This window comes from Paenibacillus sp. A14, assembly GCF_036864815.1.
Lineage (GTDB): Bacteria > Bacillota > Bacilli > Paenibacillales > Paenibacillaceae > Fontibacillus > Fontibacillus sanfengchensis.
On the sequence record NZ_JBAGJD010000003.1, the window covers coordinates 57,672 to 115,342 of the forward strand.

Below are 57,671 nucleotides of genomic sequence, written 5' to 3' on the forward strand. Positions count from 1 at the left end.
AACTCCAAAGAAAAGGTGATGCAATTGACCAGCTATCGAAAAGCTTACTTGCTCAAACAGCGTTACGCCGCGCGGATGCTGAAACAGCGTGGTGTACACGGGATCGGCGTCGGTTTTAAAGATCCGACCAAGCCTCGGAAAGGGGCGGCGATTATCGTATATGCGGATGCCGCCACCGCCGCCTCCGCCGGGAGAAAACGGAGAAAATCCAGATCCGCTCCCGCGGTGGTCTTGCCCTCCAAGTTGAAATCGACGGTCCCGGTTCGTATCGTGCGCGCGAGCCGGTTTCGTAAGAACGGCACAGGCGGATTAAAATTTAGGCGGCGCATCCGCCCGGTGATTGCCGGATACAGCGTCGGCTCTCCCAACGTTTCCGGCACGGCGGGACTCATCATCAGCGACATAGGCTGCCCGGGGAGCCGTTATATTCTTAGCAATAATCATGTACTCGTCAATGAGAACACGGACCGTTCCTCCGCAACGCTGCAACCCGGTGGCGCCGATGGCGGAACGGTGCCCCGCGATCAAATCGGCGTAATGGACCGGTTTGTCCGGCTGCGGAAAACCCGCCCCAACTTTCTCGACGCGGCCACTTCGAAACCTTTCCGCCGCAGCCTGCTTCGCCCGGCATACGCCGTCTACGGGCGAGTCCCCGGTCATGTGCGGACCTACAAAATCGGAGACAAATTTAAAAAGGTCGGCCGCACGACCGGAGCCGTCACAGGAACAGTGGAATCGATCCATACGGATATCCGGGTCGATTATGGGGATTACGGAGGGCTCGGAACTATTACCTTCAAAAATCAAAGCGTCATCCGCGGAAAATACCCCGTCTCCTTGAGCGGGGACTCCGGGTCCGTCTGGCTGACAAAGTCCGGGAATCTGGCTGCTGCGGTCAACTTTGCCGGGTCGGATGAGGGACGGTTATCGATAGCTTACCCGGTGGATTGGTTCATGCGGGTGTTTAATACCCGCGTCGCCTCCGCCGGCAAACGCCGGCTCAACGCCCCGGGACGGGGCGGCAAGCATAAATTCATGTGCGTGCAGCCCCTATCCGCGAAGGCCCTCAAATCCCTCCGTCCGCGGAAATGCCGGTTAGGAGGCAAAAAAACAAAATAAAAAAAGGAAAAAGCTTCTCCTGTGGTCTTGTCCGCGGGAGAAGCTTTTTTCCTATCAAAACTTACGGGTTATTCCATAAAATCCTTCAGCCGCTTGCTGCGGCTCGGATGTCTCAGCTTCCGCAGCGCTTTGGCCTCTATCTGGCGGATCCGTTCGCGGGTAACTCCAAACTCTTTACCGACTTCCTCGAGTGTGCGGGTCCGTCCGTCATCCATGCCGAACCGCAGGCGGAGTACATTTTCTTCCCGCTCGGTCAACGTGTCCAGCACTTCCTCAAGCTGTTCCTTCAACAGTTCGTAAGCGGCCGCTTCCGCGGGAGCCGGAGCATCGTGATCCTCGATAAAATCACCCAAATTGGAATCGTTCTCCTCGCCGATCGGCGTTTCCAGCGATACCGGTTCCTGAGCGATTTTCATAATTTCACGCACTTTCTCCGGGGTAAGTTCCATCTCCTTGGCGATTTCCTCCGGTGTCGGCTCCCGGCCGATTTCCTGCAGCAATTGACGGGATACCCGGATCAGTTTATTGATGGTCTCCACCATATGAACCGGAATCCGGATCGTTCTGGCCTGGTCCGCAATGGCCCGCGTGATCGCCTGACGAATCCACCAAGTGGCATAGGTACTGAATTTAAAGCCTTTGGAGTAGTCAAACTTCTCCACAGCTTTAATCAATCCCATATTCCCCTCTTGGATCAAATCCAAAAATACCATGCCCCGGCCAACATAGCGCCGGGCGATGCTGACAACAAGCCGGAGATTCGCCTCGGCGAGACGCCGTTTGGCTTCCTCGTCCCCCTGCTCGATGCGCTGGGCAAGCTGGATTTCCTCATCCGCGGACAAAAGGGGGACACGCCCGATTTCTTTAAGATACATTCGAACCGGATCATCAATTTTGACGCCCGGCGGCAGCGTCAGGTCATCTGTAAAATCAAGTTCATTGCCTTTTGTCAAATCCTCTGTCATGGCTCAGACCCCCACCCTAATAATGGAAAACAGTAACAAATTTTTCTCTAACAACGGCATACGCTATTTGACAAATTAGTGCTATTATGCTATTATATAAGCAATGTTGAATTGATTTGTCTTTGATTTGGCTATCCGTCATTTTATCACATTTAATGTTATTTTACAAGATTATTTTTTATGAATAATAATGAACGCTGGTCCTCCGGGCCAGCGTTTTTTTGTTTAAGCCTTCCTTCGTCTCCCTGTACGGGAGGTCCATTTTACAACGAACTATTACCGAATCAACCCCAACTCCCGGGCCTGTTCCTCTGTCAGAATAAACTGTTCCGTCTCCCAAACCTCATCCTCGGAAGTGATCCCAAAGGCTTTCATCACCTGGTTCCAAATCCCTCTTTCCACCGCTTCGCTTTGGGTGATGATAATTTTCATATTTCATCGCCGCTCCTTTTATGATCCTTTACCTCCATGTATAACCGGCCTGTGCGCCTTTGAAGCTGATTTTTCAGGATGTCGGCATCAACCGGACCACCGACCCACTTTTCCAGACAACCAGACCAAAAACTGGATACCGCTGTTAATATTGCTACTTTTTTAGCAAAAATAATCCTATAGTCCTATGTCAAAATTCGACATTTGCGACGAAAATATGATCATATCCCTTTCTTAAGTCGCAAATCATCCTGTATTACCGGGATTTCCGACCTAATGCGCGGATTAGTTTATTTTGCGGGAGGTAAGGCCTGGAGTTCCATATGTTCTGATCCGTGTCGTCCGCTACTCCTACAAGCAATTACCAACAACCCGAATCTCAAAGGAGTGTACACCTACGTGAAAACTAACACTGCCCCCCGTAAGTCCGCTATGTTGCTTGCCTTCGTTCTGCTTTTTACGCTTTTGTGCGGCCCGTCCGCCAGTGCGGAAACCGGCGCTGCCTCCAAATCGAGAACCACTTGGTTATGGCATACCGCACTTATACAAACAAACTCATCGGAATTGCTTGATTTCGCCAAGTCCCAAGGCGTCGGGATCTTATATTTGCAGGTCAGTACGAAAGTCGATCTGGCTTCCTACCGCAGCTTTATCCGCCAGGCCACGGAAATGGGCATCGAGATTCACGCCTTGAACGGCGCCCCCGACTGGGCCCTGACCACAAGCCGTCCGAAATTGGATGCCTTTATGAAATGGGTTCGTGATTATCAACAAACTGCCGCTCCGCAAGAAAAGCTGACAGGCATCCATGTCGACATTGAACCTTACTTGCTGCCGATTTGGAAAACGGACTACACCACTCTGGTAACCCAGTGGCAGGCCAATGTCGATGCGCTGGTTAAACAGGCTTCGGACTTAGGCCTCCCGCTCTCGGCCGCGCTTCCCTTCTGGCTTGATAATTATAAAGTACCGAACAGTGAGCAAACCTTGAGCTCCTGGATGATCTCAAAGTTTGACTCCGTTACCCTGATGTCCTACCGGGACAATGCCAAGGCGGTTTACGATACGGCCAAAACGGAATTTGCCGAAGGCGAAAGCATGAACAAGACAATCTACACCGGCGTGGAAACGAAACCTTCCCAAGAAGGGGATCTCATTACTTTTTATGAAGAAGGGATCGACGTTTTGAACGACCAGCTCGTCCAACTGGAGCAATTGGGCAGTTCGCAATCCTCATTCGCCGGAATCGCCGTCCATGATCTTGTGGGTTGGATGGATCTTTCCAATCAAGAACTGGCACAATAAGCTAACCCACCCCGTTCTTAGGGCCGGACCTTCCGGCGGGAGCGGGGTTTATACTATTATCTATGCTTGACAAAAAAAGGACAATTTAAGGATATTGCATCAACAAAAAAAGTACAGCACAATATTACAAAATTAGATGTTGGAGCGTATCCACTATCTTTCATATCCCCCTTACGGAAACAACCCATGCTGCCGCTCCGGAAAGAGAGGGTTCCTATGCCAAGACGTGAACAGGTTCCACATCACCGTTTATCCGGCGTCTTTCGGTTCAGGTGGTTGTCGTCTTTTCTTTTCCTCTGTTTCGTCCCTCTGATCGCAATGCCTGCTCCAAGCGTTTTTGCCGAATCCAGGCTGACTCTTGATTCCCCCTTGGAGGGAGAAGAGGTGTCCCCCGGCATAGTCAGGATTAGCGGACAATATTCCGAAGCCTATGATATCAAGCTGCTCGTTAACGGGATCCGGCAAATCCCGACCGTCATGGAAGCGACGTATGGTCCGGAAAGCGGCACCTGGTTTGCCGATCTCGACACCTCCAGGTTCGACGGAACGGTCTCCCTGGTTGCCAAAGGTACGCAGACTTCAACCCGTTACGGCGTATCCAGCGTCACCACCTCCGTTTACGTGGATAATCCGCAGGTCAGCGTCCCTCAGGTCCGGATCGTCAGTCCCGAAGACGGATCAAAAATCAAAAGATCCACGAAGCTCCCCGTTAAAATCCGGGTAGACGCCAAGAACGACATCGATCGTGTCGAGGTCCGAATCAACGGCGGTCCCTGGGAATCTGCCGTACAACGTAAAGGGCAGTACGAGTACCTATGGAATACCAAGAAATTCAAGAACGAAACCTTCAGCATTGAAGCCAGGGCAATCGATGAATACGAAAACGAAGGCCGTAGCACGACCGCTTATGTTTACACGGGACAAAAGAATCAAGAACCTATTACGCTCGACCCTCAAGACCGGGCGATGTGGATTTGGGAAAAAGCCGCGTATAATCTCTTTTTGAATCCCGGCTCGAAAAACGCCTTGAAAGCGCTTGCGGACGACACGGATACCTTTGGGTCCGATCCGATCACCACGTTTTACATCGGAGTTTTCCCGTATGAGGGGATGGATATTCTTGAGGATGAACCGGAACGGGTCCGGGAATTTGTGAAATGGGCCCATGAGAACGGCTATCAGGTTCATGCCTGTATCGCCGGAGGTACCGTACCTCCCTACTATGGCGCGCTCGCTCCGTTTCATGGCTATGCCATCCGCGAGATGGAGAAGGTGATCAACTATAATCTTTCCTCCGCCCCCGAAGAACGGTTTGACGGGGTGAATGTCGATATCGAGCCTTACATTTTGCCCGAATTCCGTGCGCAAAAACCGGAAGTGCAGCTTCAATACCTGGACATTCTGCAAAAAATGATCGAGCGCAGAGATACGGCCGGGATCGATCTTCCCTTCGGGCCCGCTATTCCCCGCTGGTTCGACAGCAGCGACGTGGCCCAGGATATTACCTGGAACGGGGAGACTAAATGGCTCTCCGAACATGTTCAGGATATGAGCGATTACATCTCGATCATGGATTACCGGGACACCGCGGACGGCAGCGCAGGCATTATCATTCAAGCGCAAGGCGAACTGGATTATGCGGCTTCCATCGGGAAACCCGGTTCGGTCGTAGTCGGCGTGGAAACGCTAGATATCGCCAACAGCGGGGACCCCGAAACGATAACGTTCCGCGAGGAAGGCAGAACGTATATGGAAGCGGAGCTGGATAAGGTCTACGCTGCATTTGCGGATCATCCGGCGTTTGGCGGAATCGCCATGCACCATTACGATTCCATTCGCTGGCTTCCCTCCGAGTGGGGGCCCGGCGGCTTCAAATGGATGATGGATCCCCGCGACGTCTCGCCGCCATCTTCTCTTAACGGCGAACCTGCTGCGACGACGGTCGATTACAGCTCCATCGACTTGAGCTATGGGCGAGCCACCGACGATTCCGATATCGAAGAATATATTATCTATCGCGGCACAGAGCCCGGATTCGTACCGGATGAATCCAACGTCGGGGGCAGGTCCCGCAATCTGTCTTACCGGGATTCCGGACTTCTTCCGGACACCACGTATTACTATAAAGTGGCGGCGGTGGACATCAGCGGCAATATCGGCCCGGTTTCCGCCGAAGTTGCATCCGTCACCGCCTCCACCTATCTGCGCCCGATGATCGTCGGCGATATGAATTTGACGTTTGACGGAACCCGGGCCAAAGTCACTCTCCAGGTTATCGATCTGGAAACCGGCGAGGGCATTCCTGCCGAGGTGCATGGCCGGTTTGTTTATAACGGCGGTAAATATGTGGATCTGAAGACCGATGCCGATGGGGCAGCGACGGCGACATCCGAAGCGCTTCCGCCAGCCTCCGGCATGGTCGGTTTCTGGCCGCAGCGGATCGTGGCCGGCGGATATTATTGGGCCTCCGCCTATGACCGTCCGCGGATCGCGACGGTATCTTGGCCGGAAAACTGATCCATCGTGTAATCCTATATTTTGAGAGTTTGGATCGCTCCGTTTATAATGGAAAAGAGTGTAATCATTTTTCTCAAAGGAGCGATCCATGATGAAATTGACCTATTTCGGCCATTCCTGCGTGCACATCGACACAGGGCAGTACCGGTTGATTATCGATCCTTTCCTGACCGGAAATCCTGCCGCCAAAACCAAGGCTGAGGAGATCGAAGCGGATTACGTGCTGCTCACTCACGGTCACTTCGACCATCTCGGGGATGCCGAGGCCATCGCCAAACGCACCGGAGCTACGATCGTGGGCATCGTGGAGCTGGCAAACTTTTTTGAGGCGAAGGGAGTGACCGCGGTCGGCATGAACCTTGGCGGATCGTTTCAGTTTCCCTTTGGCCGATTGACATTCACACCCGCCCTGCATAGTTCCTCCGTAGTGATAAACGAGACGAACGTTTACCTTGGCGTTGCGGCGGGCATCGTGCTTGACCTGAACGGCTTTATCATTTATCACGCGGGAGACACCGCTTTGTTCAGCGACATGAAGCTGATCAGGATGCGCCGTTCGATCAATCTCGCTTTTCTCCCGATCGGCGACTACTTCACCATGGGGCCGGAAGAAGCGCTCATTGCGGCCGAATGGCTGGAGCCCAAGCACGTCGTCCCCGTTCATTACAACACGTTCGGCTTGATCGCCCAAGACGGAGAACAGTTTGTGAGCCGCCTCGGCATGCTCAATATTGAGGGTCACGCTCTAAAGCCGGGCGAGAGCCTCGATACAGGCTCCTTGAAATAACATCACATGTAAAAAGTCTCCACGCTCCTTTTTATATGAGCGATGGAGACTTTTTAGCATTTCTTTTTTAATCGGCCAACTCCCGGCCTTTAGTCTCGGTCCCGAGCCACAGCACCGCCGCTGCCCCAATAAGAATCGTGCCGAAGAAGAGCCAGAAGATCGCCCCGATCGCCACCTGCCGGGCCACGAGCATGCCGACCAGGTAAGGCCCGATAATCCCGCCAATCCGGCCAAAGGAGGCGGCCAAGCCCACTCCCGTGGATCGCACGCGGGTCGGGTACAGCTCCGGGGTATAGGCATACATGCCGCCCCATGCCCCCAGGTTGAAGAAGGACAGGCAGATGCCCGCGGCGATCAGCATCCCCTCGCTGGTCGCATTGCCGAACCATGCGGCGCTGGCCGCCGTGAGGATCAAGTAAACGACCAGGACGAATTTGCGGCCAAATTTCTCGATAAAGTAAGCCGCCGTAAAGTAACCCGGCAATTGGGCCAGCGTCATGATGAGCACGTACTCGAAGCTTTTTACCAGACTGAAGCCTTTAAGCAGCATCACATTGGGCAGCCACAGAAACATGCCGTAATAGGAAAAGACCACAGTAAACCAGAGAATCCACAGCATGATCGTCGATTTCCGGTGTGGGCTGGCCCATACCGACATGAAGCGCTCCCGGACGGACAAACTTGCCGCAGACCCAGAACGGGCTTGTTCCTTAAACCGCGGCGGGTCTTGAATCGATTTGCGCAGATAAAGCGCATAGAGTGCGGGAACGGCACCGATGATAAAGGCGGCCTGCCATCCATATCTCGGAATGACGAAATAGGCGATTAAAGCGGCGGCGATCCATCCCGCGGCCCAATAGCTTTCCAGCAGCACTACCGCCCTCCCCCGGTCTTTCGCCGGGACGGATTCGGAGACGAGCGTGGAAGCTACCGGCAGCTCCCCGCCAAGACCAAACCCGGCAATGAAGCGAAGCAGCAACAGTACCGCGAAGCTGGTGGCCGCTGCGGATAATCCGCTGGCTATGGAGAAAATCAGCAGCGTCCAGAGCAGCACCGCTCTTCTCCCGTATTTATCGGCCATAATTCCGGCGAACGCCGCTCCGACGGCCATCCCTACGGAGTTCATACTGGTGAATAAACCGGTTTGCTGGGGCGTCAAGCTCCACTCGGTCGCCAGAGCGGCCGCAATAAATGAAATGATACCTACATCCATCGCATCGAACATCCAGCTGAGGCCGGCGCTGAACAGCAGTTTTCGCTGGGCCGGCTTAGCCGGCTTTTCTGCAGAATCCATAATTGTCTCCCCCACTTGTCAACATGTTGTAAAGGTATGTATAGCTTGCTACTTATTTTAACAAATAATGCTATTATCTTCACAAAAAAATACACCCGGTCAAATAAAAAGGCACGTCCCGCTTCACGGAACGCACCGGCTATTCTATTCCACGGACTTGATCTTTCTTCACCAGCAACCGCTGCCGCACAAAGAACAGCATCAGCAGGACGATCAAAAAAACGACGTAAGAAAGAATCAGAACGCGCAAATCCATACCCGGAAAAACGATGGAGGCGCTAAGAATACCGAACAACCAGATGCTCGACAGATTGCCGACGATATTGGACCAGGTGTAAGAACGTGTCTTGATGTTGGATATGGCGGACATGAACGAGATCAGGTTGTTGGGCATGATCGGGATGGTACGCAGAAAAATAATAGCCCACACGCCATACCGGTCTATGCTTTTTTGCCATTTCCCATATTTGTTCAGTTTGGAAAACCACCTCCGCTGAAACCAGTCGGTAAGCAGAAATTTGCACAGCAGGTATACGACCATTCCGGCGAAAGATCCGGCAACCCAACTTACCAGTAAGCCCTCTTTGACACCCAGCACGGAGATGTGCAGCATCACTAGAGTGGCAAACGGAAAAATACCGACGGTTCCTTGAACCAAGGTCAAGGGAAGCGTGATCAGCAGAATGCCGTAGCCCGTAAGTCCCGTGATATCCAACAGCCAGCCGTTGAATTGTTCAATGAATTCGTTCAACGCCTTCGCTCTCCATTTCGTTATCCGGTTCGACCCGTCTCCCCAAAATGACCAAATCTCGTTCCACCCCATCCAAATTGGCTACCCGGGGCAAAAACGCCCAGTCTTCAAAGCCGAATTTCCGCAGGAGCGCCAGGCTCGGCCCGTTATGCGCAAACACAAAGCCCAGTACCGTTTTCACGGCGATGCGGGGACAATGCGCCAACGCTCGCTCCAACAGGATACTGCCGATCCCGCGGGAACGGTATTCATTCGAAATATATATGCTGATTTCCGCCGTTGCCGAATAAGCCGGCCTCCCGTAGAAAGATTGAAAACTGAGCCAGGCTATTGTCCGTCCGTCCGATCTCATCACCCACAGCGGGCGTCTTTCGGGAGAATGCTCCTCAAACCAGCCCAATCGCTTCTCCACCGTAACCGGTTCCAAATCGGCGGTCACCATCCGGCTTGCGATCGTTTCGTTATAAATTCTTACGATCTCTTTTAAATCGTCCAGCGTCGCGTCTTCAATAATGTAGTCGTTAATTTCGTATCTGTACATAGTGTTCCACCGTCGGGAAAGGGTCGTAAAAATGATGCAACAGCGCTTTCCACTCTTCATATTGCGGCGATTTTCGAAAGCCTACTTCGTGATCGGTAATAGAGTGCCATTTTACGAGCAGCAGATACTTATCCGCCGTTTCCACACATTTGTGGAGCTCATGCTCTATGTATCCGGGCATTTGTGAAATGATTTTGGAAGCTTTGCGGAAATTGCTCTCAAATTCATTGATCAAACCCGGCTTGACATGCAGCACGGCTACTTCCAATATCATGGTCATCCCCTCCGATTTCTGATTATATCACGGACGCAGCGCTTTATGAATCCAAATTGCGGCAAGCGAGCCCTCCCCCATGGCGACGGTGACCTGCTCCGCGTGAATGCCCAGATCCCCGGCAGCATAAACGCCTTTAATGTTTGTTTTCTTGCTTCGCGGATCGGTCACCGCATGCCGGTTCCCGCTAAGCTCAACGCCGAGTTGCCCCGCCAATTCCGAGTGAACCCGGTTGCCTCCAAATGCTATAAAACCCCGCTCGGCCGCGAAGCAGCGGCCATCCTCAAGCACAACCGTATGGATCCTGTCCCCCTCCTTCGCCACGACTTCCGAAATTCTCCCGGTCTCATATTGTACCCCGGCCGCTCTTAGCCTTGCCATGCGGTCCGCCGTAACCGGAATGGCTTCGTGGTTAATATATACTAACGACCGGGCACGTTCCGCCAAAATCAAGGCCATGTCGGCTCCGGCATCTCCGGCGCCCATTAGAACCGTATCCCGGTCCTGAATCTCATGGCCGTCGCAGTCCGGGCAAATATACACCGTGGAGCCCAGCACATCGGTTATACCGGCAATCTCGGGGATACAATCGGTGATCCCGGTGGCGAGCAGCAGCGTTCGCGCGCTGTAAGTGTTTCCCGCCTCATCGGTCAGTTTGAACGTCTCCTCCATACGCTCCGCCTTGATCACCTCGGCTCTTTGGAAAAGCACTCCCAGCGATTCGGCCTGCCGCCGGCCTCTTTTCCGAAGATCCGCACCTGAAATCCCTTCCGGGAACCCGAGAATATTCCGGTAATTCCGGCAGAGCACGGATCTCCCCCTTTCAGCGTCAAGTACAAGTATCCGATGAGTGTCGTAGCGCCCCAGTTGAATCGCCGCCTGCAATCCGGCAATGCCGCCTCCAACGATGATGCAATCGTGTTCCATATTATCCGCTCCTCATAAGATCATATTGCCGCAAAGTCTATTTGACTTTACTAATATTGTTTTTCTCCGCCCTGTTTCATGCATCCCGTATACGAGGTAATGTAGCAGGGAAGCCTATGTTTAAATAGACTTCGGCTGAATTAAAGGAGGTGAAATTATGGATAAAATTTTGGTAAAGCTGCTCGGAAACGGAGTCATCGTCGTCGCCATGTTGATGGTTCTCAGCAATGCCTCTTTTATCGGTTCGCTCCTTACGGCCCTTGCGCTGTCTGCATTGGCTTATTTGTTGGGCGATTTGTTCGTGCTGCCGCGCACCAACAATATCGTCGCTACCCTGTGTGACTTTGTCCTCGCGTTCGCTTTTATTTGGGCGATTTCGGCCAACGCGGACTGGACGCTCTCCATGGGCGAAATTTTCTCGATTGCTCTGGTCTTGGGATTGTTTGAATATGCTTTCCATATCTGGCTGCTCAAAGACGGGATCCGGCGTGATGAAAATGTGCGTGTCCGTTAAGGATTCCGGCTTAAACGATAAAAACAAGCCTATCGTATGCGGAGGGATTCCCCCTCGCATATAATAGGCTTGTTTGTGTTCTCAGGTGCCGAGAACGACGCGATCGTCGGACAGCTTGTGACCGCTGATCCGTTCAAACTCCCCGATCAAGCGCTCCATCGTCAAATCGCGCTTCGTCTTCTCATCGATATCGAGGATGATGCGACCGCGGTCCATCATAATGAGGCGGTTGCCGAGCCGGATGGCCTGCTCCATGTTGTGGGTTACCATCAGCGTCGTCAACTGCATCTCGCTGACGATCGACTGGGTCAATCGCGTGACCAGCTCGGCCCGGGCCGGATCGAGCGCGGCCGTATGCTCGTCAAGGAGTAAAATTTCCGGCTTCGTGAACGTCGCCATCAGCAGGCTTAGCGCCTGGCGTTCCCCGCCCGATAACGTGCCGACCTTCGCCTTGAGGCGACCTTCGAGGCCGATCCCCAGGCGGCTGAGCTCATCGCGGAACATGCCGCGGCGCTTGGCCGAGACGCCGATCCGCAGGCCGCGGGATCTGCCCCGGGAATAAGCCATCGCGAGATTCTCCTCGATCGTCATGTGCGGGGCCGTCCCGGCCATCGGATCCTGGAACACACGGCCGATCCAGCGGCTCCGCTTGTATTCCGGCAGATGGCCGATGTCCTGACCGTCGATCGCGATCTGTCCGGCATCCGGCCTCAGAACGCCGGAGATCATGTTCATGAGCGTCGACTTGCCGGCCCCGTTGCTGCCGATGACGGTCACAAAATCACCCGGCCGCAAATGCAGGTTCACGTTGACCAGGGCGATCTTCTCATCCGGTGAACCGGGATGAAACAGCTTGGAAACATTCGAAAGCCGCAGCATCAGAGACCACCTCCAGCTTGTTTTTGCTCCGCGCCGGACACGATTTCCAACGTTCGCTTGCGGGCCAGGCCTTTTTGTTTCCAGGAGCGGCGGATGGTCGGCAGTACGAGAGCGAACACGACGATAACGGCTGTAATCAGCTTCAAGTCGGTCTGCTCCATCCATTCGATCCGTAAGGCCAAAGCCACGACGACGCGGTACACGATCGAGCCCAGCACCACAGCAAGCGTAGCGAAGAATACCGTTCTGGCACCGAATATCGCTTCGCCGATAATGACGGAAGCCAGCCCGATAACGATCATGCCGATCCCGGAAGAGATGTCGGCAAAGCCGGATTGCTGGGCAATCAATGCGCCGGACAAAGCGACCAGTCCGTTGGAAAGACTAAGACCCAGAATGATCGTGTTATCCGTATGCGTGCCGAAGCTGCGGATCATCCGCTGATTATCGCCGGTGGCCCGAAGTGCAAGCCCCAGCTCCGTGCGGAGAAACAGGTCGAGCAGCACTTTGACGAGGATGACGATCACCGGCATCAGAATGAGCGGCTTCATCGATTCAAAAACCGTGCTCTCCCCAAGCAGGCTGACATTCGGACTGTCCATGATCCGCATATTGATGGAATGGAGGGCAATCATCATGAGGATCCCGGACAACAGACCGTTAATCTTGCCTTTTGTGTGCAAAAGACCCGTCAGCGCTCCGGCCGCAAGTCCTCCTAACATAGCGCCGATAGAAGCGATCCAGGGGGAGCTGCCCCCCGAGATCATGACCGCGGCGATCGCGCCGCCGGTCGTAAAACTGCCGTCCACCGTCAAATCCGGAAAGTCCAGAATCCGGAAGGTAATATATACGCCAAGTGCCATCAGCGCATAAATCAAGCCGGATTCGACGGCTCCAAGTAATGAGTTCATCATGTTGATTACCTCCTAAAAGTTCAGCCAAACATCCACACCTATTCGATGATGTTATTCTCCTTGTCCTGTACCTGGTCTTTCATGGCGTCGGTCACTTCAATGCCTTGTTCGGAGGCCGCTTTCAGGTTCATAATCACGTCCAGCTTATCCGGCACCGTTACTTTCATATCACCGACTTTCTTGCCGTTCTTCAAGGCTTCCACCGCCATTTGGCCGACCTGGTAGCCGTGATCGTAATACTTGAATCCGACGGTGGCAAACGCTCCGTTCTCAACCGTATCGCGATCGCTGGAGAAGAAAGGAAGATCGTGCTCGTTGGCGACCTGAATGACCGTATTGACCGCTTCAACAACGGTGTTATCGAGGGTTATATAGATAGCGTCCACGCGCCCCACGAGCGATTCGGCCGCTTGTTTGACCTCGGACGTGTTGGTAACGGAAGCTTTGACGAGCTTGATCCCGTGCTTCTCCAGCGCCTTCTCGGCCAAACCGGTCATGACGACGGCGTTCGGCTCCCCTTGATTCATAATGACGCCGACATTTTTGACATCTTTGAAGTTCGCGGCGATAAAATCCATGAGTTTGGAAATCGCCTCCGGGTTTGTATCGGAAGCGCCGGAAATGTTGCCGCCCGGCTTCTCCAAATTATCGACAAGCTTGGCATCGAGCGGATCGGTGACCGCCGCAAAAAGGATCGGCGATTCTTTAACCTGACTGGCTACCGCAATGGCCGGCGGCGTGGCGATGGCCAGCACCAGATCATACTTTTCTCCGGCGATTTTTTGCGCGATGGACATATTGTTGGTCGAGTCGGCCTGGGCGTTGTTGTAATCCACCTTCAGGTTTTCGTTCTCAACCAGCCCGGCATCCTTAAGCGCCGCCATGAAACCCTCGCGCGTAGCGTCCAGGGACGGGTGTTCCACATATTGCGAAATCGCTATTTTGTACGTTTTGCCTTCCGTCTCCGCCGCGGTCCCGGTGTTCGCCGGAGCCGATTCTCCGCCCGAACCTCCCGGGGTATTCGCCGTGTTTCCACCATTGTTGCCGCACCCTACCACACCTACCAACAAAGCCGATACCGCCAGAAACATGCTGAGCTTCTTCCTGAATTTCATTCTAGATCCCCTCTCCTTTGTGGAAATTTGTCGCTTCAATCGTTTAGACTGTAGAAGCATGACCCTATCACCGCTTTTATAGATGAAAGTATTAAAGCAAGTATTATTCCTATATTAAATGGTGGTCAATTATCCGTCAACGGGTTTGCTTATTCATATCATAAGAAAAAAGAGCCCCGCCAGGGCCCTGTTACTTCGCTTCAAAATAGAGATGCTTGGCCGTTAATCCCGAATCCGTCAAATGTAGAATTCCGGCCGAATAGTATTTCTGCCTCCGTTTGTCCGTCGGAGATCCCGGATTAAACAGCAGCATCCCGTTCGCCCGCTCCAGCAGCGGCTTGTGGGAATGCCCGAACAAGACCGCGTCCAGGCGTTCGTTCGGAAACGCCCGCACCGCTTTTTCCCGGGCCGTCCCCCGCCCTTCCGGCAAATGCCCGTGGGTCAAGCCGACCCTCACCCGGCCGGGGCCCAAAGTTAGAATCTTCCGGTAGCCGAAGCGCGCGACGATTTCTATGGGGTCGTTGTTGCCCGCGATTCCTTCGACCGGGGCCAGAGCCGCCAACTGATCATACACCATGAGCGAGGTCCAATCGCCCAGATGAATGATAAGATCGACGTGCCGAAATGCCGCAATAAGCGCAGGCGGCAGCATCTTTCCTTTTTTCGGCATATGCGTGTCAGAAACAACTCCGATTTTCATACGCACCCCCTATAAACTCTTCATAGCTTTTGCAAATAAACCCGCGCCTCGAACGGGCGCAGTTTCAATCGGGCCAAGTCCTCTCCCTTTCTCGGCTCGTAATTGGCGATCAACAGTTCCACCCCCCGGGGATCGAGTCCTTCGGGCATTTCGAAGATCGGCTCTTTGCCGAAGAAATTCAAAATGACCAGCATCACCTCATTTTCGAGCGTGCGCGTATAGGCGTAAATCTCTTCATGCAGCGGTAAAAGCAGATTATACTGCCCGTAAACGATCACCTTGTGCTTCTTGCGCAGTTGGATCAGTTTTTTGTAATAATGATAGATTGAATCCGGCTCTTTCATGGCTTGAACCACATTGATTTCCATGTGGTTGGAGTTCACCTTGATCCATGGCGTCCCCGTCGTGAAACCCGCATGCTCCGTGGCGTCCCATTGCATCGGCGTCCGGGCGTTATCCCGGCTTTTCCTGTGAATCGCTCGCATGATTTCTTCTTCGGGCACTCCGCTCTGCCGCTTCTCTTCATAGTAATTCAGAGTTTCGACATCCCGGTATTCATCGATGGAATCGAAAGCCACATTGGTCATACCGATTTCTTCTCCCTGATATATATACGGCGTACCTTCCAGCGTATGAATAAAGGTGGCAAGCATTTTTGCCGAAGGTACGCGGCATGTCATATCGTTGCCAAATCGGGAGACCGAACGCGGCTGGTCATGGTTGCAGAGATAGTTGGCGTTCCATCCCCGGTTATGGAGCACCGTTTGCCAACTGCTCATTACTTTTTTCAGCTCGATCAGACTCCAGGGAACGGCGTCCCATTTCCCGCTGCCCGCGGAAGCGGCGTCGAGGAACATGTGCTCAAACTGGAAGGTCATATTCAGCTCGCGGCGTCCGTCGCCCACATAATCCAGCGCCTGTTCGGGACCTAATCCGGAAGTTTCGCCCACCGTCATAATATCGTAAAAATAGAGCACTTTGTCATACAAATTTTGCAGCAGGGTATGCACATCATCCAGATTGGAGAACATCTCGTACGCCCGCACCGTCGTGGTCTGATGCGGATTTTCGGCATCGGGAAGCCCCTGCTGCTTCACAATGTGCGCGATGGCATCGAAACGGAAGCCGTCCACGCCCTTTTTCAGCCACCACTCGACCATATCGTGAAGCTTATCGACGACTTCGGAATTTTCCCAGTTTAAATCCGGCTGATACTTGGAGTACAGGTGCAAATAGTATTCATCCGTAGCTTCATCATACTCCCAAACCGAACCGCTGAAATAAGATTCCCAGTTGTTCGGTGGAGCTCCGTGCTTTCCTTTGCGCCATATGTAGAAATCCCGCTTCGGATTATCCTTGGATTTCCGGGACTCCTGAAACCAGGGATGTTCGTGGGACGTGTGATTCAGCACCAGGTCCATCATCAGCTTCATGTCGCGGATATGGATTTCTTTCAGCATCAGGTCAAAATCCTCCATCGTGCCGAATTCCTTCATGATGTCGCAATAATCGCTAATGTCGTAACCGTTGTCATGATTGGGGGATTTATAGATCGGGCATACCCAGATGACATCGACGCCAAGGTCTTTCAAATAATCCAGCTTGGAGATAATGCCGCGAAGATCCCCGATCCCGTCCCCATTGGAGTCCATGAAGCTGATCGGATAAATCTGGTATGCCACGCTCTCTTTCCACCATTTCGGGTTCATTGCCGCAACGCCTCCTTCGTCTCGGATTCCATATGTATAACATACCCGAAACAGCCCGATATCCTGCATTTCTTTGGAAACCGACCGCTTCCCGGAGCAAAAAAACGGGTTTATAATGGATGAATAACCGAATTACAAAGGTGTCGCCTCAGGCGGTTTGGACCCCTGCATCTCCTGGCCAACACTCCCAACTCCAAAAAGATGCAAATCTGCAGGTATTTAAGCCGATCCCCGAAGGAATGCGGGAAAAGATGCAAATCAAGTTAATTTCATATGCTGGAATTTCGCTGTTATCAGTTTTTTTGAAGGTGCATTAGCTCAACGATCAAAGAAAAGGACCGCGCCCAGCCGCTTTTACGGCTTGGCACGGTCCCTCTTTTTAATGAATCTGATCCAACAAGCTGAAAGCTTCCTGTTTTGACTTCACTTTTATGAGCTGTTCTCTAAAATCATCATCCATCAGCTTACGGGACAGCATCTGCAAAATTTTCAAATGCTCATTGCCTTTGTTCTCGGCAGGAACGGCGATCATAAAGACCAGCTTGGCGGGCTCGCCGTCCGCACTGCTCCAATCCACGCCCTCCGGCTTCAGCCCGAATACCACACTCGGCTTCAGTACCGCGGCCGATTTCCCGTGAGGGACAGCTACGCTCATTCCGATGCCCGTAGAGCTTTCCGCCTCACGGTTCAAAATGGCGGTCTTGAACTCGGCAGGCGATGTGAGCACTCCCTGAGCATCCAATTTCGCAATCATTTCATCGATCACTCCGTCGCGGGTTTCCGCCGCGAGGGATGTTTCAATCAGATCCAGGTTGATGATATCCGTCAGCTTTTTAACCGGCTGATGCGGCTCATCGGATATAACAGTGCTCGTGCGTTCTGTTTTCACCTCTACTGCAGGTTCAAACTTGGCAGGTTCAACCACGGCCTCTTCAATCCCGGCCGGTTGAAGTTCCACTTGGTCTTTTTTCAGCAACTTAATCATCAAGGCCGTCACAATCGAACCGACAATTACCGCCACAAAGAACATGATGATATTATCCACCGCGCCCAGGACGGCAACGATCGGTCCGCCATGCGCCACCCGGTCTCCGACATTGCCGAACATGGCAATCACGGAGCCTGTCATGGACCCGATCATGATACTCGGGATAACGCGCAAAGGATCTTGCGTCGCAAACGGAATCGCTCCCTCGGTAATCCCGAACAGGCCCATCGTAAACGCCGCCTTGCCGGACTCTCTTTCCGCATTATGGAACTTACGTTTGAACAGAAACGTAGCCAGACCCAGACCGATCGGCGGGATACAGATCGCCACGGCGATCGGACCCATGATCTCATAGTTGCCTTCCGCAATCATGGCGGAGCCGAACATAAACGCCACCTTGTTGACCGGTCCGCCCATGTCGAACGAAATCATCGCTCCCAAAATCAAGGCCAGCAGAATGGAACTCGTTCCCTGCATACCGGCCAGCCAGTTGGTTAACATTTCGAATACTTGCGCAATCGAACCGCCCAGCAGGTAAATGAAAGCCAACCCGACGATTAACGAAGACAGAACCGGAATAATGATGATCGGCATAATCGGGGTAATCGCCTTTGGAACTTTCCATTTCTTGATCCACAAAGCTACATAGCCCGCGAGAAACCCGGCGACAATCCCGCCGAGAAAACCGGCTCCGGCTTCACTGCCGTAGAAACTGCCGTTCGCGGCGATGTAACCGCCGATAATCCCCGGCGCCAGCCCGGGTCTGTCCGCGATACTAAAGGCGATGAATCCGGCCAGCATAGGAACCATGAACGCGAAAGACGCAGCGCCCAGCTTTTCAATCGTTTTCCAGAAGGAATCTTCCGGAATTTGCAACCCGCCCGGCGTAGGTACGCCGCCGATCGAGAGCGCGATCGCGATCAGCAGCCCTCCGACCACGATGAACGGAATCATGTAGGACACGCCGCTCATCAAATGCCGGTAGAATGTATTCTGCTGTTTCGCGGCGGCCTGCGGGGCACTTCCTTTCTCCCCGTCTCCTTGACCGCGATACACCGGCACCTCGCCGTTCATCACTTTTTGAATGAGCGCTTCCGGGTTGCGAATCCCCTCCTGCACGCCGGTGACCAGCAGTTTTTTTCCGACAAACCGGCTTTTGTCGACCGATTTATCCGCGGCGATAATGATAGCGTCCGCCTCGCGGATTTCTTCTGCGGTAAATTGATTTTCCACCCCGATCGAACCTTGCGTTTCGACCTTCATGCTTACGCCTAATTTATCTGCGGCTTTTTGCAAATTTTCCGCCGCCATATACGTGTGGGCAATCCCATTCGGACATGAGGTAATGGACAACAGTTTCATATCTCTATCCCCTTATTCACATAATAGTAACCGCTTGCAATGTTATAATACCGCAGAAAAATCAGCTGAAAATCTTTTATTATTACCGCAGCTCCGGAAAAAAACGTTTTTTTTGCCGGATGTTCAAAGAGAACGTATCAATTCTTCGGGGGTGGCGGCCTGTACCAACCGCTCGATCGTTGAGGGCTGTTCGCTGAGCAAGGATAAGCGCTGAAACAATTTCTTTAAATGTTCCTGATCCCCTGGCCCAAGCGCGAGCATGAACACAACGGACACTTTCTCTTCCTTCCAATCCAACGGCTCCTTTAAAGTAGCGACCGCGATCCGCGACTCTCTGATCAATTTCGGGTCCCCATGAGGAATCGCGATGCCTCCGCCGATGGACGTGGACGAAAGTCTTTCCCTTAGCAGCGCCTGATGGGCATAGTCCTGCTCGACAAATCCCTGGGAATATAGCTCGTTCGCCAACATTTCGATCAACTCGTATCGGTGGTCCACCTGTACATGCGGGAAGATCAACGACGGAGAGGTATACATTTGCAATATGGAGCCCGATGAGTTTGTCGGAACCGCGGATTCCTCCAACGCTCCGATAAAATTAGCGATTTTCTTCACCTCGCCCGCTTCCAGCAGGGGGGACACTTGGATGTAAGGCACGCTTGTATTTTCCAAGGGCGTTGTAGAGACGATAAAATCAACCCGGTGGCGGGGCAAATACTGCGGCAAATCGGCTTTGCGGACCGAATCCAATACGAGCAATTCGGGAAACTTGCGTTCCAGTTTGCTCCGCAAAATTTGTGACATCCCTACGCCCATATGGCAAACGGTTATCACTTGTTTTACCCGATTTACCGGCTTGTTTATACGTTCGGCCGCCGCCTGGAAATGGAGCGTCAGATACGCCGCTTCTTCCTCGGGAAGTATGAATGGGTAGCCTCCGCCGATTTCTTTTGCCGCGTAAATCACCATATCGAACATGTAAGGGTACATTTTCTTGATATCGTGAACCATCGGGTTGGAAACGGTAAGCCCGTAAACCAGCCGGTTGATTGTGGAATACAAATGAATGCTCAGACCTTCCGCCAAGTCGGCATCACCGGCAAATTCGATCAAAGTTAAAGCGGATACTTTTCTGATTAATCTCTCCGCAAACTCTCTTGCCTGAGTTCTGTCCCGGGCCGAATCCTCCCCGGGATCCACAGCGTCGATACGGGCCTGGGACCGGATTTTGGCGCCCATCATATGCGCCGTCAAATAAGCGACTTCGTCTTCATTGAAGCGAACGGCGAACCTGCGCTCCAGTTTCCCGGTGAATTCCTCCATTCTGCTGAACTCTTTTTTGCCTTGGGCAAACCTCTTCTCTTGATCGGAAAAATTGATCGGCTGCTTCAGCTTGGTTCGCCGAATCATCAGCAGAGTATGAACCAGCAAATTATCGAACGCCTCATCCGTAAAAGACAGTTGAGCGTCTTGTTCCAGCTCCTTGAGCGCCCCGGCAACGAGCTCAACCTCATGGGCGGAGAATTGTTCTTTGATAAAAGAATGGCCCGTGCCGGTTGTCAACTGGGATAGCCTGGACAGTGCGGCACGTCTGTCCCTTTCCTTCCCTTCGAGCGTAACCCCTACCTTTTGCTTGGAAACGGCGGCAAGGCAATACTGTTCCAGCCAGGGGCCCAGGCTGTCCAATTCTTTCTTGATGACCGATTTGTTAACAAAGTGTGCGTCAGCAAGCTCCTGCAGAGTCACCGGCTTCGTCTCCATCAAAAGCCGATAAGCGATAGCGGCCGTCCGGTTTTTGTCCTCCGGGTATTCCTTACCCCGGGCCGACCAAAGGAAATAATCTGCGATTTTCGCCCTTTCCTGCTCCTCCGCCTCCAAGACCACCCCGATCCCGGGTTTCCGGATGATTCTGGCATGGGAGACCTCGGATAAATCCCGCTCGATTTCATCGAAATCGTTGCGGATCGTCTTCTCCGAACAATTTAACCGTACGGCAATGTCCCGTACTACGAAGGAGGTACGGGGTTCGGAGAGCAACATGCGGAGAATCTCTTTTTGACGGTTATTCATAGCTAAGCATCAGCACCTTCATTTCATATCTTCTTAAGGATGTCAATGAAAAATCGCTCTTATTATAGCACACTTGCCGAGAAGTCAATCCCCGTAGTGAGACAGACTGAACGGGCCGCTGTAGACTTCCTACAGCGGCCCGTTCAAGTTTCACTCCAAACCCATCACTTCAAACCCATAGATTCGCGCGGCGGTGTCGCCGCCTTGAGTCGGTTTTTCCACGATCAGGCGGGCATAGCGGGCTTCCGTCAGCGTGATCGCATGCTTGCTTACGCCGGACTTGTTATCGGCGACCTCGACGGCATCGGTCCAGTTCGTTCCGTCCAGGCTGAGCCGGATACGGAACGAACGGGTATTGAAAGCCGCGGGTTCGCCCCCCGCCTCGGCGTGCTTCACGATGAACTGACTCACCTTCCGGGCTGCCCCAAAATCAACGGTCAGCGTATGCGGGGGCTCGCCCACCGCACACCATTTCGTTTTGTCGTCTCCATCCAGGGCAAACGGGGGCGCTTCTTTCTCGTTAACATAACTGGAAGCGGTAGCCTCCTTTCCTCGTGCCAGATCGGTAACGCCGCCGGCGGCTTCCCGCGTCACGGTAATGTACTGCCGTTTGGCCACATCCTCCCCGACTTCATTTGCCGCCCGCAGAATCACCTCATACGTGCCTTCCTGCGAATAGGTGACCTGCGGGTTTCGGTCGGTGCTGGAGGACGGCTCGCCGCCGGGAAAGCTCCATGCCCAGCTTTCCGTGACTTCGGAGGACCGGTCGGTAAACCGGACCCGCCCGCCTGGTGCAATCAAGGTATGGTCCGCCTCAAAGGCCGCGACCGGTTTCGGATAACTCGGCCACGCAAAGTTGACGAAGGCGGATTTGCCCCGCTCATATCGCCGGTTTACCGGAATCACCTCAAGCTTCGTCTCGCTTTCTTTTTCCAGCCGCTTCATTTCCGGTACATAATAAACCGTGTTCCCCGTTACCCCCATCAATTCCCGGCGCCCATCCGGACGAACGCGATAAATTTCATAGTGCAGCACCGCCTCTTCCTGTTTGGGAGCTTCCCACGCCAGCCGCGTGTCCCCGTAGATGCCGTCCCGGAAATCGTTGTCCGTGACCTTCAATCCGTGAACCGGCCGGAGCGGCTTCCCAGGCTCCTGTTTCCGTGTCACGGCCAACTGGCCGATATTCACCCGGTACTCCGCAATCGTGGTATCGGCCGAAAACTTAAGCGACAGGCTGCTGATCGTTCGCCCCTTGTACTTCTTGAGCCGGACGGTTCCCTTTTTCCAGGTGCCGTCTTCACTTACCGCCGTCAGCCGGGTCGGTTGAAAGAAGATCACTTTATCGGGTTGGTCCGAAAAGGCGGCTCCAATTTCAATCCGTCCCGCGTTCCCGTCCGCTTGATAGATCACCGACAACTCCGTGGCTGCTTCTAGCGGAATTGCGGTCTTGTACAGCTTCACATGAGTCGCGGTGTCCTGCTCCAAGGTTCCCGCCACCTTCAACGAGCTTCCTCCATAGAAAGATGTCGAGAAATCGAAGGAAGGTTGGAGCGTCTTCCCGGAGCCTATGGACTCCGTAATCCAGCGCCATGTAGGCAAAATGTCCTGAAGGCTGCGGTTGCTCCAATCTTGTTCTCTGACGGGTTTGCCGTTCACCGCAAACCTGTGCCCATTCCCCGTATTAAAATGGGTGATGAACTCGGGACCGGCAATGACACTCTTATCGACGATAAAGTGAGCGATTCCGTCCCATGCCGCACCCGCCGGCTTACCGGCGGATGCGGCCGGAGTGTTATCCATCCCCACCCAGAACCGTTCCTCCCGTTCAAGATATTGTTCATGATCGCCGGCTCCATTAAACGCCCAATCCGGGCGGTAAATGCCAAGGGATGTCACAGCCTTCGCCCCGTCCGGAAACAGGACCGGCCAATTGTAAGTGCCTTCATAGCCTCTCGCCTCAACATCGATACCTGCGTAAAGATCATAAGGGCTGCGTCCGAGCTCAGCCGCTTTGGCCGGAGAGCTCTGGTAAGCGCTCCGCTCTCCATGATTCCCGGAAGCATGGTTCTGGCGCTGCCACCGGAAATCCAGGAACATCGCATCAGAGACCCTGTTCTTCCCGTCTTGGAAGAACATTTCATTCTTCCCCGTCAGAGCTCCCTGCCACCCAATCCGACCTTCGTCAATCATCGAATCGTACCAAATGATTTCCATCCCCGGATCCTTGATCCGTTGCAAATAGGTGAGAAACGACTGCATGTTCCGGGCGTCCTCCGGCGTGCCTCCCTGTGTCTCCTGATTGATAAACCAACCGTCGAAACCATAATAACGGGCGACCTCAATCAGCTTATCCGCCACCGGGAATGTACCGTCTTCCCGCTGACGCAGAAGATCGCGCATCCATTCGATCTTCCCACCATGCTCGGTCTGCGGTAAGAACACGGTGCCGTAAACGGGAACCCCATTTTTGTGAGCGGCATCGATCACATCCGCACTGGGCGGGACAATCAGTCCTTCTCCGGCCGAGCCGCCCCACATGACAAGCTTGTCGATGTACTGCCAAAAACCGAAGGTATAGGTATGAAACTGGTCCGAACCCTGTGACGGAGCTCCGCTCGTGCTCGGGTACATGGAGGAAAGAGCGATGACTTTTGCCTCGGGTCTGGCATGGGGATTGACGCGTTCCCCGATAAAACGGCCATTTTGCAGTTTCACTGTCCCCCGGTTGAATGCCGCGTCCGGATCCGCGGCCGGCGACCATTCCAGCAGCGTGTCCGGATACCAGTAGGACGAGTGGGGCTGCGCCGCCTGCGCGGGTGTCGGAACTCCAAGAATCGCTACCGCCAGCAGCGTGATGCCGGCCTTTTTTGCCCAACCTGCTCTTCGCTTTCTCATTCATCCTGGCCTCCCTTTTCGCGTTAAAAGTTTATTTTTGCTCGGCTTTCCAGGCATCAAATTGCTTTTGCGCCTCCGCGATGACCTTGTCGATTCCCGCGTCTTTGAATTTCTGCAGCGCTTTGGGCAGATATTCGTCCGGGTCCACCGAACCGGTATACAGGGCAGGAATAAATTCTTTAGCCACATTGGTGACCGCGGCCACCTCCGTCTTCACCGGAGCCGTATCAAAATTAAAACCAAACGTAGGCGCCACGATGGCGGAGCTATTGAACTCCTCGAACGCATCCCATTTATCCTTCGGTTCGCCTTCATGCAGGTAGGTCAGAAACATATTCCCGAGCGCAAAACCCGGCATGGCATAATTTTCGTGCATGGCCGGAAGGTCTTCGATATAGGGGGCATCTTGCTTTTTGTAGTGCACGCCTTCTATGCCGTATTGAATCAGATTGCGCAAATAAGCGTCGGTATTCAGCAAGTTCAGAAACATCATCGCCCGTTCGGGATTTTTTGAGTAAGACGAGATGGCATGCATGGAGCCTGCGGCGGAACTGGTGTAGATAATCGGCTGGTGCATCGGCCTCGTAACAATGTCGTATCCGGCGCTTCTTGACCATCCGAGCTCGGCATACGGCTGTGTAATTTCCCGGTCGACCAGCCATTTGCCGGTCTTCATGTTATCGATGCCCTCCAGCGTGGCGATATCTTCCCGGACATAGCCGGCCCGATAATACTTCCGCATCGTCTTCAGGGCCGCCTTTAATTCCGGTGATTCCAGGATATTAACATACTTATGATCCTTCGTATCGATATACATCCCTACCGGTACTTCGTCGCCCAAAATAAAGTCAAACGGCAGGTAGGGCTTAAACGTTTTGGGTACCGCCAGCGGCGTAATGTCCGCGGGTTCGTTGTCTTTGATCGTTTGGAGCAGCGGCTCCAGGTCCTCCAGTGTCGTAACACCGGAGATATCGAGATGGTATTTATCCAAGTACTTCTTGTTGAACCGCCAGACGAATTGTTGGGCCAATTCCTTATTGGCGGGAACCCCATAATTGACTCCCTTTACTTTCGTGCCTTCCAGAAAACGCGGGTCCAATACCTCTTTGATTCCTTGCCCATATTGATCCAGCAGATCATTGAGCGGCATAAATGCCCCTTTGGCCGCATTCGGCAAATAATCGAAAGCCCACGATGAAGTAAACGCGATATCGTAATCCTCGCCTGAGCTGGTAATAACCTGCATGCGCTGACTATAGTCGCCCCAATCGATCATGGTGATTTCCACCTTGGCATTGATCTTTTCGGTGAGGTATTTATTGATTTCCTCCTGCACTTTGGGCAGATCTTTCTGCGTGGGACCGATCAAATACAGCTTCAAGGTTACCGGATCCAGTTTGGAGACATCCACGGTCCCGTCGCTCTGAACGGCTTCCTGTTCTTTGGCCGGACCGCCGCGGCTCTCCTTCCCGCCGCCACACCCCGTCAGGACAACGGACGCTAGGAACATCAATGTTAACAAAGATAACAACATCGACTTTCTGCGCTTCATTCTTTTTCCCCCTCCACATCATTTGATTGTCATCATGGGTACCGCACCTAAACCATTATCCTTTCACTGACCCTACGGTCAGACCTTGCACGAAATACCGCTGGAAAAACGGATATGCCAGCACGATCGGAAGAGTAGCCAGCACCACCATAGCCATTCGAACCGTTTCGGTCGGAAGGCCGGCAGCCGCATCAAAGCCACCCAAGTTTTGAGCATTTTTCGTTAAAAAGTCCATGTTCTTCTCAATCTGCATCAGCATGTATTGCAGCGGCGGAGTTAACTCCGGTTTGTTGTAGTAAAGCAGGGCATTAAACCAGTCATTCCAGTAGCCGAGCGAGCTGAATAATCCGATCGTGGCGATGCCCGGCAGCGATACGGGAAGCACTATGCCCGCAAATGTACGCAGTTCCCCGGCTCCGTCCATTTTTGCGGACTCGATGATCTCTTCGGGAACCGTCGTCTGAAAGAACGTGCGCATCACAATGATCGAAAAGGCGCTCAGCGAAAGCGGCAGGATCAGCGCCCCGATCGTATTTTGCAGATGCAGATACTGGGTCATGACAATATAGCCGGGCACCATCCCGCCCGAAAACAGCATCGTAAAAAACGCCAAAAAACTGAATATTCCCCGAAATTCAAAGCTGCGTCTGGAAACGGCGTAGGCGTAAGTCGTTACGAGTGCGAGGCTTAGCAGCGTACCGACGACCGTAACCAGCAGAGTGACGCCGAACGAAGCCAAAAGTTCATTTCCGCTTTGAAAAATGTAACGGTAGGCCTCCGTACTGAATTTGCTCGGCCAGAGACTGAATCCTTCCAACGCCAACGTCTGTTCATCGGTCAGCGAGATAAGGATCACGAACAGAAACGGAAAGACGCAGGAGAAGGAAAAAAGTCCGATCACCGCGTTAAACACTCCATTCCAAAAAGGAGAAATGGCGTTATAGTCCCGATCCCGACGTGCTCGGGTACCCTGCGGGTTTTCACTTCGCATCGATGGTAGTGTGGTCATGAGGATCATCCTCCCGCGATTTAAAAAATGGCATGCTCTTTTTCAATCTTTCGGACGATGGCATTGGCGGTTAGGATCAGAATAAGACCCACCAGGGATTGGTATAGACCAGCGGCGGTACTCATCCCGATATCCCCCATATTAATCAGACTGCGATAAACGAACGTATCGATGACATTGGTCACCGGATACAAAGCCCCCGCGTCTTTCGGCAGTTGATAAAACAATCCGAAGTCGGAGCGGAAAATTCCGCCGATCGCCAAAATCGTCAAAATGATCATAAGCGGCTTAAGCAAGGGTACCGTAATGTAGCGGATCTGCTTCCATTTGGTCGCCCCGTCGATGACAGCCGCTTCATAATAGGACTTGTCGATTCCCGTAATGGCGGCAAGATAGATCACGCTGTTATAGCCCACTCCTTTCCAGATGCCAACAAACACAAGAATAAAGGGCCAGAACCGGGGCTCCGCGTACCAGCTGACCCGTTCCCCGCCGAAATGAACGAGAAGCTGATTCAAAGTTCCCTTGTCCACGCTCAGGAATGTGAAAGCAAAGTAGCTGATAATGACCCAGGACAGGAAATGCGGGAGGAACATCCCGGTTTGATATATTTTCGCGAGCCGCTTGTTCAGCAGTTCGCTCAACAGGATGGCGAAACCGACCGAGATGACAAGCCCGAGAAAAATAAAGGCCACATTGTACAGAATGGTATTTCTGGTGATGACATAGGCATCGCTGGTCGTAAACAAATACTCGAAATTTTTGAACCCGACCCATTCGCTGTGGAACACGCTGGCAAAGAAACCGTCCCTGCTGATCCGGAAATCCTTAAAGGCCAGGACCGACCCGAACATCGGCAAGTAAGCAAAAATGAGGAACCACAAGGTTCCCGGGAAAACCAATAACAGCAGCGTCCGATTTCTGACGACTTTCTTCCAAAATGCCGACACGTTCTCTTCCTCCTTCGCCGTCCGAACTACCTCCATTGTCGCAAGTAAGCGCTATCATTAACAAGTTGAAAAACCTTAAATTTCTATGGAGAAATTAAAGGATCAAAAAAAGCGGGCCAGCTTGGTAAGCTGCGCCCGCTGCGAAAATCACGATCGGGAATTTATTTATTGTACATTTGTCGGAGTTCCGTCGGGGATACCCCCGTATATTTTTTAAACTGGCGATAGAAATAAGAGGTGTCCGGATAGCCGACCGCTCGTGCGATGTCCGAGGTTTTTTGCTCTGTATGCACCAGAAGCCGGGCCGCTACCTCGATCCGGTAGGTGTTGACGTAATCCGGAAAGCGGGTCCCGACCTCCTGCTGAAAGAGCTGCCCCAAATAATACGGATGCAGTCCGGCTTTTTGGCTTAGCGTTTTTAAAGACAGTTCCTCGGCGTAACGCCGCTGCACCTGCTCCACCAGAAAAGCCACGTGCGGAGTGTAGCGGCTGCGCCTGTCCTCCTGCTTCCCGAGCGTTTGCTTCACGACCTCCTTCACATGCCGAATCAGTCCCGGCAAAGTGCGAATCCGTCCCAGCGGGGAAAAGATCTCGCTGTAATCGGGATTCCCCTCCCTTTCCTTAGCGGCTATCATAAGCTGAATCGCTGTATTGATGCAGTGTTTCCTGAAGACAGGCTCTCCGCCGCCCGCTGCGGGAAATGCCTCCTCGATAAATTGCCGCACCCGCTCTGTCCATCCTTCCGCCAACAGCTGGAGGTAAGCGCCCGGATCCCATACTCTTCCGACCGGTTCCGTTTCCCCCGATAGGTTGCCGGCCTCGGTGATACAGCCCGGTTCACCGCCCGGCAGCAAATAATGACGAAAAACCGACTTGGCTTGTTCATAGGCGGCGGGCACGCTTTTATAATCGCTAACGGTCTTGGCTTTAGCGATCCAGAATCGCGGCTTACCCGGCGAGTCCTCTTGTTCGGCCGCTTCCCGCAGCCCGCCCGGCACGATGCCTCCCAAAGCCGGCTCCCGGGAGACCTCAATGAGAATCAGATCCCCGTCAGCGTCCATAAAACAGACGGTTTCTCCGGATTGCGCACTCTCCAGCATCCGTCCGGAGCCGAGATGGTTACTATATGTGTAAAAGTCCGGATCATCGGCAGAAAGGGGGCTTACCGCGTACAGGGTAAACCCCGTACTTTCCAAAGACAGGCCCAACAGTTCCGCCCGCTGTTTAAATTCCCGGCTCCCGATCTCTCCCGCAACCCAGCGCTGAAAAACATGGCTTCGCAAAACCTCCCAGTCTGTATGAAACCGGGTTCTGCGCTGATCGTCCATGTCCCATTCCGTTCGGATTTGCCGGATCGTACCTTCGAACTCGTCGAGATTAATCGGTTTTAAAATATAATTTTCAATGCCTAGCCGAATGCCGGCCTTGACGTACTCGAATTCCTCATACCCGCTCAATACAATAAACTTGGTATGAGCTCCCGACTCCTTGACCTCCCGGATTAACTCCAATCCGTTCATCCGGGGCATCATAATGTCCGTTACCAGCAAATCGACCGGTTGTTTTCGGATTAGCTCAAGGGCGCTCACTCCATCATTGGCGCTTCCGGCGATCTCGATCCCGTATTGCCGCCAGTCCAGAATCGAACTCAGCCCTTGCGCGATCAATGGCTCATCGTCGACAAACAGCGCTTTTTTCATCGCACAACTCCCTCTCTGATCATCGGCAGTTCCATCCGCACCAAGGTCCCCTGCCCTTCCTTGCTATGGAGCGTAAGACCGTACTCTTCCCCGTAATTCATCCGGATTCGCTCATGCACGTTCACCAGTCCGATGGACCCGGCCCCCCCAGCGAGCCGCGAGGAGGGTGATGAAGACAGGCTTTGATGAATTCCGGCGAGCCGCTCCTCCGCGATTCCCTTGCCGTTATCCCGCACGGTAATGACGATTCGGCCCCCGTCCTCTCCGGCATCAATCGAAATCTCATTGTCATCGTCGAGCGATCGGAACCCGTGGACGATATAGTTCTCGATCAACGGCTGAACGAGCAATTTCATCATTCGGCAGTCGGCAATATCCGGTTCCGCGGCGATGTTTACCTTCAGGCGCCCCTCATACCTGATCCGCAGGAGATCCAGATACAAGGAACACAACTCGATCTCTTCCTCCAGCGATACGACCGTATCTTTTTTAACCATACTTTTGAACATGACGGATAGACTGTAAATCATCCTCCCCACCTCCCCGGCTCCCTGGGTATATGCCTTCATCCTGATAGATTCCAAGGTGTTGTACAAAAAGTGCGGATTGATTTGGGATTGCAGGGCTACCAACTCGGCATGCTTTTGCCTGATTTCGGAACTGTACACTTTGTCGATGTAACTCTCCAGCCGCTCACACATGTCGTTCACTCTTACGGAAATTTGCTGCAATTCATCCTCGCCGGGCATATGGATTCGGGTGGACAGATCTCCCTCCCCGATCCGGCTCATGGATCGGATAATACGCCCCACCTTTTTGGAGTACCGTCTCATCATCGTAAACGTGACCGAAAATCCGACCGTCATAAACAACAGGGCCGCAACCGTCAGGGCGTTCCTTAATTTCTTGAGGTTTCCCTGAATCACGGACTCGGAGACAACGCCGACCACGGACAAAGCCGCATTCCCGGCACTTAGCACATTCACTCTGGATTTCTCATCCAGCTCCACCCATTTCGCTGTAGGATCCAGCCTGGACAAGTGCGGGTATTTTCGGCCGAAGTACCCTCCTGTGGCCTGCGAATCATAAATGACGATCCCCTCCCCCGTGATGACCAAAAACCGACCGCGTCCATCCGTTGCCCGGCTGTTAAGCCAGCTCGTCAAAGCTTCGGTGTCGAAATCGATCATCAGCATCCCTACCTTTTTCAAGGTCCATGGGTCCTGAAGCTCGCGTGTGTAGGAATAGCTTCGTGGATAGTTCTCGCCAGGTTGCCCCGGAAAAGCGCCATAAGCTTGAAACGTATCCCACGAAAAACTCCGGCGGCGTGCGTACCAGGCCTCCCAGTCCGTTTTGGAACCGTTTTCATATTGGAGCTGCTGATTCTCCTCCCGTATTTGCATATAGAAGTTCTCGGAATAACTGAACACCGTCGCCCCCTTAGCCTCGGGGTTCTGTTCCAGATAGGATTTCAACAAGCTCGCAAACGAAGACGTCCGCGGCTCCCCCGGCCTGCTGAACAGGTTCAGCCTGTGACTTAAATAGGCTTCGTATCGGTTATTCAAAAAATAAACCAGATCATCGCTTAGTGCGGCATCCCCGTATATGTGTTCCACCATGTTTTGGATGTTCTCATACTGGCGGTTCAAATAGATGCTCAACATATGCGCGGTTTTCAAATTCGCTTCTGTTTCCTCCCGAATGACGCGCTGCACCTGGTACTGGTAAACCATAACGGCCGCAATCAGAAACAGTATCACGATGATGGCGGAATACAGCAAAATGATCCGGTTAAACATTTTGCGCTTTAAATGATTCCGATAGAAACGGAGAATGGCATTCATCTGGCGGGACACGTCCTGTCCTGACAATTTGGATACGCGTACCAGTGTATCACTGCCTTTCTTGGGGCGCAATCCATTTTTGCACCGCTCCGGATCAGACTGGCGGTAGGCGGTCGTCCCTCGCCTGAAACGCCGTTTACTCGGACCTAATAGCCGCTATTTGCATCAAAAAGAGGGGATTCAAACTCTAACGGAAATCGTAGGGGCTATTTCGGTCCCATGACATGGAATTTGCCAGGGGTCGACCCGATTAACGGGAATTCTTCCCGGTAATCGTACGCACATGCGGCTGCATAGACAATTACCTGGAAAAACTCCCGCTAATTCGCCCGAAAATGCAGATATCACCGGTTGTGCCGAGAAATAGATGGAGCTTTTCCCTCTATTTCGGATCCAAAGGGCAAAAGCGGAAAAATATCGGGAGATTTTCCTGTTACTGAGCGAGCCATGGAAAAGCCGCTGAGGTGCTCTCCCCTCAGCGGCTCTCTATTGCGGCGGCAACGTCCCTCGCCTTATCCTTCTGCAACCGGATACGCCATTACGCTCATCAAGGCCAGCTCGGGCTGCGTCGTATCGAGCCGGCTGTACTGCACGATCACCGGAACATTGCTGGTGAAGGTCATCGCATACGGCACCCCGGCCGGAATGCGTTCCTCCCCGGCTTGAAGGGAGGCGGTGCGGATATGCTTGGTGCGCCGGCCCGGGACTACACATTCGATCCTTTCGAGCGGTTCGCGGTCCTCGAAGTATACCGTCACTTGAAGCACGGCCTCCTCCGCCCCCGTATTCAGCACGCATACGCTTTCATGGCTTTCCAGGCTCCCGCTGCTGTCCGGGGGGATGTACCCGTCTGGGATCACCCAGTACGTGTGGCCACTTGCCCTGTATCCTTTATCCATACGGATTCTCCTTTGTTCGCAGCAATTGGGCCAGAAAAGCCAGCGCCAGCCCTTGCCCCCATCCCTGAATACGTTTGCAAGGCACGTTTCGGTACCCTTCCGCATCATGCATGACCGCGGTGCCTGCGGACACGCCGGTCACCGTGCCGTCCGGCTTGATCCGGGCAAGGATGCCGTCGATCGCCTTTTGGGCGTACTTGTTGTACAAACGTCCCTGCATCAGCAAAGCGGTCGCAATTCCGGCGGAGCCGGAGGTTTCCAGGTAGGATTCCTCGTCATTGACGATGGTGTACCAGAGACCTTCCGGCGACTGCAGCCGGACCAGCGCACTTAATTGGTCTCGCAGGGAGCCGTCGATGATCATATAGGACGGATGCTGGACCTCGATCAATTGCAGCGCCTTGGACATCGTCAGCGCGGCCCAGGAATTTCCCCTGGCCCAATACATGCCGGACATCCAGTTCTGATTCACATGATCCCACCCGTGATAGTACAGATTGGTATCGGGATCTTGCAGGTATTTCTCATGCCCGTGATACTGGTTTAATCCGTCCTCGAAATACTCCTTATTGCCGAGACGTTTACCGATTCGCAACAGAAAGTACCCGGCCATAAACATCGTATCCACCCAGGCCTGCTGCGGAAAAACATCATGCAGCGAATTCACGGTATGCTGAAAAACCCCCTCGGCAAACCGCTCCGCTTGATGCGTCAGAAATTCGGCCATCTCTTTGGCGATATCCATGTACTTCTCTTCCCCGGTAGCCTCGTGCAGCGTCAGCAAGCAATGCCCGATGGACACGCCGTTCACCGACAGCTTCGGCAACCCGTCCTCGATGTTTTCGTCCACCCAGGCCTTGAGCCGATCCAGGTAGGCTTTGTTCCCCGTAGCGTCATAAGCTTCGCAAACCCCGTAAAAAGCGACGCCCCCCGGCCAATCCCAGCTGAAGTCCATCCGAAAGGTACGGTCTACGACGCGGTCGATGATCTGCTTGATTTCTTCTTCGTCAAATTGAAGTGCAGGCATTCCATCTTCTCCTTCCCTAAGTACAAGATTGCATATCCCGAATTACCGCAAAAACATATGCAGCGGCTGCAGGCGCAGCTCACGGATGGCTTCCGCTACCTGCACGGCCAGGCGCCGGGCACCCCGCTCCTGAAAGTGTGTGTTATCCTCCACGCCGGCCGGAAAGTTCATAAACTCCCCGGGAAGCACCCACATGAAGTCATCCTTGCTGCCTTCAACTCCGGCTTCCTCGAACAGGCGGCGGCTGCGCTCGGCGAGATCGATCAAAGGAACCGCCTCCTGGGCGGCCAGTTCGCGGATCGCCGTGATGTAGTCCCCGTGCGTATCCTGCAGCGTACCGTCTTCCTGAAAGTACCGCCGGTGGACGGGGGTGATCAGCACGGGAGTCGCCTGTTTGCTCCGGGCGGCCTTCAAATACATGTTAAGCTGGTCCTGAAAGGTGCCAAACGGCTCCGTGCGGCGGGACGCGTCCGGTTTCTCATCGTTGTGCCCGAATTGGACAAACAGGAAATCTCCGGGCTTGATCCGTTCCATGATGAGATCCAGAAGCCCCTCCTTCACAAAACTCAATGAACTTTGGCCCGAGCGGGCATGGTTGTCGACGGCCACGTCATGCTTAAAAAAGGCCGGAAGCATTCGCCCCCTATAATATAAACGCGGGAACTCCCGGGTTTATCCCTTCAGACCGCTGGTGCTCATCCCTTGGACAATTTGCTTTTGGAAGATGAAGAATACCGTCACGACCGGAACCAGGCTCACGATGGACATGGCGAACATCGCGCCCCAGTTAGAGGCGGACTCGCTGTCGAGGAACATTTTTAGAGCCATCGAAACGGTATATTTCTCCGGCGAGTTTAGGTACAAGACCGGGCCGAGCAAATCCTCCCAGCGCCAGTAGAACGAGAAAATGGCGGCGGTCGCCAAAGATGATTTAATGAGCGGCATTATGATTTGCAGATACAATCTGAACTTCCCGCACCCGTCGATCGTGGCCGCTTCGTCCAGTTCCTTGGGAATCGTCCGGATAAACTGCACCATCAGAAATATGAAGAACGGCATGCCGAAAAAGGTAGGGACCACGATCGGTAAAATCGTATTCAGCCAGCCCAGCTTGGTGAAAATGATATATTGCGGCACCAGTACGACATCATGCGGCAGCATCAGGGTCATCATCATGAGAGCAAACCAGAGGCCGCGCCCCCGGAATTTCAACCTGCCGAAGCCGAAGGCGATCAGCGAGGAAGAGAGGACCGCCCCGATTGTGGAGATGACCACAATGACCAGAGAGTTGCCAATGTAATGCCAAAACGGGTATCCCGCCGTTCCCGCCCAGCCTGTGGCATAGTTGCTCCAGATCCAGCTATCCGGAATCAACCGGCCGGACGTGACGAAGATGGTCCGGCTTTCCTTGAAGGAACTGAACAACATCCAGAGCACGGGATACAGCATCAGAAAAGCGAGGGCCGCAACGAACACGTGGTATACCGGCCATTTGATGTTTTTCCAGGTACGCATCGTCACTTCCCTCCCTCATTTTCATAGAACACCCAGAACCGGGACGTCAGGAACAAAACCGCCGTCAACAAACTGACGATCAACAGCATCACCCAAGCCATGGCAGACGCGTAGCCCATATTGTTGAACATAAAGGCCTGCCGGAACAAATAAAGCGAATACAGCATCGTTCCGTCCATCGGCCCGCCTTCCCCTTTGGAAATGATATAGGCCGGGACGAACGTCATAAAGGCGCTGATCGTCTGCATGATCAGATTGAACAATATAATCGGGCTCAGGAGCGGCAGTGTAATGCGGAAAAACTTGCGTACCGGGTTCGCGCCGTCGACGCTGGCCGCCTCGTACATCTCGGGAGAGATATTTTTCAGCCCCGCCAAAAAAATCAACATGGACGAGCCGAACTGCCACACCGACAAGGAAATCAGCATAACCAGGGCCGCGCCGGGGTCTCCGAACCAACTGACCGGACCGATGCCGATGACCGTCAAGGCGCTGTTAATGACTCCTTCATTGCTGAAAATGTTCCGCCACATGATGGACACGGCGACGCTTCCTCCGATGATGGACGGCAGATAATAGAGCGTTCGGTACGTGCCCACCATTCTGGAGCCCGTATTCAAAATCATGGCGACGAACAAGGCAAATACCAGCCTTAGCGGGACACCGACAAAAACATACAGCAGCGTGACGCGGACCGAATTCCAGTACTTCGGGTCGCCCAAAAACATCTGCTTGAAATTCTCCAGGCCGATCCATTCCGGCGCGGTAAACAAGTTATAGCTGGTAAATGACATATACAGCGAAACGAACATCGGAATGAGCGTGAACGCAATGAAGCCGATGATAAACGGACTGATAAAAGCATATCCCGTCAGATCGCTTCGCAAAGAAGAATACCGCCTCAAGTCGAATCCCTCCCCTGCGGAGGGCTCCCGTTTCCGGGAGCCGCTGCGCTATTTGTTTTTGGCCAGGATGGCGTTCGCGCTGTCGCGGAATGTCTTGGCCGCCTGCTCCACCGTGATCTTTCCGAAGTTCAGCTCCTCCACGATATCCGTCAGGGAAGCGATCACCTCGGGGGAACCGACCGGCGGCGGCGGACTCATCGGCGAAGCCTTAGGTTCCATGGCCGCTACGAAGTCGAAGACCTGGCGGGTCGGTTCGCTTAGTTCCGATGCGATGGCCTCCTTGATTTTGCCGGAGATCGGCACCCCGCGTTCTCCTTTAATCAGCTTGTTGGCTTCCACGTCATTCACCCAAAAATCGATAAACTTGGCCGCCTCTTCCTTTTGCTTGGAGTTGGAGGTCAACGCCCAGTACATACTTGGCTGCATGTACAGCCCTTTCTCCATATCCGGTCCCGGCATCGGCGCGATTTCAAGCGGACGGTTCGCGACCTGCTGCAGGGCGACGAATTGATTGGACCACTGCCAGATCCCGATTCCTTTGCCTTTGACCAGGTCCGACTCTTCAATAATGCCTTTGGTCTGGTTGGTCAGATCCGGAGACGGAACGGCCCCCTTTTCGATCAGACGGGCCATGCGCCCGAAGAAATCCACAAACAAGGCGTCGTCCTCATACCCTAGAGCCGTTCCCTCGGCGTTATACAGGGATTGTCCCTTGGTACGGAGATAATAATGGAAAAAGATATCGGGGGCCACCCCGCCGTCAAAATAGATCTTGTTCGCGGCCGCCTTAAGCGCGGTCTCTTCATAGGTGTCCCAGCTCATATTTTCCGGCAGCGCGTCGATTCCCGCCTTTTTCAGGATAGCCGGGTCATAATGAAAACCGAGCACATTCACTCCGGAAGGAATGCCGTACTGTTTGCCGTTCACCAATCCCGTGCTGATCACGTTCTCGCTGACATCGCCGAGGTTGATCTGCTTGCCGACATAAGGAGCCAGATCCTCCAACTGGCCGTTTTTCGCGTACTGGCTAATATAGGAAATATCCATCTGAACGATATCGGGCAGTTGGTTGGCCGCCGCTTGAGGAGCCAACTTTTTCCAGTAATCATCGAACGAAGCATACTCGACATCCACTTTGACATTCGGGTTCTTCTCATTGTAAAGATCGATGACCTTCTGCGTATATTCATGCCGCGCGTCCGAACCCCACCAGGCGATCCGCAGGGTGGTCTGACCATTGGCGGACGTGGCGCCCTTTCCGCCGCCCGAGCTGCAGGCTGTGGTCACCGCCAACAAAAGAGCCAATACAATCCAACTTCCTTTCTTCCTCATGCCATCTCTTCCTTTCACGTCGATTTTCGCGTTTTTTGACAGCGCTTCCAATTTGGTGATACCGTCATTTTCGCAAAAGTACGCGTCCGGTTGAATACAAAAAACCGGCTTGATCGTTCAAAAAACAGAGGTGTCGCTTACCTCTCCTCCATTCCGCCTTTTCGGTATTCGGTCGGGGTCATGCCGGTCCATTTTTTAAAAACCTGGCTAAAATACTGGGCATTTCCATCAAACCCGTACTTTTCGGCCAGCTCGAACACCTTGACATCCCCGTCTCTGCGGATTTGCTCGCAGGCCCGTTCGATCCGGTAGCGGTTCAAGTAGTTGGAGAAGGTCTCGCCCGTCCCTTTTTTGAACATCTTTCCGAGGTAATCCGGGTTCATGTAAAGCATTTGATGGGCTACTCCGTTCAGGGTGAGATCCGCCTCCCGGTAGTGGCGGGCCACAATGTCGATCATTTTCTCCACCACTGAAGTATGACGGCTCAACACGGTGTCTTCCTGCATGATCAGTCGCCCCCCGCCGAGTCCGTAATAACGGTCCAGACACAGCAGCGCCTGTTTATACAGCATCCGGGAGTGGACGATGCGGTCCGCCTCGCTTAAAACCGCCGTCACCTCCAGCTATAGAGCTGCGAGAACGTAGTTCTCGTAAGCTCGATCTCCGTCTTCAGCCGGTCCAGGCCGCTGTGGTCGGCCAGCAGCAACAGCAATTTTCCCTCCAGCGTCGTGCTCAGCAGTGCGCTTTGCAGCAGATCGCCGGCGATATTTTTAAGAGCGAACAAATGATTGTAGTCGTAACCGCCGGCAATCCGCAAGAGCAGCAGCCGGATCGGATGATCCTCCAGCTCGAGATTGAACAGTTCCTGATAATACTTGACCTCCAAGGGACCGTACGTCTGGTTGGTGATGAACTCGAGCAAAAACTGCTCTTTCACATGGGGAAGGACGCGCTGCAGACGCTGCTTGATCACTCCCGCCGCCTGCTCCTGCCGCTCCATTCGCCGCCGTTCCTGAAGCAGCTCCGACAAGGCGCTCTGAATCTGCTGCTCGTTGCAGGGCTTGAGTAAATAATGCTTGACCCCATACCGCATCGCCCGGCGGGCGTAATCAAACTCCTTGTAGCCGGACAGCATGATAAACCGCGTCTGCGGATAAGCGGCCGAGGCCTGCTCGATCAGGCCAAGCCCGTCCAGACCCGGCATGGAAATGTCCGTGATCACGACATCCGGCCGTGAAGCGCTCATTTTGTCCAAAGCCTCCAGACCGTTTTTGGCCGTATCCACCAGTTCGGCGCCGACGGCTCCCCAGTCCACCACCTGGGACATGCCCTCCAAAATGACGCGCTCATCATCCACCAACATGACTTTGTACATCGGTATCTCTCTCCTCGATCCAAGGTATGCTGATCTTCACGGTCGTCCCCTCTCCAGAGCGGCTTTCGATGCTAAACGCCCCTTCTTTGCCGTAGGCCAGCTTGAGGCGTTCCCGAATGTTGGTCAAGCCGATTCCCTGTCCCCGAGTTTGGACGTTTCCGACACGCAATTGCTCCATAAATTCGGCGGTCATGCCCGGTCCGTTGTCCATCACCTCTAAAATGACCCGCTTACCTTCGGTCGTTACCCGAATCCGAATCCTGCAGGGCTCCACCCGGGGCTCCAATCCGTAATGAATCGAATTCTCCACGAGCGGCTGCAATATAAGCTTAGGGATGAGGACACAGGTGGAACCGGGGGCGACCTCCATGCCGAAATCCAGCCTATACTCATAGCGAAAACGCTGAATGGTCACATAATTGCGTACAATTTCCAGCTCTTGCTCCAGCGTGATCCATTTCTCGGACATATTGGAGGAATGCCTCAACAGGAAACCCAAGGCTTCCACCATTTCGGAGATTTGACGCTGCTTCTGCATTTTGGCCAGCCAGTTAATCGATTCAAGGGTATTGTACAAAAAGTGCGGATTAATCTGGGCCTGCAGCGCCTTAAGCTCCGTCTCACGGATGACCAGCTGCTTGGCGTAATTCTCGAAGATCAGCTCGCGGATCCGCTGAATCATCATCGTAAAGGTGCGGTATAGCTGGCCGACTTCGTCCTGAAGGGAGACCGGGAGGGTTCCAAAGGCCGCCTCCTCAAGGTTGTCCAGATCCCCTTTTTCAATCTTGCGCATCTTCTTGATCAATTGAGCGATCGGACTGGTGATGCTGCGGGCAAATCGGGCGCCGACCATCAGGGCCGTCAACAAAATCAGCACGAAAATAACCATCACCAGCCGCTTCACCCACTGGGTCTGCTTGAACATTTCGTCGTAGGGCGTCATGTAAAAATACACCCAATTCGTATACGTGGAAAAAGCCCGCGCCACAAAGTAACGTCCCTGCTCAAAATGCGCGATCCCGTACGGTTCCGTCCGCTTCATTTCGGACATGATTTCCCGTTGCTCCACGGGAGGGTCCGACGGATAGAGCACCTCCGCGCCGTCGCTGATGACCAGCCGGGAACCTTCCCCCGGCTCCTGCATCTGATCCTGCACAATCCGGTCGACCCGGATTCGGATCACCAGCGTGCCTAGCTTCTCCAGCGTGAAGGCGCCTTCCGTAAACGACCGGATTTGCCGGACCGACAGCAGCCGGGCCTGGCGGTCTCCCCCGGTGTACCAGGAATTGGAACCGTCGTTCCTCTGTCCGAGCGATACCAGTTCAGGAAGCATGGAGACCGGGAGTCCTTCCCGGTTGCCCGCGGCCATGACCGTATTTTCATTATCGATAAGCAGCATGGAATAGACGTATTTCTCCGACCCCGCGTAAGCGACAAGGCGGTTTGTGATCTTTTTGCGCAGCGCCGTTTTGGCATATACCGTGCCGGCTTTCTCGAGCTCCAGCAAATAACTCTGCAGCTGCTCGTCGGACATGACTTTAAACGACAGATTCGCCATCTCGCGCAGTTGATTCTCGATCCCCACCGAGGACAGATTCAAAACCTGGGAGGATTTCTCGTAGATTTGTTTGTCGTAAATCTTGAATACGTATTGAAGGACGGATATGTAGAAGCCAAAACAAAACAGCATTAAAATCGAAATAAGAAATATCATTTTGCGATGAATCGGCAAACGAGTGAAAGCGCTTTTAATATTGATCATCCCAATTGCTCCTTTGACGGATTGAAATTGGAACACTCTCCTGCTTACAAATAAGTCTCCACTTCCTGCGCGTAGTTCCGCCGCACGTCACCCAGTTCCTGTTCCGCCCGGCGTCTGGCCGTCTCCAGTTCGTAAACCACACTACTCACTTCGGTCAGACGCTGCGTCACCTGATCATGCATCTCTGTGATTCGGCCCTGCACAAGCCAGTCGGCGATCAGCCCATCAAAGAAATAATCGGAGAAGCGGAGCATTCCCGAAATCTCCAATCCGGAGGTGAAATCACTGCCGCCTACATCCTGAAGCTCTTTCTCGAAGCGGCGCAAATTGGTCTGGGCGGCATAGATACGCTCCATGGCTTCGTCCAGCCGGCTATGCTTGATATGGGTGGACAACATCCCCCCGCCAAACATGTCGTAAGTCCCCCAATTCTTCGCGGATTGCAAACTTTCCTCCGCACGCTCCAAGTCGTGCTGTACGGATTGCCCCGCCCGGATCGCTTCATCCAGTTCCTTCACTTCCACGGTCAGAACCGCTTGCCGTTCGGCCAGTTCCCGAAGCGGCTCGTTGTTATCGAGCACAATCTTCTCTTTGGCTCCAAAAATCGTGTCGTATTCCCGCCTCCAGTTGCAGATCTCGCCCAACCGGCGTTCGAGGGATTCGATTTGCTGCCGCGTATCCCGAACGGCGCGGTCGGTTTGTTCATATATCAACCGGGCCGAGATGACCTCGCGCTCTTCCTGCTCCAGTTTCTCCGCTTTTTTACCCGTCAACGTAAACAGCAAATTGGAGAACGACATTCGCGTGAAACGTGCAACATCCTCCTCTTCACCGGCAAGCCGGCTTGCCGCGGCCTCCCTGGCCTGCTCCAAACCGGATAACTCTTCCTTCAACTTTTGGAGCATAAGCTCCCATTTTTCTTTGCGGCGCCCCTTCTCCTTCACTTCCGCCAAACGTTCGTTCAGATCTTCAAACATGGTTTCCTCCACCTTCCGGATTCATAGTCCCGCCCTACTCCTGTTGATCAAACGCAAAGAACCGGCCGCTTCCGCCCGCCGCACGATAAGCTCACAAACCCAATGGCTTTCCAGAGCATCCTTCAGCGAAATGGATGGCGGTCTGTTCTCGCGAACGCAGCCGATAAAATGCTCGACGATCTGGACAAATCCCCTGCGGAACAGAACCGGGTCCCAATCCTTGAAGTGGTGGTGCCGCTCCTCTCCCGCGGAAAAATGCACCGTTGTGTTAAGCCCTTGCACCACCCATTTATTCCCCGGGCTCATCACTTCCACAATCTCGTCGTTAACTCCCGAATCCCGGTTCATCATCCCCGTACAGATAAAGCCGTCGCCCTCCAGCTGCAGCTGCGTGTGCACCAGTTTCCCTTCCCGGACGCGGGTATATATCCGGGGTTCCCCGGTGATAGGTCCCGGGGCCAAAAAGCGGATCGTATCCACGACATGGATAAAATCGTCATATATGAAGCGGCGGGCGAAGTCCGGCGAGAACAGCCTGTTCTTTTGCAGCAAAATCGCGTGCCTGTCCCTTTGCTCCTCCAACGCGGCAACCATCGGCGCAAAACGGCGGTTGAACCCGACCATCAGGATGCGGCCGGCCTGCTCCGCGAGCGCCGTTAGCCGTTCCGACTCCTCATAGTCATAGGATATCGGCTTGTCAATGTACACGTGAATGCCGCTTCGCAGCAATTGTTCCGCAATAAGGGCATGCGACTCCGTCGACGAATGAATAAATGCCGCATCGATATTTAATCCGATTAATTCCTCCACGCTCTGAACGGCCTCCGCTACCCGATACTTGGCCGCAAGCCTCCGCAACGTCTCCCGATGTCGCGTGCATAGTACCGGCTGGATGTCCTCCATTGCGGCAATGACCGGCAGGTATGCCTTTTGGGCGATATCGCCGAGCCCGATAACTCCGATTCGCATGAAGATTCCTCCTATGTAAAAAATTCCTAATCCTTTTTCATTTTGGCATACGGGGGTATCCGTGTAAACTCGTGCGGTAATATTCGCTGCACGTTCGTATGCGCATAAAAATGATTAAGGATTAAAAAAAGCCGGAATAACTGGAATTATAAACCTCTTCCGTTATTTCCGGCTATAGGATTTATTTGCTTTCCGCTACAAACCGTCCGATCCGCTCGCGAATTTCATCCCGGACCCGTCGGAACTCGGCGAGAATTTCCTCCTCGGTGCCGGCAGCCTTCGCCGGATCGTCAAATCCCCAATGCCACCGGGTGGCGTTCGGGTTGGAGACGGCCGGACAGTGCTCGTCCGCATGCCCGCACAAAGTAATAATGTACTCCGCCCGCTCCAGAACGGTCGGATCGATTACCTCGGACCGGTGCCCGCTGATATCAACCCCGGCTTCCTCCATCACCTTTACCGCCCGCGGGTTCAGACCGTGCGCCTCCAAACCGGCGCTGAGCACTTCATAGCGGTCACCGCCGAGTTGCTTGAGAAAGCCGTCCGCCATCTGGCTGCGGCAGGAGTTGCCTGTGCAAAGAAAGTATACCGTCTGTTTGTTCATGGATGTTCTCCTCCTTTAAAATTACCAACTTGTTATGAGACGATGACCAGCCATATATAAAGCCCGGTTAACGTGATAAAAAGGGTGGGGACCGTCAGCAGCAGACCGGTTTTAAAATAACGCCCCCATGAGATACGGACTCCTTTTTTGGCCAGAACGTGGAGCCACAGCAAGGTCGCCAGCGATCCGATCGGCGTAATTTTCGGCCCGAGATCGGAGCCGATCACATTGGCATAGACCAAGGCTTCCCTGACCATGCCGGAGGTTTGTGTGCTCTCGATCGCCAGCGCGTCGATCATTACGGTAGGCAAATTATTCATGACGGAGGATAAAAGCGCGGCGATAAAGCCCATTCCTACCGTTGCGGCATACATACCGCCTTCGGCAACCCACTGAATTCCGGCTCCAAGATAATCGGTTAAACCCGCATTCCGGAGCCCGTACACTACGACATACATCCCGATAGAGAACACAACGATCGACCAAGGGGCCTCCTTGATCACACGGCGGGTTTGCACCGCGGGGCTGCGCCGGGTTGCCAATACGAAAAACAGCGCTACGGCCCCTGCGGCCAGTGAAACGGGAAGGCCGATAAACTCGGCGGACAAATATGCGGCCACCAGCAATCCCAGGATGAACCAAGACAACCGAAACATCGCCGGATCCTTGACGGCTTCGCGCGGTTTTCTCAATTGCCGCAGATCATAGTCGACCGGAATGTCTTTCCGGAAAAACAAATACAGCACCAGCATACTCGCACCCAAGGAGACCAGATTGGGCACAATCATGCGTGAAGCATACTCCATAAACCCGATGCCGAAAAAGTCGGCGGAAACGATATTGACCAGGTTGCTGACTACTAGCGGCAAAGAGGTCGTATCGGCGATAAACCCGCCCGCCATAATAAACGGCAGCACTTTCCGGTCATCAAAGTTTAAGGCCCGAACCATCGCCAGGACGATCGGGGTCAGGATCAAAGCCGCCCCGTCATTGGCGAACAAGGCCGCGACGGCCGCACCAAGCAGAATCACGTAAACAAACATACGCCGCCCGCTTCCTCGAGCCAACCTTGCCATGTGCAGCGCCGACCATTCGAATAAGCCGATCTCATCCAGCAGAATGGAGATGATGATAATGGCCACAAAAGCCAGCGTCGCATTCCAGACAATCCGGGTCACGTCGCCGACATCGGCGAAACTGACAACCCCAAAAATCAAAGCCAATGCAGCCCCACCGGCGGCAGACCAGCCGATGCCAAGCCCCTTCGGCTGCCAAATGACAAACACCAAAGTAAGTAAAAAAACGCCCCCTGCGATATACTCCACTCTAATTTCTCTCTCCCATCAATTACAGCAGCTACTGTCCGTACTCGGTTTTTGCAGCTTTCGCCGCGCTTCTGTCGTCGGCACCGCTTCCAGAGTTGCTTTGACATAAGGCAAATGATCCACCGTTAATTTGTAATAAGCCCAATGTCCCCGGCGCGTTTCCTGAACCAGACCCGCTTCCCGCAGCTTTCGAAGATGCTGACTAATATTGGGTTGCGTCGTCTGCAGCGCCTCTACCAAATCGCAAACACAGCGTTCGCCATCCCCCAAGATATCCAGTAGGGTAAGCCGTGTTTTATCGGCAAGCAGTTTTAGTATTTTGACCATTTCATCCAACCGATCATCCCCTTTCCGCTTGCTCATTATATAATCAAACAATTATATAATCAATAACTTATTTGAAATAAAAAAACAGGCATGCCGCAGCATGCCCGTTCCTTCCCAATTAAGCATTCGGCGCCGTTTCAAAGGATTTCCGATGCATCCAGCCCACTCCGGCCGCCAGCAAGCTTATGACCGCAGCGAACAGATACATATTCACGATGCCGAACCATTCGGCTACACCGCTCATAAACAGCAGCGACAGGCCAAAAACCGTATTCAGCAGTGTCGATTGCGCCGAAAAAACTTTGGGCAGCATCTCCGCTCCCACACTGCGCTGAATGAGCGTTCTCCGGGACACGGCGGCCAGCTCCGTAAACGGCCCGGTCAGCAGAACGATCAGCAGTGTCAACGGAGCATACTGATTGAGCGCGAACCATGCCGTAAACGCGGCATAGCCCAGCATTCCCGCCAGCATCGCCGGAAATATCCGCTTCTCCAGCCGCTCCACGAGAGCGACGACGACCAGCCCGCCGAGTACGGCCCCGGCAAAATAACTCGCGTTAATATAGCCCCACCACTTCTCATCCTTCATCAGAATTTCGTTAACGAACACCAGCAGAAACGCGCCGGCCCAAACCGAACCTCCCAGCATATCCGTGGCATCCATAAAAGTCAGCGAACGAAGCCGCGGAGATTTCCACAGCGTCACCCATCCTTCCTTTAAAGTATCCCACCGGGAAGCGGATTCGTCTTCAGCCCCTCCGTTCGAACGAGCCCCTGTTCGGATATCCCAGAAATTCCGACGGGCGGGTTCGATCGGATCCTCGATCCAGATCGTAGCTAACATTGCCGCCCCGTAACATAGCGCAACGCCAAGCAGAACCGGATAAGCTCCGAATGAGGCGACCAGGACGCCGCTGATCGCCCAACCCGCGAACTGAACGATCTGATCGGTCGTGGCGATCAAACCGTTGGCTTTCATAAGAACCCGGTCGTCGGTAAGCCGCGGAATCAGCGCATTCCGAGCCGGTGTCGTCCAACCGTCCAGAAACGAAATGCCGATGATGAGCCCATATACCGGGAGCATCTCTTCCCCGCCAAACCATGGAGAAATATAGCCCGCCAGCAAACCGAAGAGAACAAATTGCCCGAACTGCGACAAGGTCAGCAAAAAGGGCAGCCTATACTTGTCGATCATCAGCGGGGCGGCGAACCCGCTAAATAATTGCGAGGTGACTCTCAAAAAAGGGACCAGCGTGGCGAACACGACCGAATTCGTCCGTTCCAGTACGAAGGTGGTAAGCGCAACTAAATAGAGCACATCCGCGCTGTTCGACAGCGTCTGAGATCCCCACAAAACGTAAAAAGACCGTTTGAACATTTCTATGTCGCTCCTTATGCATTTTCAGTTGTCTAATTTTCTAAATCCAATTGCCAAGAGTCGCAACTAGAACATCAAATCGGTCTCATCGTAAAACCCTTTCTAGTAATTCAGATTATATTAATGATATTAATCTTACTATAACTTGGATCTGCGTTTACAGTCCAGTGCTATAATAATTCGGATCTTGACCTTAAAGGAGCCACTCATGGACAAAATCACTTCACCCCGTATCCCGTTACCGCAGAAAATCCGCCGTTACGGCGAAATACTGGCGGTCTCCGCCAAGTTGGGGCTGACCTCTTTCGGCGGGCCGATCGCGCATTTGGGTTACTTTCACGAAGAATACGTGAATAAACGCAAATGGATGAGCGAGGAAAGCTATGCCGAGCTGGTCGCGCTGGCCCAGTTTCTGCCGGGACCGGCGAGCAGCCAGGTCGGAATCGGCGTCGGCCTGCAGCGCGGCGGGCTGGGCGGAGCAGTCGCCGCCTGGCTCGGCTTCACCTTGCCGTCGGCGGCGGCCATGGCCGTGTTCGCCCTGGCGCTGCGGGGCGCGGACGTGAGCGGCTCCGCCTGGCTGCACGGCCTGAAGCTGACCGCCGTGGCGGTTGTGGCCCATGCCGTGTGGAGCATGGGCCGCAAGCTCGCGGCCGGGCCGAGCCGCGCCGCGATCGCCGTGCTGGCCTGCGCGCTGACGCTGCTCTGGCCGGGCGCTTTCGGCCAGGTGGCCGCGATCGCCGCGGCGGGGCTGGCCGGGCTGTGGCTGTTCCGCCGCGGCGCAACGGAAGCCGCGCGCCCGGACGGCGGCGCTGACGCGCCCGAGCCGCAACCGCTGCGGAGCCGCGGAGCGGCGCTGTTCAGCCTGGCGCTGTTCTTCGCCCTGCTCCTGCTGCTGCCGCTCTTCGTGCGGCTGGCGGGCGCGGGAGCAGGAGCGGGCGGCGAGGCGCTGCAGCTGTTCGACAGCTTCTACCGCGCGGGCGCGCTCGTGTTTGGCGGCGGCCATGTTGTCCTGCCGCTGCTGGAAAGCGAAATCGTCCCCGCCGGAGCAGTCGGCGGGGACGATTTCCTGGCCGGGTACGGCATGGTGCAGGCCATGCCTGGCCCTTTGTTCACGTTCGCCTCGTATCTCGGCGCCGTGTGGGGCGGCATCCCGGGTGCGCTGCTCGCCACCCTGGCCATCTTCCTGCCCGCGTTCCTGCTGATCCTCGGCGCGCTCCCGTTCTGGAGCCGCCTGTCCCGGCATGCGCGGGCCCAAAGCGCCCTGCACGGCATTAACGCCGCCGTGGTAGGCCTGCTTCTCGCCGCGCTGTATGATCCGATCTGGACGACCTCGGTCCGGAATGCCGGCGATTTCAGCCTGGCCTTGCTGCTGTTCGCCATGCTGGCCTGGTGGAAGCTGCCGCCCTGGACCGCCGTCGTAGCCGGCGCCGCGGGCGGCCTGCTGCTAAGCCTGCTGCCTTCCCTTTGATCCCTTTACTCCTCGTAGATCATCTTGCGCGTCATGCCGCCGTCCACCATCAGGTGGGCGCCGGTCACAAACGTGTTTTTATAACCATATAGGTTGAACTATTGATTTGCATATTAGACAGCGGTGTAAGGGGTTCTTATCACACTCTTGACCTGAAACTAATGGTTTGGTTCGAATTAAAGGGAATTCTTCCCGTTAATTTGGTGCGTAAGCGGCTGGAGAGGCGAATTAGCTGGAAAACCGCCCGCTAATTCGCCTGAAATGGTGTATATCGGCAATAGGCCGCAAAATAGCTGGAGCTTTTCCAGCTAAATCCGATCGAACGGCCAAGCGCGGTACATTAACAGGAAATTTTCCCGTTAATGGTGTAGACTCCGACGGACCTATATAGAAGTGATGGATTCGAAGAAATGAGGTTTGATTAAAGTAGCACAAATTGACTATGAAATATGATTGTGGAATCATGAAATGGGGTGATGAAATGACGAAGTTAGTGAATACGGAAAATACGGATCGTTCCGCTAGCAATAGAGGAGGTAACCGGAAAGGGGCAGGCCGCAAGCCCATAGGCGTAACTAGAAAAATTTCATTGACTTTACCGCAGAATTGCTGGGAAGAAATAGACCGGTACTGTCACAGAGGAGATTATTCTGTCTCCGAAGTATTACGGTCCATTATCGAAGACAACCTTCATAATGCCGATCTGTTATGAACTCGTGGTAGGAGGAGGTTCATGTAATGATAGAAAACATTTTAACCATGGATGGCGGGCACCTTTTTTACCAGGTTTCCGGAGAAGGTGATCCCGTTGTCCTGATCCATGGAAACTTTAATGATCATCACATCTGGAATGAACAAGCTGACTTTTTTTCCGCACATTACAAATTAGTCCGGTATGATTTAAGAGGATACGGTCTTTCCAGTACGCCAAATACCACCTTCTCCAATATAGAAGATTTAAAGACACTGATTGATTTTCTGGAGCTCCGTAACATTACATTGGTTGGCTCTTCCATGGGGGGTGGCATTGCTACAGACTTTACGCTGACTTATCCTCATTTAGTCAAAAACCTGATTTTGGTTGCACCTTCCATAAACGGTCTTCCATATCCAAAAATGATGATGTGGCAAGGAACAAAAAATTTTATCAACCTGCGCTTGAAAGGACGGAAGAAGGCCATTGATTCATTCATAGCCAATCCTTACTGGCAATACTTATTTCCTTCCGCAAGAAAAAAAGAGGCCCGAACAAAATCGATCCATAATGTCAATAACCCTAACAACTTCTGCAGATTCTCCCCCAGTCTTTCAATTGCAGTTAAGCCCTATGCTTTTCATCGATTGCATGAAATAAGCATACCGACTCTTATCATCATTTCGGACCAGGATCATTCATTCAACAAGAAGACTGCGGAAACTTTACATAAAAATATTAAATCCTCATCAAAAATAATTATGGAAGACTGCGGTCACCTCCCATTTATTGAGGCATCGAATGAATTTAATCAAGCGGTTCTTGGTTTTCTGTCAAAAAAATCGCTGAACTAAAAAAGGGCGCTTTGCCGACGCAAAGCCCCCCCTTCCAGGTCAAGCCCGACCTTGGGCAATATCGCGAATCAGGCCCGGCAGCCAGTCCAGCAGCGAACTGAAACGGTAACCCGCCGCCCGGGCTTTGGAAATATCCATATACCAGGAGGCGGTAACCCCGAATGGCGATGCGTCGTCCGGCTCCGTTTCTTTTTGGATCAGCGCCGTCTTGCCGGTTTCCCGCTCGATCAGCTCCATTAAGCTGCGCAAAGTGATCGTCCCTTCCGAACTTGCATTGATCGGCCCCCGTAGGTCCGAGCTGCCGAGCCATTGCATAAAGGAAGCCGTCTCGTCCGAAGAAACAAACGACATCGCCGCCTCCGCATTCGGCATCCCGATCGGCGTTCCCTTCATCACCCGCTCGATGTGGAAATGCAGCCTCCGCGTGTAATCATCCGGACCGAGAACGATCGGAATCCGCATCGCGGCCACCGGGAAGTCCGCCAGCTGGAAAAAGGCGGTTTCCGCTTGTCTTTTTCCTTCCCCGTAATCGAAGTCTTCCCGCTTACCCGTCTTCCGTTTATAGGTATACGGGTCGAAGTCCTCCTCCGCCAGCGGGGATGTCCCAGACCCGTAAACCGACAAGGTGGACGTTAATATGTATCGCCTCACGTGCCCGTCAAATGCCCGAATCGCCGCTTCGGCTTCACCGGGCGAATAGCAGATATTATCGAACACCATATCCCAAGGTCCGGCCGCGGCCACGCTCCGAAGCGCGCCCTCATCCGTGCGGTCTGCGGCTATCCGGGTGACCGTGCGGTCAAACTCCGCCATCGTTGTTCCCCGGGTCGCCACCGTAACCTCGTGAACGCCTTCTTGCAAGAGCAGATTCACCAACTTTTTGCCGAAATACCGCGTTCCGCCAAGCACCAACACTTTGCCCATACGTGTCGTCCTCCTGTAAATTCCGTTTTCTCAGCGGCTGCCGAACAGACTTTTCATCAGACTGAGTCCACACAGCATGGCTATATAAAATTGCCCTTCATGAGCCGCTATACTTTTATATAACGAGGAATAAGGCATGTTTAGATACAGGTCCGCCACCGGGTAAAGCAGCAGAAGGAGCGCCGGGAGAAATACGAAAAAAAACAGCGGGCGCGTAAAAGTCCGGCGGTTCGGCAATCCGCCCAGCAAGCTTACGTAAGCGCCGAGCACCAACCCATAAAGCAAATTGCCCAGTTGCTTGTAGCTGATTTTAAGAAGCTTATCGGGATTTTGCTCCATCATCCCCACGAAGCGATTTCCGTAATAGAGCAGCACAAGCGCGCCGAGCGTCCATAGCGCGTAGTAAAAATACCCCTTGGATTTATTCATAACCTGACTCCTCTATCTATGGATTTTCGCTAATCCCCGCTTTCACCCGCTTTAATTGGGCGACGATAATGATGCTGATGACCACCAGCAGAAACCAGGAACTGATTTTGCCGAGGTGCACCACCCGCCAGATCTGCTCTTGGTCGGGATAGCTCCAGGCCCCGAGAAACGTCGATATATTTTCGGCAACCCAGATAAAGAAAGCGATCAGCAAAAAGGACAGGGTCATCGGCAGCCAATACGTTCTTCCGAGCAGGGTGAAATAAACCCGGGTCTTGAAAAAAACGATAATCAATAACGCCGTCAGCCACCAGCGGTAGTCCCCGATAAAATGATGCGTGAAAAAATTGAAATAAATCGCCGCGCACAGCGGAACGACATAGTAGGCCGCGGGCCAGCCGGTCATCTGCAGGTCCAGCCTCCGCCAGGCCTGGCAAATGTAACTCGCCACACTGGCGTACATGAACCCGCTGTACAGCGGCACCCCGAACACTTTGCTCCAGCCAGCGCCGGGATAAGACCAAGAACCCATATGAACTTTATAAAGTTCGAGAGCCAAGCCGATCAGGTGAAATACGCAGATGACCTTCAGCTCATCCATCGTTTCCAATTTAAAGACAACCATGCCGACTTGGGCCAGCAGACAAACGATCAGAATCAAATCATAGCGGGGCACACCGGGAATTTCCACGATTTTGGTCAAGCCTAGGGTGCCGAAAATGATCACCGGAAAAATGCATGACAGCGCCTGAAGCCAGGCGAATTGCAGCAAACTGCGGATAAAAAGCATAGGACCTCCCCGTATTCCGCCGCGCTCGCGGTCTTTTTTCTAAGATACCATACCTTTGCCGTAGGCGACTATATCAAGGTAAGGCGGGGCCAGATCCGCAGCCAGGCTTTGTCATGAACCCGCTTTAGAAAAAAATTCCGGTCTGAGAACAAGGGACTTTGCCGCACCCTCAATTGTAAAAGATCTTCCAAGTCGTACGGAGCCAGGAACTCCGGCCGCCCCGTCCGATTCCAGCGTGCGCTCACCGCCGTTGCGGTTTCCGGCCAATACCGCATCGCATCCTCCACGGATGCGTAAGGCGGGTTTCCGTTTCTGATATGCATCCGGGCCTGGTTTTTTACCGACCAGTTACGTTCGGGCACCTTTAGGCGCAGCTGTTTATCGTATTCCTTCTCGGCTTCCTCATCCAGGCAATAGGGATCGTAATAAAGGACATCGACATCCTGAAGCGGAGTTCTTTCCTCATACCCGTGCAGCACATCCCAAACGAAGTTGCGCAAGTACCCCGCAGCGATGCAGCCTTCGGGGAGATCCAGATCGGCTACCGCCTTTAAATCCTGGATCATTTCCGGCCGGGCACAAATTTTGGAAGCTAAAAATTCCGAATTGGCCATAGAAATCATGTTTCTCACCTCCTCATCAACCTGCTTTAACAATAACGTTTGTCACGGCACGGTTTAGTACTCAGTAACCGGCTGGGCTCAGTTGCACCATTACGCTGCTTTCAGGCAGAAAAAAGAGCCACAACATATGTGACTCTTGGTTCCTTGCTTCTCCGCGCTTAGCTCGCCGTCTGTCCTCAGGCTCTGAGCGCCGCATCCTTCGGAAGCAGGACGGTCAACAGACCGATCAGCGGTAGATACGAGCACAACTGCATGATGAACTGGATGCCCCATTGGTCGGCAAAGTGGCCGAGTATGGCGGAGCCCAGTCCGCCCAGCCCGAAGGAAAGGCCGAAGAACAGTCCGGACACCAGCCCCACTTTGCCCGGCAGCAATTCCTGCGCGTAAACGACGATGATCGAAAACGAGGAGGACATGATGAAGCCGGCCAACACGACGAGGACGCCGGACCAGAACAGGTTGGCGTACGGCAGCAGCAGCGAGAACGGAGCCGCGCCGAGAATCGAAAGCCAGATGATGTTCTTGCGTCCGTAGCGGTCGGCCATCGGCCCGCCGAAAAACGTTCCGACGGCGGCCGCGGCAAGAAACGCGAACACATACCATTGCGCCGCGCTTTTGCCGACGCCGTAGTGGTCGATCATGAAGAACGCATAAAAGCTGGAAATGCTGATGGAGTAGACATTTTTGGAAAACAGCAGCAGCACCAATACCGTGATGGCCAAGCCTACCTTCCCTCGGCTCAAGCCGGTCCGCGGTTCCGCCGCGGGGCTTCCCGCGGATTTCCGCGGCCGCGGGCGAATCTCAAGCGAAGCATACCAACGGGCGACGAAAAACTGAATCACGATCGCCGCGATCGCCGCTAATGCGAACCAGACGACGCTGTGCTGACCGAGCGGAATAAAAATCAACGCCGTCATCAGCGGTCCGAGCGAGGTCCCGATATTCCCGCCGACCTGAAAAATCGACTGAGCCAGCCCCCGGCGTTCCCCCGCCGCAAGGTATGCGACACGGGACGATTCCGGATGAAAGATCGAAGAACCGAGCCCGATGCACGTAACGGCCAACAGGATGATACTGTAAGCGGGCGCAAAAGCCAGCATGACGATCCCGACCAGCGTAAAGCAAACCCCGAGCGGCAGGATGTAGGGACGCGGACGTATGTCCGAATACAGTCCCACCAGAGGTTGGAACACCGAAGCCGTAATGTTCATGGCGAACGAGATCCAGCCGATCTGTCCGTAGCTGAGCGTCAGCGAATCCCGCAAAATCGGAAACAAGGCGGGGATAGCCGACTGCATCGTATCGTTCAGTAAATGTACCATGCTGATGGCAAACAGAATGGGAAATACCGTTGCCGTCCGCGGTATGGACTTGTCTGCTGTGGCCTGACTCATTTTTTATCTCCCCATCCGTCTCTATATAAGTTGAACGCAGTCTCGCCCGGTACCTATTAACGCAGTCGCAGTTAACAGGAATTTCTCCCGTTAATTGGCTGCACATCCAGCAGGAGAGGTGAACTATTGATTTGCATACTAGGTGCCCCGTCAGACAACCTTGACTAACAAGAATTCCTGCAGATTTGCATCTTTTGGAGTTGGAAGTGCACTAGGCACCTTGATCGCAGTGGGCTTAATACGAATTTGGATGTCTGTGAGCTTGAGACTGCGTACTTTTTCGAGCATCCCACTCACTTCAATTTATAATTTTCGCAGCGGATTCTCACTTTCTCTTACAACGATGTCCCATGGGGGCAAAAGGCAGCGGTGGAGAGGGTTCTTTCACATTCTTCACCTGCAGCTCATTGAATTAAAAGGAATTCTTCCCGTTAATTTGGCGCGTATGCTGCTGTAGAGGCCAATTAGCTGGAGAACCTCCCGCTAATTCGCCTGAAATTGTGTATATTGGCAATAAGGCCGCGAAATAGATGGAGTTTTTCCAGCTAAATCCGATTCATGGACCTATAGCGGTAAAATAACAGGAGGTTTTCCCGTTAATTAAGAAAAACATCTCAGATATAACCCTAGAAATTTTAGAAATTGAAATTATCCGGGTCGGAACCGAACCGTTTGTTTTGATTCAGGCCATCGATAGCCGCGATGTCCTCGGCTCTCAGCTCGAAATCAAAAATATCGGCGTTTTCGATTATCCGCCCTTCGTTGACCGACTTTGGAATCGTGATGACGCCGACTTGCAGGTCCCAGCGCAAAATGACCTGAGCTGCGGTTTTGCCGTATTTTTGGCCGATGGAGACCAAAGTATCGTGCGTCAGCAGGTTTCCTTGGCCAAGCGGGGACCAGGCTTCAAGCTGAATGCCTTTCTCCTGGCAGTAGGTCAGCAGTTCTTTTTGCGTCAGCTGCGGATGCAGTTCCACCTGGTTGACGGCGGGCACCACTTCGGCCTCCGGCAGCAAGTCCTCCAAATGATGAATCTGGAAGTTGCTGACGCCGATCGCGCGGACTTTCCCTTCCCTATACACTTTTTCGAGGGCGCGCCAGGTATCTTTGTACTTGCCTTTGACGGGCCAATGAACGAGGAAAAGATCGATATATTCCAGGTTTAATTTGTTCAGGCTCGCTTCGAACGCCTGCAGCGTCGTCTCATAACCTTGATTTGAGTTCCACACCTTGGAGGTGATGAACAATTGATCCCGGCTGAGGCCGTTCTCCTCCAGCGCTTCCCTTACCGCTTGTCCGACGCCTTCTTCATTGTTGTAGGCGGCGGCGGTATCGATGCTGCGGTAACCGGCGCGAATCGCCGCTTTGACCGCCGAAATGACTTCTTCGCCTTCCCGGGCTTTGTAGACCCCTAAACCAAACCACGGCATGTGCACACCATTGTTGAGCTTTACAGTATCCTGCAAATTTTTGGGCATGAATCATTTCCTCCTTAGGTTCTGGGTTCACTTTCGGGTTAACTTTTTCCAAATATATATTATGAACGACTTTGTTACAAATGGAAAGCCGCTTAATAAACTCCGTATTCATGGATGGCCGAGCGCAGCCGCTCCGCCTCGTCTTCCCGCATATCAAAGCCGGCGATATCATAAAAAGCCTCACTGGGAAGCATGCCGCCCGCACCGAGACAAGTCAGCAGCCGCAGTATATATTTGTCCATGGGCGGTGTAAAGACCGTCCGGGCATAGCCGTCCACCCGGGCGGACAAATCCATGAATCGCGCGTAATCCCGCGTCAAATAAGCGGAAATCAAATCGCTCTGAATGTTCGGGTAAGCGGCGCCCAAACCGACCAGCGCTGCGGTCGCTCCGCACATCAGGGAGTAGCCGAACATGCGGTCTTCCCCGGTAATCAGCAGCTTATCGGGAAACTCGTTCCTGAGCAGGAAGGCCACCTCCTGCAGCGTCATCACGCTGTCGAGCGCAGCCATTTTTATCCCGGCCACCTGAGGAAAAGTCAGCAGTTCCCGGAGCAGCGCTGCCGGATATTTCACTCCGCCCGCTTCCTCGTACAAATAAAAAAGAATCAGCGGCAACCCCGCCTCCGCCAGCTCGCGGTGGTACTCCACTATCGCATCGTTCCGTTCCCGCTCTTCCAGCCCATTAAGAATAGCCGGGGGAAACACCAGCAGCGCGTCCGCCCCCGCCCGGCGGGCCTCTTCGGCCATGAACAAACTGTCCCGCCGCCAAGCCTCCACACGGTCTGCTCCATTGAGCGCCGGATCGGGCCGTGCCCCTGCCCCGGCAATCAGCAATTGATCCGGGCCCAAGCATTCTTTCCATGTCCCGATGACAAGCGCTCTTTCTTCCCGGGACAGGTGCAGCCCCCGCCCGGTATGAACCCACACCGAAACGCCGGCGATGTTCTGTGCGCACAGATACGCCGCATAGCTGCGCTGAGCCTCGGCGTGAATTTTTCCGTTCCGGTATCTGGGCACCGGAACCGCCGGAATCAAGCCGCCATATAGCCGTTCCTTAACCCGGAGGACCTTTTGCCGTATCTCCGTCATCATCGACTCCCCTTTCCCGCTCTATGTATCTCGTCCCGTCTATTTTTATTCATCTTGTCCTAAAAACCAGCTTCTTCCCCGGTCCCGGTACCATTCCGTAATGTCCAAAAAGGAAGTGATTCCTTCCGGATCGCGAATTTCCTGCGCATGACGCAAATGCAGCATCCAGGGGACCAGCCCATGCTCCGGATGGAAAAACAGATCATGTAATGCGCGTTCCGTTTTCCCGCCTCTACGCATACTGTAAGCGCCGGCCGGTTTCTGAAAAACCGTATGCATCTGTAAGCTCTGTACGCCGCGCAGCGCGTATTCCAGCGCTATTTTGCCCGTGCAGACATTTCCCGTCCCGGACAACGGAGGGAGCGAACAGGCAAGCTCCCCCTCCAGCTCCAGCTTTCGTAGCAAGGAGAGAATCCGCAGATTTCTCCGGCTTAAATCAGGCCCTCCATAGGCGGCTCCGATCTTCCCGCCGAATTCGCGGACTTGATCGTACAGCCGGTTCGCATAGGTGATATAGTCCGGCGGGGTGGAACTTTCCTCAATCAAGGTTCGCAAAGCCCGGATTTGGAATTCGTCATCAAAAATCGTATTCATCAGCTTTATCCCGAGTGCGACTTCTCCCGGAGGAAGCGACGATTTGATCTTGTCCGGGACCTCGCGCAGCCAACGGAGGACTGCGGTTTGCTGCCGGGCCCGTCCCGAACCGGCCAGCGTCGGACTGAAGTCTTTTTCCATTTGCAGAGGTCCCTCCGCACCGGATTGCCTCCAAACCCCATGCAGCCGGCGGGTCGTATATTCATATTCCTCCAGCCGGAATTCCTCGTCTTCGCCGCCGGGCAGGTGGTATTTACAGGAGGGGACAACCACCGTACCGTTCTCATTCCCGATGTCCAAGGCTTTGCGAAAAAACGCGAGATAATCGCCGAACGATCCATGCCACCCGCGTCCTTGCCATGTGACGTTCCAGCCGGTTTCCCCGGTTTCTTTGCCGGTAATCCGTCCGACCACCATCCGGGTCTCTTTCACGGCCCATTCTTTCATGGACCGCCCTCCGTCGGCATCCTCGGCGATGACCGTTTTGAGCACGACAAACCCGAGCCGGGCGCGGCAGTCCTCCTGAACCTGACGGACGTTTAACGACAATTGGCCCGACGCCTTGCCGAACGGATTCCGAATCGCACGGAGACCGTATCGGGCAGAGACGTCCAGGCCATAGGTTTCAAACAAATAAGCTTCGATCCGCTCCGGCAGTCCCTCGCGGAAACGTTCGTAATCCTCGCGGATCCGGGAAACGTCCCTGCTATCCAGCAAAGGACGGTCGGGCAGTATCAGGCTGTTACGCATCTTCATCCCCCCATGCTGTTCATGATCTCCCATGAAGATTTTATTCAACAGCCGCTTGGAACTGTCCTGCCCGAAAGACCCGTTTTTTCAGCGGGAGCGCAAAAAATCCCGGGCGAATTCCGCCAGAAAAGCCGCGCCGTACTCCAGCGCCCGCTCATCGATCGTCATCTGCGGATGGTGAAGCGGGTAGTTTCCCTCCCCCGCCCCTTTGGCTCCGACGAGCAAAAAGGCGCCCGGCACTTTCTCCATGTAAAACGCCATATCCTCGCTGGTCATCGGGGACCGGTCCAGCACGGCCACCGCCTCCTGGCCGAACAGGTTCAGGAGGCAGGATTCGGCGCGCCGGATCAGGCCGGGATCGTTGACGGTCGGCGGGTAGCCGAGCTCGTAAGCGACCTCGGCCCGGGCGTTTAGCCCGCCGGCGACCGCCTCGGCCAGCGCCGTGATCCGGCGCTGCATGTGCTCGCGCGCCGCGCCGCTGACGGCGCGCACGGTGCCGCGGATCTCGACGCGATCCGCGATGATGTTGGGCAGGCTGCCGCCGCGGATCGAGCCCATGCTGAGCACGACGGGCTCGGCGGGATCGCTCTCGCGGCTGACCAGCGCCTGCAGCGCGGTGAGCACATGCGCGGCGGCGAGGACGGCGTCGACGCCCTGATGCGGGGCGGCGCCGTGCCCGGCTTTGCCGTGGACCGTGATGTCGACATGATCCATGCTCGCCATCACGGTCCCGGATCGGACGCCGAAGCGCCCGGTGGCAAGGTCCGGCCACAGATGGAGGCCAACGATGCCGTCCACACGCGGCGATTCCAGCACCCCGGCCTCGACCATGTGCCGTGCTCCGCCCAGCATCTCCTCGGCCGGCTGGAAGATGAACTTGACCGTCCCGCACAGCTCCTCCCGGGCGGCGGTCAGCATCCCGGCCGCGCCGAGCACCATGGCCATATGCCCGTCATGGCCGCAGGCGTGCATGACGCCGTCATGGCGCGAAGCAAAGGGCAGACCCGTCGCCTCCGTCAGTGGAAGCGCATCCATATCGGCCCGTACCGCGAGGCAGGGTCCCGGTCTTCCCGT

50 protein-coding genes and 1 pseudogene (1 of these 51 only partly in view) are annotated in these 57,671 nt (G+C 53.9%); 7 read left to right on the top strand and 44 right to left on the bottom strand.

Annotated features, from left to right (window positions below):
- Positions 1-18 precede the first annotated feature (18 nt).
- Positions 19-1,119, top strand: a complete 1,101-nt coding sequence (locus V4U88_RS08225) for a hypothetical protein (protein ID WP_334073365.1) — start codon at positions 19-21, stop codon at positions 1,117-1,119.
- A 68-nt stretch (positions 1,120-1,187) separates the two neighbouring features.
- On the opposite strand, the gene rpoD is transcribed toward V4U88_RS08225, so the two are convergent.
- Positions 1,188-2,084 (bottom strand): RNA polymerase sigma factor RpoD, encoded by an 897-nt coding sequence (rpoD, locus tag V4U88_RS08230; protein ID WP_334072792.1) that lies wholly within the window; start codon positions 2,082-2,084, stop codon positions 1,188-1,190.
- 276 nt (positions 2,085-2,360) lie between these two features.
- Positions 2,361-2,516 carry a hypothetical protein gene (locus V4U88_RS08235; protein WP_334072793.1) on the bottom strand — a complete coding sequence of 52 codons (156 nt, stop codon included), beginning with the start codon at positions 2,514-2,516 and terminating at the stop codon, positions 2,361-2,363.
- 399 nt (positions 2,517-2,915) lie between these two features.
- Here V4U88_RS08235 and V4U88_RS08240 point away from each other — a divergent pair, with 399 nt between their 5' ends.
- The 3 genes from V4U88_RS08240 to V4U88_RS08250 all read left to right on the top strand — a co-directional run bounded on the left by V4U88_RS08240 (position 2,916) and on the right by V4U88_RS08250 (position 7,125).
- Complete coding sequence (locus V4U88_RS08240; protein WP_334072794.1) at positions 2,916-3,821, top strand: hypothetical protein; 906 nt, start codon at positions 2,916-2,918, stop codon at positions 3,819-3,821.
- A 384-nt stretch (positions 3,822-4,205) separates the two neighbouring features.
- On the top strand, positions 4,206-6,338 hold the full coding sequence (locus V4U88_RS08245) for an Ig-like domain-containing protein (protein WP_334072795.1): 2,133 nt from the start codon (positions 4,206-4,208) through the stop codon (positions 6,336-6,338).
- Between the two features lie 91 nt (positions 6,339-6,429).
- Positions 6,430-7,125 (top strand): metal-dependent hydrolase, encoded by a 696-nt coding sequence (locus V4U88_RS08250; protein ID WP_416367201.1) that lies wholly within the window; start codon positions 6,430-6,432, stop codon positions 7,123-7,125.
- A 67-nt stretch (positions 7,126-7,192) separates the two neighbouring features.
- On the opposite strand, the gene V4U88_RS08255 is transcribed toward V4U88_RS08250, so the two are convergent.
- The 5 genes from V4U88_RS08255 to V4U88_RS08275 form a co-directional block, all read right to left on the bottom strand.
- The gene (locus V4U88_RS08255; protein WP_334072797.1) at positions 7,193-8,419 is read right to left on the bottom strand and encodes an MFS transporter; all 1,227 of its coding nucleotides are present in this window, start codon (positions 8,417-8,419) and stop codon (positions 7,193-7,195) included.
- A 139-nt stretch (positions 8,420-8,558) separates the two neighbouring features.
- Positions 8,559-9,170 (bottom strand): TVP38/TMEM64 family protein, encoded by a 612-nt coding sequence (locus V4U88_RS08260; RefSeq protein WP_334072798.1) that lies wholly within the window; start codon positions 9,168-9,170, stop codon positions 8,559-8,561.
- Positions 9,154-9,711: a GNAT family N-acetyltransferase gene (locus V4U88_RS08265; RefSeq protein WP_334072799.1), complete on the bottom strand. Its 558-nt coding sequence runs from the start codon at positions 9,709-9,711 to the stop codon at positions 9,154-9,156. Before V4U88_RS08265 ends, V4U88_RS08260 begins: the two co-directional genes overlap by 17 nt.
- Positions 9,692-9,985, bottom strand: coding sequence for an antibiotic biosynthesis monooxygenase family protein (locus V4U88_RS08270; RefSeq protein WP_334072800.1), 294 nt, complete (start codon positions 9,983-9,985; stop codon positions 9,692-9,694). Before V4U88_RS08270 ends, V4U88_RS08265 begins: the two co-directional genes overlap by 20 nt.
- Positions 9,986-10,012: 27 nt before the next feature.
- Positions 10,013-10,912: an NAD(P)/FAD-dependent oxidoreductase gene (locus tag V4U88_RS08275; protein WP_334072801.1), complete on the bottom strand. Its 900-nt coding sequence runs from the start codon at positions 10,910-10,912 to the stop codon at positions 10,013-10,015.
- A gap of 157 nt (positions 10,913-11,069) precedes the next feature.
- Here V4U88_RS08275 and V4U88_RS08280 point away from each other — a divergent pair, with 157 nt between their 5' ends.
- Complete coding sequence (locus V4U88_RS08280) at positions 11,070-11,426, top strand: DUF2512 family protein (protein WP_334072802.1); 357 nt, start codon at positions 11,070-11,072, stop codon at positions 11,424-11,426.
- Between the two features lie 81 nt (positions 11,427-11,507).
- Here the strand turns inward: V4U88_RS08280 and V4U88_RS08285 are convergent, their stop codons facing one another.
- The 28 genes and pseudogenes from V4U88_RS08285 to V4U88_RS08415 form a co-directional block, all read right to left on the bottom strand.
- A complete protein-coding gene (locus tag V4U88_RS08285) occupies positions 11,508-12,305 on the bottom strand; it encodes an ABC transporter ATP-binding protein (RefSeq protein ID WP_334072803.1) in 798 nt (265 codons plus the stop codon).
- Complete coding sequence (locus V4U88_RS08290; RefSeq protein WP_334072804.1) at positions 12,305-13,219, bottom strand: ABC transporter permease; 915 nt, start codon at positions 13,217-13,219, stop codon at positions 12,305-12,307. Before V4U88_RS08290 ends, V4U88_RS08285 begins: the two co-directional genes overlap by 1 nt.
- A gap of 38 nt (positions 13,220-13,257) precedes the next feature.
- Positions 13,258-14,334: an ABC transporter substrate-binding protein gene (locus tag V4U88_RS08295; RefSeq protein ID WP_334072805.1), complete on the bottom strand. Its 1,077-nt coding sequence runs from the start codon at positions 14,332-14,334 to the stop codon at positions 13,258-13,260.
- Positions 14,335-14,524: 190 nt separating this feature from the next.
- Positions 14,525-15,034, bottom strand: a complete 510-nt coding sequence (locus V4U88_RS08300) for a metallophosphoesterase family protein (protein ID WP_334072806.1) — start codon at positions 15,032-15,034, stop codon at positions 14,525-14,527.
- Positions 15,035-15,054: 20 nt separating this feature from the next.
- Positions 15,055-16,743 carry a glycoside hydrolase family 13 protein gene (locus tag V4U88_RS08305; RefSeq protein WP_334072807.1) on the bottom strand — a complete coding sequence of 563 codons (1,689 nt, stop codon included), beginning with the start codon at positions 16,741-16,743 and terminating at the stop codon, positions 15,055-15,057.
- Between the two features lie 379 nt (positions 16,744-17,122).
- Positions 17,123-19,093: a PTS fructose transporter subunit IIABC gene (locus V4U88_RS08310; protein ID WP_334072808.1), complete on the bottom strand. Its 1,971-nt coding sequence runs from the start codon at positions 19,091-19,093 to the stop codon at positions 17,123-17,125.
- A gap of 123 nt (positions 19,094-19,216) precedes the next feature.
- On the bottom strand, positions 19,217-21,163 hold the full coding sequence (locus V4U88_RS08315) for a BglG family transcription antiterminator (RefSeq protein WP_334072809.1): 1,947 nt from the start codon (positions 21,161-21,163) through the stop codon (positions 19,217-19,219).
- Between the two features lie 150 nt (positions 21,164-21,313).
- Positions 21,314-24,058, bottom strand: coding sequence for an endo-beta-N-acetylglucosaminidase (locus V4U88_RS08320; protein WP_334072810.1), 2,745 nt, complete (start codon positions 24,056-24,058; stop codon positions 21,314-21,316).
- Positions 24,059-24,089: 31 nt separating this feature from the next.
- The gene (locus V4U88_RS08325) at positions 24,090-25,610 is read right to left on the bottom strand and encodes an ABC transporter substrate-binding protein (RefSeq protein ID WP_334072811.1); all 1,521 of its coding nucleotides are present in this window, start codon (positions 25,608-25,610) and stop codon (positions 24,090-24,092) included.
- 55 nt (positions 25,611-25,665) lie between these two features.
- Positions 25,666-26,619, bottom strand: coding sequence for a carbohydrate ABC transporter permease (locus tag V4U88_RS08330; RefSeq protein ID WP_334072812.1), 954 nt, complete (start codon positions 26,617-26,619; stop codon positions 25,666-25,668).
- 20 nt (positions 26,620-26,639) lie between these two features.
- Positions 26,640-27,569, bottom strand: a complete 930-nt coding sequence (locus V4U88_RS08335) for an ABC transporter permease (protein ID WP_334072813.1) — start codon at positions 27,567-27,569, stop codon at positions 26,640-26,642.
- A gap of 161 nt (positions 27,570-27,730) precedes the next feature.
- Entirely contained in the window at positions 27,731-29,269 is a 1,539-nt protein-coding gene (locus V4U88_RS08340) for a response regulator transcription factor (RefSeq protein ID WP_334072814.1), read from the bottom strand.
- Complete coding sequence (locus tag V4U88_RS08345; RefSeq protein WP_334072815.1) at positions 29,266-31,185, bottom strand: cache domain-containing sensor histidine kinase; 1,920 nt, start codon at positions 31,183-31,185, stop codon at positions 29,266-29,268. Before V4U88_RS08345 ends, V4U88_RS08340 begins: the two co-directional genes overlap by 4 nt.
- A 440-nt stretch (positions 31,186-31,625) precedes the next feature.
- On the bottom strand, positions 31,626-32,012 hold the full coding sequence (locus tag V4U88_RS08350; protein WP_334072816.1) for a sensory rhodopsin transducer: 387 nt from the start codon (positions 32,010-32,012) through the stop codon (positions 31,626-31,628).
- Positions 32,005-33,039: a glycoside hydrolase family 88/105 protein gene (locus tag V4U88_RS08355; RefSeq protein WP_334072817.1), complete on the bottom strand. Its 1,035-nt coding sequence runs from the start codon at positions 33,037-33,039 to the stop codon at positions 32,005-32,007. The genes V4U88_RS08350 and V4U88_RS08355 overlap by 8 nt, the downstream gene beginning before the upstream one ends.
- A 42-nt stretch (positions 33,040-33,081) precedes the next feature.
- Positions 33,082-33,681, bottom strand: a pseudogene (locus tag V4U88_RS08360) (rhamnogalacturonan acetylesterase); the annotation flags it as partial.
- A gap of 30 nt (positions 33,682-33,711) precedes the next feature.
- Entirely contained in the window at positions 33,712-34,554 is an 843-nt protein-coding gene (locus tag V4U88_RS08365) for a carbohydrate ABC transporter permease (RefSeq protein WP_334072819.1), read from the bottom strand.
- Between the two features lie 2 nt (positions 34,555-34,556).
- Entirely contained in the window at positions 34,557-35,459 is a 903-nt protein-coding gene (locus tag V4U88_RS08370) for a carbohydrate ABC transporter permease (RefSeq protein WP_334072820.1), read from the bottom strand.
- A gap of 48 nt (positions 35,460-35,507) precedes the next feature.
- Complete coding sequence (locus tag V4U88_RS08375) at positions 35,508-36,791, bottom strand: ABC transporter substrate-binding protein (protein WP_334072821.1); 1,284 nt, start codon at positions 36,789-36,791, stop codon at positions 35,508-35,510.
- 137 nt (positions 36,792-36,928) lie between these two features.
- Positions 36,929-37,408 (bottom strand): helix-turn-helix transcriptional regulator, encoded by a 480-nt coding sequence (locus V4U88_RS26965; protein WP_416367192.1) that lies wholly within the window; start codon positions 37,406-37,408, stop codon positions 36,929-36,931.
- Complete coding sequence (locus V4U88_RS26970) at positions 37,405-38,166, bottom strand: response regulator (RefSeq protein ID WP_416367193.1); 762 nt, start codon at positions 38,164-38,166, stop codon at positions 37,405-37,407. Before V4U88_RS26970 ends, V4U88_RS26965 begins: the two co-directional genes overlap by 4 nt.
- The gene (locus V4U88_RS08385) at positions 38,141-39,928 is read right to left on the bottom strand and encodes a sensor histidine kinase (protein ID WP_334072822.1); all 1,788 of its coding nucleotides are present in this window, start codon (positions 39,926-39,928) and stop codon (positions 38,141-38,143) included. Before V4U88_RS08385 ends, V4U88_RS26970 begins: the two co-directional genes overlap by 26 nt.
- 44 nt (positions 39,929-39,972) lie before the next feature.
- On the bottom strand, positions 39,973-40,905 hold the full coding sequence (locus V4U88_RS08390; protein ID WP_334072823.1) for a hypothetical protein: 933 nt from the start codon (positions 40,903-40,905) through the stop codon (positions 39,973-39,975).
- A 21-nt stretch (positions 40,906-40,926) separates the two neighbouring features.
- Entirely contained in the window at positions 40,927-41,874 is a 948-nt protein-coding gene (locus tag V4U88_RS08395; RefSeq protein WP_334072824.1) for a Gfo/Idh/MocA family protein, read from the bottom strand.
- 181 nt (positions 41,875-42,055) lie between these two features.
- Complete coding sequence (gene arsC, locus V4U88_RS08400; RefSeq protein WP_334072825.1) at positions 42,056-42,478, bottom strand: arsenate reductase (thioredoxin); 423 nt, start codon at positions 42,476-42,478, stop codon at positions 42,056-42,058.
- 32 nt (positions 42,479-42,510) lie between these two features.
- A complete protein-coding gene (locus V4U88_RS08405) occupies positions 42,511-43,803 on the bottom strand; it encodes an arsenic transporter (RefSeq protein WP_334072826.1) in 1,293 nt (430 codons plus the stop codon).
- Between the two features lie 18 nt (positions 43,804-43,821).
- Positions 43,822-44,166 carry an ArsR/SmtB family transcription factor gene (locus V4U88_RS08410; protein ID WP_334072827.1) on the bottom strand — a complete coding sequence of 115 codons (345 nt, stop codon included), beginning with the start codon at positions 44,164-44,166 and terminating at the stop codon, positions 43,822-43,824.
- 82 nt (positions 44,167-44,248) lie between these two features.
- Positions 44,249-45,508: an MFS transporter gene (locus V4U88_RS08415; RefSeq protein WP_334072828.1), complete on the bottom strand. Its 1,260-nt coding sequence runs from the start codon at positions 45,506-45,508 to the stop codon at positions 44,249-44,251.
- A 208-nt stretch (positions 45,509-45,716) separates the two neighbouring features.
- Between V4U88_RS08415 and chrA the strand changes: the two genes are divergently transcribed.
- Both chrA and V4U88_RS08425 read left to right on the top strand, forming a co-directional pair.
- Positions 45,717-46,976, top strand: a complete 1,260-nt coding sequence (chrA, locus tag V4U88_RS08420) for a chromate efflux transporter (protein ID WP_334072829.1) — start codon at positions 45,717-45,719, stop codon at positions 46,974-46,976.
- A 738-nt stretch (positions 46,977-47,714) separates the two neighbouring features.
- Entirely contained in the window at positions 47,715-48,524 is an 810-nt protein-coding gene (locus tag V4U88_RS08425) for an alpha/beta fold hydrolase (RefSeq protein WP_334072830.1), read from the top strand.
- A gap of 39 nt (positions 48,525-48,563) precedes the next feature.
- Here V4U88_RS08425 and V4U88_RS08430 read toward each other — a convergent pair whose 3' ends face one another.
- The 9 genes from V4U88_RS08430 to V4U88_RS08470 form a co-directional block, all read right to left on the bottom strand.
- The gene (locus V4U88_RS08430) at positions 48,564-49,448 is read right to left on the bottom strand and encodes an NAD-dependent epimerase/dehydratase family protein (protein ID WP_334072831.1); all 885 of its coding nucleotides are present in this window, start codon (positions 49,446-49,448) and stop codon (positions 48,564-48,566) included.
- A gap of 30 nt (positions 49,449-49,478) precedes the next feature.
- Positions 49,479-49,877 (bottom strand): hypothetical protein, encoded by a 399-nt coding sequence (locus V4U88_RS08435; RefSeq protein ID WP_334072832.1) that lies wholly within the window; start codon positions 49,875-49,877, stop codon positions 49,479-49,481.
- A gap of 16 nt (positions 49,878-49,893) precedes the next feature.
- The gene (locus V4U88_RS08440) at positions 49,894-50,667 is read right to left on the bottom strand and encodes a DUF817 domain-containing protein (protein ID WP_334072833.1); all 774 of its coding nucleotides are present in this window, start codon (positions 50,665-50,667) and stop codon (positions 49,894-49,896) included.
- A 68-nt stretch (positions 50,668-50,735) separates the two neighbouring features.
- The gene (locus tag V4U88_RS08445; RefSeq protein ID WP_334072834.1) at positions 50,736-51,290 is read right to left on the bottom strand and encodes a nucleotidyltransferase family protein; all 555 of its coding nucleotides are present in this window, start codon (positions 51,288-51,290) and stop codon (positions 50,736-50,738) included.
- A 176-nt stretch (positions 51,291-51,466) separates the two neighbouring features.
- Positions 51,467-52,684, bottom strand: a complete 1,218-nt coding sequence (locus V4U88_RS08450) for an MFS transporter (RefSeq protein ID WP_334072835.1) — start codon at positions 52,682-52,684, stop codon at positions 51,467-51,469.
- A gap of 635 nt (positions 52,685-53,319) precedes the next feature.
- Positions 53,320-54,162 (bottom strand): aldo/keto reductase, encoded by an 843-nt coding sequence (locus tag V4U88_RS08455; protein ID WP_334072836.1) that lies wholly within the window; start codon positions 54,160-54,162, stop codon positions 53,320-53,322.
- A gap of 92 nt (positions 54,163-54,254) precedes the next feature.
- Positions 54,255-55,256: a dihydrodipicolinate synthase family protein gene (locus tag V4U88_RS08460; RefSeq protein ID WP_334072837.1), complete on the bottom strand. Its 1,002-nt coding sequence runs from the start codon at positions 55,254-55,256 to the stop codon at positions 54,255-54,257.
- A 42-nt stretch (positions 55,257-55,298) separates the two neighbouring features.
- On the bottom strand, positions 55,299-56,630 hold the full coding sequence (locus V4U88_RS08465) for a hypothetical protein (RefSeq protein WP_334072838.1): 1,332 nt from the start codon (positions 56,628-56,630) through the stop codon (positions 55,299-55,301).
- Between the two features lie 54 nt (positions 56,631-56,684).
- Positions 56,685-57,671 carry the 3' portion of a M20 metallopeptidase family protein gene (locus V4U88_RS08470; RefSeq protein WP_334072839.1) on the bottom strand. 198 nt of this gene lie beyond the right edge of the window, so only the last 987 of its 1,185 coding nucleotides appear in the window; its start codon lies off the right edge, out of view; the stop codon is at positions 56,685-56,687.

Coding starts and splice junctions, on each gene's coding strand:
- V4U88_RS08225 (WP_334073365.1), top strand. CDS start 19: ATGCAATTGACCAGCTATCGAAAAGCTTACTTGCTCAAACAGCGTTAC.
- rpoD (WP_334072792.1), bottom strand. CDS start 2,084: ATGACAGAGGATTTGACAAAAGGCAATGAACTTGATTTTACAGATGAC.
- V4U88_RS08235 (WP_334072793.1), bottom strand. CDS start 2,516: ATGAAAATTATCATCACCCAAAGCGAAGCGGTGGAAAGAGGGATTTGG.
- V4U88_RS08250 (WP_416367201.1), top strand. CDS start 6,430: ATGAAATTGACCTATTTCGGCCATTCCTGCGTGCACATCGACACAGGG.
- V4U88_RS08255 (WP_334072797.1), bottom strand. CDS start 8,419: ATGGATTCTGCAGAAAAGCCGGCTAAGCCGGCCCAGCGAAAACTGCTG.
- V4U88_RS08265 (WP_334072799.1), bottom strand. CDS start 9,711: ATGTACAGATACGAAATTAACGACTACATTATTGAAGACGCGACGCTG.
- V4U88_RS08270 (WP_334072800.1), bottom strand. CDS start 9,985: ATGATATTGGAAGTAGCCGTGCTGCATGTCAAGCCGGGTTTGATCAAT.
- V4U88_RS08275 (WP_334072801.1), bottom strand. CDS start 10,912: ATGGAACACGATTGCATCATCGTTGGAGGCGGCATTGCCGGATTGCAG.
- V4U88_RS08280 (WP_334072802.1), top strand. CDS start 11,070: ATGGATAAAATTTTGGTAAAGCTGCTCGGAAACGGAGTCATCGTCGTC.
- V4U88_RS08285 (WP_334072803.1), bottom strand. CDS start 12,305: ATGCTGCGGCTTTCGAATGTTTCCAAGCTGTTTCATCCCGGTTCACCG.
- V4U88_RS08290 (WP_334072804.1), bottom strand. CDS start 13,219: ATGATGAACTCATTACTTGGAGCCGTCGAATCCGGCTTGATTTATGCG.
- V4U88_RS08295 (WP_334072805.1), bottom strand. CDS start 14,334: ATGAAATTCAGGAAGAAGCTCAGCATGTTTCTGGCGGTATCGGCTTTG.
- V4U88_RS08300 (WP_334072806.1), bottom strand. CDS start 15,034: ATGAAAATCGGAGTTGTTTCTGACACGCATATGCCGAAAAAAGGAAAG.
- V4U88_RS08305 (WP_334072807.1), bottom strand. CDS start 16,743: ATGAACCCGAAATGGTGGAAAGAGAGCGTGGCATACCAGATTTATCCG.
- V4U88_RS08310 (WP_334072808.1), bottom strand. CDS start 19,093: ATGAAACTGTTGTCCATTACCTCATGTCCGAATGGGATTGCCCACACG.
- V4U88_RS08315 (WP_334072809.1), bottom strand. CDS start 21,163: ATGAATAACCGTCAAAAAGAGATTCTCCGCATGTTGCTCTCCGAACCC.
- V4U88_RS08320 (WP_334072810.1), bottom strand. CDS start 24,058: ATGAGAAAGCGAAGAGCAGGTTGGGCAAAAAAGGCCGGCATCACGCTG.
- V4U88_RS08325 (WP_334072811.1), bottom strand. CDS start 25,610: ATGAAGCGCAGAAAGTCGATGTTGTTATCTTTGTTAACATTGATGTTC.
- V4U88_RS08330 (WP_334072812.1), bottom strand. CDS start 26,619: ATGACCACACTACCATCGATGCGAAGTGAAAACCCGCAGGGTACCCGA.
- V4U88_RS08340 (WP_334072814.1), bottom strand. CDS start 29,269: ATGAAAAAAGCGCTGTTTGTCGACGATGAGCCATTGATCGCGCAAGGG.
- V4U88_RS08350 (WP_334072816.1), bottom strand. CDS start 32,012: ATGGATAAAGGATACAGGGCAAGTGGCCACACGTACTGGGTGATCCCA.
- V4U88_RS08355 (WP_334072817.1), bottom strand. CDS start 33,039: ATGCCTGCACTTCAATTTGACGAAGAAGAAATCAAGCAGATCATCGAC.
- V4U88_RS08365 (WP_334072819.1), bottom strand. CDS start 34,554: ATGCGTACCTGGAAAAACATCAAATGGCCGGTATACCACGTGTTCGTT.
- V4U88_RS08375 (WP_334072821.1), bottom strand. CDS start 36,791: ATGAGGAAGAAAGGAAGTTGGATTGTATTGGCTCTTTTGTTGGCGGTG.
- V4U88_RS26970 (WP_416367193.1), bottom strand. CDS start 38,166: ATGTACAAAGTCATGTTGGTGGATGATGAGCGCGTCATTTTGGAGGGC.
- V4U88_RS08385 (WP_334072822.1), bottom strand. CDS start 39,928: ATGATCAATATTAAAAGCGCTTTCACTCGTTTGCCGATTCATCGCAAA.
- V4U88_RS08390 (WP_334072823.1), bottom strand. CDS start 40,905: ATGTTTGAAGATCTGAACGAACGTTTGGCGGAAGTGAAGGAGAAGGGG.
- V4U88_RS08395 (WP_334072824.1), bottom strand. CDS start 41,874: ATGCGAATCGGAGTTATCGGGCTCGGCGATATCGCCCAAAAGGCATAC.
- arsC (WP_334072825.1), bottom strand. CDS start 42,478: ATGAACAAACAGACGGTATACTTTCTTTGCACAGGCAACTCCTGCCGC.
- V4U88_RS08410 (WP_334072827.1), bottom strand. CDS start 44,166: ATGAGCAAGCGGAAAGGGGATGATCGGTTGGATGAAATGGTCAAAATA.
- V4U88_RS08415 (WP_334072828.1), bottom strand. CDS start 45,508: ATGTTCAAACGGTCTTTTTACGTTTTGTGGGGATCTCAGACGCTGTCG.
- chrA (WP_334072829.1), top strand. CDS start 45,717: ATGGACAAAATCACTTCACCCCGTATCCCGTTACCGCAGAAAATCCGC.
- V4U88_RS08425 (WP_334072830.1), top strand. CDS start 47,715: ATGATAGAAAACATTTTAACCATGGATGGCGGGCACCTTTTTTACCAG.
- V4U88_RS08430 (WP_334072831.1), bottom strand. CDS start 49,448: ATGGGCAAAGTGTTGGTGCTTGGCGGAACGCGGTATTTCGGCAAAAAG.
- V4U88_RS08435 (WP_334072832.1), bottom strand. CDS start 49,877: ATGAATAAATCCAAGGGGTATTTTTACTACGCGCTATGGACGCTCGGC.
- V4U88_RS08440 (WP_334072833.1), bottom strand. CDS start 50,667: ATGCTTTTTATCCGCAGTTTGCTGCAATTCGCCTGGCTTCAGGCGCTG.
- V4U88_RS08445 (WP_334072834.1), bottom strand. CDS start 51,290: ATGATTTCTATGGCCAATTCGGAATTTTTAGCTTCCAAAATTTGTGCC.
- V4U88_RS08450 (WP_334072835.1), bottom strand. CDS start 52,684: ATGAGTCAGGCCACAGCAGACAAGTCCATACCGCGGACGGCAACGGTA.
- V4U88_RS08455 (WP_334072836.1), bottom strand. CDS start 54,162: ATGCCCAAAAATTTGCAGGATACTGTAAAGCTCAACAATGGTGTGCAC.
- V4U88_RS08460 (WP_334072837.1), bottom strand. CDS start 55,256: ATGATGACGGAGATACGGCAAAAGGTCCTCCGGGTTAAGGAACGGCTA.
- V4U88_RS08465 (WP_334072838.1), bottom strand. CDS start 56,630: ATGGGAGATCATGAACAGCATGGGGGGATGAAGATGCGTAACAGCCTG.